At 47.6% G+C, this 55,222-nt stretch carries 63 protein-coding genes and 1 other annotated feature (1 of these 64 running past the window's edge); of the genes, 11 read left to right on the forward strand and 52 right to left on the reverse strand.

Annotation, left to right across the window (positions count from 1 at the left end; all coding sequences use genetic code 11):
• The 5 genes from LZ11_RS02980 to copZ all read right to left on the reverse strand — a co-directional run.
• Positions 1–569 carry the 5' portion of a Maf family protein gene (locus LZ11_RS02980; RefSeq protein WP_148866423.1) on the reverse strand. The gene continues 10 nt to the left of window position 1, outside the view, so the window shows 569 of its 579 coding nt (coding positions 1–569); the start codon lies at positions 567–569; its stop codon lies off the left edge, out of view.
• 12 nt (positions 570–581) lie between these two features.
• On the reverse strand, positions 582–830 hold the full coding sequence (locus tag LZ11_RS02985; RefSeq protein WP_148866424.1) for a DUF4321 domain-containing protein: 249 nt from the start codon (positions 828–830) through the stop codon (positions 582–584).
• The gene (locus LZ11_RS02990; protein WP_148866425.1) at positions 827–1,366 is read right to left on the reverse strand and encodes a Gx transporter family protein; all 540 of its coding nucleotides are present in this window, start codon (positions 1,364–1,366) and stop codon (positions 827–829) included. The genes LZ11_RS02985 and LZ11_RS02990 overlap by 4 nt, the downstream gene beginning before the upstream one ends.
• A 28-nt stretch (positions 1,367–1,394) precedes the next feature.
• Entirely contained in the window at positions 1,395–1,778 is a 384-nt protein-coding gene (locus LZ11_RS02995) for a NusG domain II-containing protein (protein WP_148866426.1), read from the reverse strand.
• Positions 1,779–1,942: 164 nt separating this feature from the next.
• Positions 1,943–2,182 (reverse strand): copper chaperone CopZ, encoded by a 240-nt coding sequence (gene copZ, locus LZ11_RS03000; RefSeq protein ID WP_148866427.1) that lies wholly within the window; start codon positions 2,180–2,182, stop codon positions 1,943–1,945.
• A gap of 195 nt (positions 2,183–2,377) precedes the next feature.
• On the opposite strand from copZ, the gene LZ11_RS03005 reads away from it, so the two are divergent.
• The 3 genes from LZ11_RS03005 to cysK (LZ11_RS03015) all read left to right on the forward strand — a co-directional run bounded on the left by LZ11_RS03005 (position 2,378) and on the right by cysK (LZ11_RS03015) (position 5,427).
• The gene (locus LZ11_RS03005) at positions 2,378–2,938 is read left to right on the forward strand and encodes a biotin transporter BioY (RefSeq protein WP_148866428.1); all 561 of its coding nucleotides are present in this window, start codon (positions 2,378–2,380) and stop codon (positions 2,936–2,938) included.
• 145 nt (positions 2,939–3,083) lie between these two features.
• A complete protein-coding gene (locus LZ11_RS12505; protein ID WP_222927167.1) occupies positions 3,084–4,481 on the forward strand; it encodes a HesA/MoeB/ThiF family protein in 1,398 nt (465 codons plus the stop codon).
• Positions 4,482–4,485: 4 nt separating this feature from the next.
• Positions 4,486–5,427 carry a cysteine synthase A gene (gene cysK, locus LZ11_RS03015; protein WP_148866429.1) on the forward strand — a complete coding sequence of 314 codons (942 nt, stop codon included), beginning with the start codon at positions 4,486–4,488 and terminating at the stop codon, positions 5,425–5,427.
• 43 nt (positions 5,428–5,470) lie between these two features.
• Here cysK (LZ11_RS03015) and LZ11_RS03020 read toward each other — a convergent pair whose 3' ends face one another.
• Positions 5,471–6,679, reverse strand: a complete 1,209-nt coding sequence (locus LZ11_RS03020) for an MFS transporter (RefSeq protein WP_148866430.1) — start codon at positions 6,677–6,679, stop codon at positions 5,471–5,473.
• Between the two features lie 451 nt (positions 6,680–7,130).
• Here LZ11_RS03020 and LZ11_RS03025 point away from each other — a divergent pair, with 451 nt between their 5' ends.
• The 3 genes from LZ11_RS03025 to LZ11_RS03035 are packed head-to-tail and all read left to right on the forward strand — an operon-like array spanning position 7,131 to position 8,183.
• Positions 7,131–7,307 carry a spore coat associated protein CotJA gene (locus LZ11_RS03025; RefSeq protein ID WP_148866431.1) on the forward strand — a complete coding sequence of 59 codons (177 nt, stop codon included), beginning with the start codon at positions 7,131–7,133 and terminating at the stop codon, positions 7,305–7,307.
• Positions 7,308–7,333: 26 nt separating this feature from the next.
• On the forward strand, positions 7,334–7,591 hold the full coding sequence (locus tag LZ11_RS03030; RefSeq protein WP_148866432.1) for a spore coat protein CotJB: 258 nt from the start codon (positions 7,334–7,336) through the stop codon (positions 7,589–7,591).
• Positions 7,592–7,607: 16 nt separating this feature from the next.
• Positions 7,608–8,183, forward strand: a complete 576-nt coding sequence (locus LZ11_RS03035; RefSeq protein WP_148866433.1) for a manganese catalase family protein — start codon at positions 7,608–7,610, stop codon at positions 8,181–8,183.
• Positions 8,184–8,240: 57 nt separating this feature from the next.
• On the opposite strand, the gene LZ11_RS03040 is transcribed toward LZ11_RS03035, so the two are convergent.
• From LZ11_RS03040 to LZ11_RS03050, 4 genes are all read right to left on the reverse strand, one after another.
• Positions 8,241–8,597, reverse strand: a complete 357-nt coding sequence (locus LZ11_RS03040) for a DUF2512 family protein (RefSeq protein ID WP_170240265.1) — start codon at positions 8,595–8,597, stop codon at positions 8,241–8,243.
• A gap of 181 nt (positions 8,598–8,778) precedes the next feature.
• Positions 8,779–8,916, reverse strand: a complete 138-nt coding sequence (locus tag LZ11_RS12320; RefSeq protein ID WP_170240266.1) for an LDCC motif putative metal-binding protein — start codon at positions 8,914–8,916, stop codon at positions 8,779–8,781.
• Positions 8,917–9,033: 117 nt separating this feature from the next.
• Positions 9,034–11,445: a heavy metal translocating P-type ATPase gene (locus LZ11_RS03045; protein ID WP_148866435.1), complete on the reverse strand. Its 2,412-nt coding sequence runs from the start codon at positions 11,443–11,445 to the stop codon at positions 9,034–9,036.
• Between the two features lie 130 nt (positions 11,446–11,575).
• The gene (locus LZ11_RS03050) at positions 11,576–13,471 is read right to left on the reverse strand and encodes a spermine/spermidine synthase domain-containing protein (RefSeq protein ID WP_170240267.1); all 1,896 of its coding nucleotides are present in this window, start codon (positions 13,469–13,471) and stop codon (positions 11,576–11,578) included.
• Between the two features lie 578 nt (positions 13,472–14,049).
• Here LZ11_RS03050 and LZ11_RS03055 point away from each other — a divergent pair.
• Together LZ11_RS03055 and LZ11_RS13215 are read left to right on the forward strand one after the other, a co-directional pair.
• Positions 14,050–14,226: a YHS domain-containing protein gene (locus LZ11_RS03055; RefSeq protein WP_148866437.1), complete on the forward strand. Its 177-nt coding sequence runs from the start codon at positions 14,050–14,052 to the stop codon at positions 14,224–14,226.
• A 268-nt stretch (positions 14,227–14,494) separates the two neighbouring features.
• Positions 14,495–14,842, forward strand: a complete 348-nt coding sequence (locus LZ11_RS13215; RefSeq protein ID WP_170240268.1) for a four-helix bundle copper-binding protein — start codon at positions 14,495–14,497, stop codon at positions 14,840–14,842.
• A 51-nt stretch (positions 14,843–14,893) separates the two neighbouring features.
• On the opposite strand, the gene LZ11_RS03065 is transcribed toward LZ11_RS13215, so the two are convergent.
• From LZ11_RS03065 to LZ11_RS03125, 13 genes are all read right to left on the reverse strand, one after another.
• A complete protein-coding gene (locus LZ11_RS03065; protein WP_222927169.1) occupies positions 14,894–15,151 on the reverse strand; it encodes an SHOCT domain-containing protein in 258 nt (85 codons plus the stop codon).
• Between the two features lie 270 nt (positions 15,152–15,421).
• Positions 15,422–15,691 (reverse strand): YHS domain-containing protein, encoded by a 270-nt coding sequence (locus LZ11_RS03070; RefSeq protein WP_246110685.1) that lies wholly within the window; start codon positions 15,689–15,691, stop codon positions 15,422–15,424.
• A 21-nt stretch (positions 15,692–15,712) separates the two neighbouring features.
• Positions 15,713–16,438 (reverse strand): prolipoprotein diacylglyceryl transferase, encoded by a 726-nt coding sequence (lgt, locus tag LZ11_RS03075; RefSeq protein WP_148866438.1) that lies wholly within the window; start codon positions 16,436–16,438, stop codon positions 15,713–15,715.
• 15 nt (positions 16,439–16,453) lie between these two features.
• On the reverse strand, positions 16,454–17,194 hold the full coding sequence (locus LZ11_RS03080; RefSeq protein ID WP_148866439.1) for a cytochrome c biogenesis CcdA family protein: 741 nt from the start codon (positions 17,192–17,194) through the stop codon (positions 16,454–16,456).
• A gap of 8 nt (positions 17,195–17,202) precedes the next feature.
• A complete protein-coding gene (locus LZ11_RS03085) occupies positions 17,203–17,727 on the reverse strand; it encodes a hypothetical protein (RefSeq protein WP_148866440.1) in 525 nt (174 codons plus the stop codon).
• Positions 17,728–17,733: 6 nt separating this feature from the next.
• Positions 17,734–17,973, reverse strand: a complete 240-nt coding sequence (locus LZ11_RS03090) for a DUF2933 domain-containing protein (RefSeq protein WP_148866441.1) — start codon at positions 17,971–17,973, stop codon at positions 17,734–17,736.
• A 111-nt stretch (positions 17,974–18,084) separates the two neighbouring features.
• Positions 18,085–19,233: a bifunctional cystathionine gamma-lyase/homocysteine desulfhydrase gene (locus LZ11_RS03095; protein WP_148866442.1), complete on the reverse strand. Its 1,149-nt coding sequence runs from the start codon at positions 19,231–19,233 to the stop codon at positions 18,085–18,087.
• A gap of 2 nt (positions 19,234–19,235) precedes the next feature.
• The gene (gene cysK, locus LZ11_RS03100) at positions 19,236–20,165 is read right to left on the reverse strand and encodes a cysteine synthase A (protein WP_148866443.1); all 930 of its coding nucleotides are present in this window, start codon (positions 20,163–20,165) and stop codon (positions 19,236–19,238) included.
• The gene (locus LZ11_RS03105) at positions 20,143–21,207 is read right to left on the reverse strand and encodes a uroporphyrinogen decarboxylase family protein (RefSeq protein ID WP_246110691.1); all 1,065 of its coding nucleotides are present in this window, start codon (positions 21,205–21,207) and stop codon (positions 20,143–20,145) included. Before LZ11_RS03105 ends, cysK (LZ11_RS03100) begins: the two co-directional genes overlap by 23 nt.
• Positions 21,207–23,027 (reverse strand): ASKHA domain-containing protein, encoded by a 1,821-nt coding sequence (locus LZ11_RS03110; protein WP_148866445.1) that lies wholly within the window; start codon positions 23,025–23,027, stop codon positions 21,207–21,209. Before LZ11_RS03110 ends, LZ11_RS03105 begins: the two co-directional genes overlap by 1 nt.
• A complete protein-coding gene (locus LZ11_RS03115; RefSeq protein WP_148866446.1) occupies positions 22,996–23,880 on the reverse strand; it encodes a uroporphyrinogen decarboxylase family protein in 885 nt (294 codons plus the stop codon). Before LZ11_RS03115 ends, LZ11_RS03110 begins: the two co-directional genes overlap by 32 nt.
• A complete protein-coding gene (locus LZ11_RS03120; protein ID WP_148866447.1) occupies positions 23,881–24,903 on the reverse strand; it encodes a methylcobamide:CoM methyltransferase MtbA in 1,023 nt (340 codons plus the stop codon).
• 11 nt (positions 24,904–24,914) lie between these two features.
• A complete protein-coding gene (locus tag LZ11_RS03125) occupies positions 24,915–25,577 on the reverse strand; it encodes a corrinoid protein (RefSeq protein WP_148866448.1) in 663 nt (220 codons plus the stop codon).
• 172 nt (positions 25,578–25,749) lie between these two features.
• Between LZ11_RS03125 and LZ11_RS03130 the strand changes: the two genes are divergently transcribed.
• Complete coding sequence (locus tag LZ11_RS03130) at positions 25,750–26,376, forward strand: class I SAM-dependent methyltransferase (protein WP_148866449.1); 627 nt, start codon at positions 25,750–25,752, stop codon at positions 26,374–26,376.
• 108 nt (positions 26,377–26,484) lie between these two features.
• On the opposite strand, the gene LZ11_RS03135 is transcribed toward LZ11_RS03130, so the two are convergent.
• The 28 genes from LZ11_RS03135 to LZ11_RS03270 all read right to left on the reverse strand — a co-directional run bounded on the left by LZ11_RS03135 (position 26,485) and on the right by LZ11_RS03270 (position 53,084).
• The gene (locus tag LZ11_RS03135; protein WP_148866450.1) at positions 26,485–27,522 is read right to left on the reverse strand and encodes an RnfABCDGE type electron transport complex subunit B; all 1,038 of its coding nucleotides are present in this window, start codon (positions 27,520–27,522) and stop codon (positions 26,485–26,487) included.
• A gap of 23 nt (positions 27,523–27,545) precedes the next feature.
• Positions 27,546–28,130, reverse strand: coding sequence for an electron transport complex subunit RsxA (gene rsxA, locus LZ11_RS03140; protein ID WP_148866451.1), 585 nt, complete (start codon positions 28,128–28,130; stop codon positions 27,546–27,548).
• Positions 28,131–28,145: 15 nt separating this feature from the next.
• On the reverse strand, positions 28,146–28,760 hold the full coding sequence (gene rsxE / locus LZ11_RS03145; protein ID WP_148866452.1) for an electron transport complex subunit RsxE: 615 nt from the start codon (positions 28,758–28,760) through the stop codon (positions 28,146–28,148).
• Entirely contained in the window at positions 28,760–29,302 is a 543-nt protein-coding gene (locus LZ11_RS03150) for an RnfABCDGE type electron transport complex subunit G (RefSeq protein WP_148866453.1), read from the reverse strand. Before LZ11_RS03150 ends, rsxE begins: the two co-directional genes overlap by 1 nt.
• Positions 29,299–30,222 carry an RnfABCDGE type electron transport complex subunit D gene (locus tag LZ11_RS03155; RefSeq protein ID WP_148866454.1) on the reverse strand — a complete coding sequence of 308 codons (924 nt, stop codon included), beginning with the start codon at positions 30,220–30,222 and terminating at the stop codon, positions 29,299–29,301. Before LZ11_RS03155 ends, LZ11_RS03150 begins: the two co-directional genes overlap by 4 nt.
• Before the next feature lie 89 nt (positions 30,223–30,311).
• A complete protein-coding gene (gene rsxC / locus LZ11_RS03160; RefSeq protein WP_148866455.1) occupies positions 30,312–31,628 on the reverse strand; it encodes an electron transport complex subunit RsxC in 1,317 nt (438 codons plus the stop codon).
• Positions 31,629–31,977: 349 nt separating this feature from the next.
• Positions 31,978–33,729 (reverse strand): NADH-dependent [FeFe] hydrogenase, group A6, encoded by a 1,752-nt coding sequence (locus LZ11_RS03165; protein ID WP_148866456.1) that lies wholly within the window; start codon positions 33,727–33,729, stop codon positions 31,978–31,980.
• Positions 33,730–33,751: 22 nt separating this feature from the next.
• Positions 33,752–35,545 carry an NADH-quinone oxidoreductase subunit NuoF gene (gene nuoF / locus LZ11_RS03170; protein WP_148866457.1) on the reverse strand — a complete coding sequence of 598 codons (1,794 nt, stop codon included), beginning with the start codon at positions 35,543–35,545 and terminating at the stop codon, positions 33,752–33,754.
• Positions 35,546–35,574: 29 nt separating this feature from the next.
• On the reverse strand, positions 35,575–35,940 hold the full coding sequence (locus LZ11_RS03175) for a (2Fe-2S) ferredoxin domain-containing protein (RefSeq protein ID WP_170240270.1): 366 nt from the start codon (positions 35,938–35,940) through the stop codon (positions 35,575–35,577).
• Between the two features lie 8 nt (positions 35,941–35,948).
• Complete coding sequence (locus LZ11_RS03180; RefSeq protein WP_148866458.1) at positions 35,949–36,500, reverse strand: ATP-binding protein; 552 nt, start codon at positions 36,498–36,500, stop codon at positions 35,949–35,951.
• Positions 36,501–36,505: 5 nt separating this feature from the next.
• Complete coding sequence (gene nuoE / locus LZ11_RS03185; RefSeq protein ID WP_148866459.1) at positions 36,506–36,994, reverse strand: NADH-quinone oxidoreductase subunit NuoE; 489 nt, start codon at positions 36,992–36,994, stop codon at positions 36,506–36,508.
• 69 nt (positions 36,995–37,063) lie between these two features.
• Positions 37,064–37,813 carry a PHP domain-containing protein gene (locus tag LZ11_RS03190; RefSeq protein ID WP_148866460.1) on the reverse strand — a complete coding sequence of 250 codons (750 nt, stop codon included), beginning with the start codon at positions 37,811–37,813 and terminating at the stop codon, positions 37,064–37,066.
• Positions 37,807–38,157 (reverse strand): AraC family transcriptional regulator, encoded by a 351-nt coding sequence (locus tag LZ11_RS03195; RefSeq protein WP_148866461.1) that lies wholly within the window; start codon positions 38,155–38,157, stop codon positions 37,807–37,809. The genes LZ11_RS03190 and LZ11_RS03195 overlap by 7 nt, the downstream gene beginning before the upstream one ends.
• Entirely contained in the window at positions 38,144–39,484 is a 1,341-nt protein-coding gene (locus LZ11_RS03200) for a [Fe-Fe] hydrogenase large subunit C-terminal domain-containing protein (protein ID WP_148866462.1), read from the reverse strand. The genes LZ11_RS03195 and LZ11_RS03200 overlap by 14 nt, the downstream gene beginning before the upstream one ends.
• 29 nt (positions 39,485–39,513) lie before the next feature.
• On the reverse strand, positions 39,514–40,326 hold the full coding sequence (locus LZ11_RS03205; protein WP_148866463.1) for an ATP-binding protein: 813 nt from the start codon (positions 40,324–40,326) through the stop codon (positions 39,514–39,516).
• The gene (locus LZ11_RS03210; protein WP_148866464.1) at positions 40,323–40,955 is read right to left on the reverse strand and encodes a redox-sensing transcriptional repressor Rex; all 633 of its coding nucleotides are present in this window, start codon (positions 40,953–40,955) and stop codon (positions 40,323–40,325) included. Before LZ11_RS03210 ends, LZ11_RS03205 begins: the two co-directional genes overlap by 4 nt.
• Before the next feature lie 101 nt (positions 40,956–41,056).
• Complete coding sequence (locus LZ11_RS03215; RefSeq protein ID WP_148866465.1) at positions 41,057–42,091, reverse strand: FAD:protein FMN transferase; 1,035 nt, start codon at positions 42,089–42,091, stop codon at positions 41,057–41,059.
• 116 nt (positions 42,092–42,207) lie between these two features.
• Positions 42,208–42,459: a DUF2508 family protein gene (locus tag LZ11_RS03220; RefSeq protein WP_148866466.1), complete on the reverse strand. Its 252-nt coding sequence runs from the start codon at positions 42,457–42,459 to the stop codon at positions 42,208–42,210.
• A gap of 51 nt (positions 42,460–42,510) precedes the next feature.
• Positions 42,511–43,815 (reverse strand): bifunctional folylpolyglutamate synthase/dihydrofolate synthase, encoded by a 1,305-nt coding sequence (locus LZ11_RS03225; RefSeq protein ID WP_148866467.1) that lies wholly within the window; start codon positions 43,813–43,815, stop codon positions 42,511–42,513.
• A gap of 35 nt (positions 43,816–43,850) precedes the next feature.
• A complete protein-coding gene (locus tag LZ11_RS03230; RefSeq protein ID WP_148866468.1) occupies positions 43,851–46,499 on the reverse strand; it encodes a valine--tRNA ligase in 2,649 nt (882 codons plus the stop codon).
• A gap of 52 nt (positions 46,500–46,551) precedes the next feature.
• Positions 46,552–46,769, reverse strand: a binding site (T-box leader).
• 71 nt (positions 46,770–46,840) lie between these two features.
• Complete coding sequence (locus LZ11_RS03235) at positions 46,841–47,269, reverse strand: HEPN domain-containing protein (RefSeq protein ID WP_148866469.1); 429 nt, start codon at positions 47,267–47,269, stop codon at positions 46,841–46,843.
• Complete coding sequence (locus LZ11_RS03240) at positions 47,241–47,594, reverse strand: nucleotidyltransferase domain-containing protein (RefSeq protein ID WP_148866470.1); 354 nt, start codon at positions 47,592–47,594, stop codon at positions 47,241–47,243. Before LZ11_RS03240 ends, LZ11_RS03235 begins: the two co-directional genes overlap by 29 nt.
• Before the next feature lie 688 nt (positions 47,595–48,282).
• Positions 48,283–48,777: a GNAT family N-acetyltransferase gene (locus LZ11_RS03245; RefSeq protein WP_148866471.1), complete on the reverse strand. Its 495-nt coding sequence runs from the start codon at positions 48,775–48,777 to the stop codon at positions 48,283–48,285.
• 31 nt (positions 48,778–48,808) lie between these two features.
• A complete protein-coding gene (locus LZ11_RS03250; protein ID WP_148866472.1) occupies positions 48,809–49,504 on the reverse strand; it encodes a hypothetical protein in 696 nt (231 codons plus the stop codon).
• A gap of 29 nt (positions 49,505–49,533) precedes the next feature.
• Positions 49,534–50,490, reverse strand: coding sequence for a CPBP family intramembrane glutamic endopeptidase (locus LZ11_RS03255; RefSeq protein WP_148866473.1), 957 nt, complete (start codon positions 50,488–50,490; stop codon positions 49,534–49,536).
• Between the two features lie 39 nt (positions 50,491–50,529).
• Positions 50,530–51,321, reverse strand: a complete 792-nt coding sequence (locus LZ11_RS03260; protein ID WP_148866474.1) for an ABC transporter permease — start codon at positions 51,319–51,321, stop codon at positions 50,530–50,532.
• Positions 51,305–52,105: an ABC transporter permease gene (locus LZ11_RS03265; protein ID WP_148866475.1), complete on the reverse strand. Its 801-nt coding sequence runs from the start codon at positions 52,103–52,105 to the stop codon at positions 51,305–51,307. Before LZ11_RS03265 ends, LZ11_RS03260 begins: the two co-directional genes overlap by 17 nt.
• Positions 52,086–53,084 (reverse strand): ABC transporter ATP-binding protein, encoded by a 999-nt coding sequence (locus LZ11_RS03270; RefSeq protein ID WP_148866476.1) that lies wholly within the window; start codon positions 53,082–53,084, stop codon positions 52,086–52,088. The genes LZ11_RS03265 and LZ11_RS03270 overlap by 20 nt, the downstream gene beginning before the upstream one ends.
• A gap of 426 nt (positions 53,085–53,510) precedes the next feature.
• Here LZ11_RS03270 and LZ11_RS12325 point away from each other — a divergent pair, with 426 nt between their 5' ends.
• The gene (locus LZ11_RS12325; RefSeq protein ID WP_170240269.1) at positions 53,511–53,651 is read left to right on the forward strand and encodes a hypothetical protein; all 141 of its coding nucleotides are present in this window, start codon (positions 53,511–53,513) and stop codon (positions 53,649–53,651) included.
• Positions 53,652–53,872: 221 nt separating this feature from the next.
• On the opposite strand, the gene LZ11_RS03280 is transcribed toward LZ11_RS12325, so the two are convergent.
• Entirely contained in the window at positions 53,873–54,820 is a 948-nt protein-coding gene (locus LZ11_RS03280; RefSeq protein WP_148866477.1) for a CPBP family intramembrane glutamic endopeptidase, read from the reverse strand.
• Positions 54,821–54,974: 154 nt separating this feature from the next.
• Here LZ11_RS03280 and LZ11_RS03285 point away from each other — a divergent pair.
• Positions 54,975–55,222 (forward strand): helix-turn-helix domain-containing protein (locus LZ11_RS03285; protein ID WP_148866478.1); only part of this gene is annotated, 248 nt, incomplete at its 3' end.

Consider the following 55,222-nt stretch of genomic DNA (forward strand, 5'->3'; position numbering starts at 1 on the left):
TCGACGCCGAAATGCGAAAGCATAAAACCTAGTTTGAACAGGGGTAACCCCACAATATTATAATAACATCCTTCTATTCTCTCTACAAGCAAAGCCCCTTTGCCCTGTATGCCGTAACCGCCGGCTTTATCCATGGGCTCTCCTGTTTTTAAATAGTTTTCAATTTCACGCGGAGAGAGCTTTTTAAACTTCACCCGGCTTTCCTCGTAATCCGAAATTTTTCGCCCCGAAGCAGTATCTATAACGGCAATACCGGTATAAACACTATGCCACCTGCCACTCAACCGGGTGAGCATCTCCCTCGCGTTGTTTTCGTCCTCCGGTTTTCCCAGTATAATGTCGTCCACCACGACTATGGTGTCGGCCCCTATAACAATGCCTTCGCCTGCGCGCAGAGCCACATCCGCCGCCTTCTGATCGGCAAGGCGGACAGCCGCAAGTTCCGGTGGGCCTGAAGGTAGGAAGGCCTCGTCGATGCCGCTGGGAATCACTTTAAAATCAAGCCCCAACTGCGCCAGGAGTTCCCGCCGCCTTGGTGAAGCCGAGGCCAGGATTAACTTTTGAGCCATCTTTATCCCCCATTACATCCTCTGGTATAAAAGGGCTCCGAGTAATACCCCAAGGGCTCCCGCCAGGTTAAGGTTCAAATAAAAGCCGAAGGAAAAGCCGGCTATACCCATGTCGAAACTGGACATATTCAAGCCCAGCTTCGGACCGTATGAAAGAAGGGGAACCACGTTTTTCAGGGCCTCGCCCACGGCGCTCCCCACAATCGCCCCGGCAAACAACAGTGTGATCAGCAGCGCCGTACTGCGGGTGCGCTTCTTCATGGCTTCATCTCCTTTTTCCCGGTAGTTTCCAGCCGGCTTAGGTTGACCGCCAGGTTATCCCTGGTAAAAACGGCCGCGAATCCGGTAAAAATACCGGTCAGCAGGCCGACCACCATAAGGAAAGGCAGGTAGGAATACAGCCCGAAAGTAGAGAGAACCAAACTCGCTACCGTCACCTGGGCGATGTTGTGAGTTACTCCTCCGATGATACTAATCCCAACGAGGCTGAAAATGTTTTTAAAATACCTGTAAGCCATCCCCATCATGAGGGTGCTGGAAACAGCTCCCGACAGGCTGTAAAGCAGGCTTGACATGGAGCCGCCCATCAGGGCGCCTATAAGGCACCGCAGGATGTTTACCTGCAGGCCTTCTTTCGTGCCGTAAAGGGCTATCGCCAGAAGAGATATGATGTTGGCAAGGCCCAGCTTGGCCCCGGGAACGGGAAAAGGCACAGGTATCAGGTTCTCCACCAGGTGAAGAGCTACGCCGCAGGCCACAAGCAGCGACATATATATCATTTTCCTGTTTCCAGCCATAGCACATCATCCTCAATAAAAGCCGTCCTCAGAAGCTCACCCCATCCAGTTCGCCCGACGACCTGTCGCTTTCTATCTTAACCACAACCCGGTTCGGAAGGCATACAAGCATCTGCCCGGGGCGGGACGCCCATCCCTGCCTTACGCAGTCCTTATCGGGACAGTCGGCGGAGACAACCCTGACCCTGTCCCTATCAATTTCTAAGATGAGTTCTCCCTGCACTCCCGGCACCTTCAGCTGAAGTTTCGGTCCATCGCTGCCTAGGGAGATCTTCTGATACTGCCTGCCGTCTACCTCTATCACAGCATAAGTCCTGCCGCCGCTGAACCCGTAAATCTGAAAACCGGTAAAAATCGCGACGGCAAACAGCAGTATTGATGCAATTAAAATTTTGTCCCCTCTTTTTAGCATAAAAATCGCCTTCCCCTAACATTATTTAGTGTACCATTTTATTTGGGTCAAGACAAGTGGAAAATCCCTCTACCCAGAAGACAAAAAAAAGATTTTATGGGGCCTCTTTCAGACCGAGGCCGGCATAAAATCTTTTAAGCATGGATTGAAAAAATATTTTTTACCTACCTCTGCACCTCGTAACCGGCATCTTCAATAGCTCCGGTGATCTGTTCAAGCGACACTTTAGAGGGGTCGAAGGACACATCCACCTTGCCTTCCTCAACCCTTACATCCACCTTCTCAATGCCCGGCAGGGCCTTTACAGCGGATTCTACCGAGTACTTGCAGTGCGAACACGACATGCCCGATACCTTTAGTGTAATATCCGATCTCCCCGGCCCGCGATTGCAGCAGCGAGGCATCTTCATCCCTCCGAATAAATATAGTTTTCATAAACTGAACTTCTTTTTTATTCTACCTTATTCTATCTTATTTTATAAAGCCAGTCAAGAAAAACGCGCGGGCTTTGTTAACTTCTATCATTTTATGGTTGACATTTCGCCCTGGTTGCCTTAAAATAGCACTTAACAATATTCAACTGTGAAAGGAGTCAGTTTATGAAGAAAAACCTCGCCGTCAGAGAAATGGCTTTCACAGCGCTATTTGCTTCGATAACAGCTCTTTTCAGCTACATAAGGATTCCTCTACCCTTTAGCCCCGTACCCATCACTTTGCAGACCCTTGCAGTCATGCTGGCGGGAAGTGTATTAACACCCAGGGCCGCATTTTCGAGCATGGCGGTGTTTCTCTTTATGGGAGCCATAGGATTACCCGTATTCGGCGGCGGTACCAGCGGCCCGGGAGTGCTATTCGGACCCACGGGAGGCTATCTCATGAGCTGGCCCGTAGCTGCTTATGTAATAGCTTTGATCCTAAAAAAAGTGAATCCCAATCTAACCACACTTATACTGGTCAATATCCTGGGTGGTGTAGTCATTGTATATGCTATAGGCGTTTCCTATCTGGCATATGTAACCAATATGACCTTAACCACCGCGATAACTGCCGGAGCGCTACCGTTCATACCGGGTGACCTTCTGAAAGCAATCGTCTCCTCGCTGCTGGCACTGTCGCTTAGAAAGGCCCTTCAGTGGAAAATATCCTATCCTGGCGCATAAAATCCAGTACAGCCCCTTTAAACGTAGAACCCTGTAAGGGGTTTTATTTTTTAAATTGACACAGTCGGTTTCGAGGTGTAAAATAATTAAAGTAGTAAAATCTTATCTGTATACAAGGGATTAAAACCTAGAGGAGGGGATTCCGTTGATCCTGCCCAAAGAACAGGTATACAGGTATCTCAGGCATATAATAATGCCCGAAATCAGCGGACCCGGCCAGAAAAAACTCATCGAATCCACAGGTCTTGTGGTTTCCTCGTCTCTGGAAAACGCTTCACCCCTGCTTTACTACCTCACGGCTTCGGGAATAGGGCGTATTTACGTTACTGCGGAAAAATTTAATCAAGGATTTTTGAGTTTAAAGGAGAACCTTGAGGATTTAAACCCGGACATAAAAATAGAGTTTTTAAATGATACAACCGCCTTACCAACCGGAGAAAAAATCGACTTCGCAGTTTTTATCAACAATTTTAAAGCCGTTAAACACTTAAAAGAAATTCCTGCGATTTTGGCGGCGACGCGGCCCTGGAAGGGGTATATAAGGACGGTAAAAAGGGCGGGCCTCCTTGACGACCCATTACCCGGAACGATGGAGGGCGAGTCAGAGCGCGGTTCGGCGGGAGTCGTCTTTTCCCGCTGCTTCGCCGGAACAATTTGCGCCATCGAAGCTGTAAAGCTGTGCCTGAATATAGGCCGTCTGCTCGAAGCTCCCCTTTACTTTGACCTTTACAGTATGGAGTTTAAAACCGGCGAATTTATAAACGAGTTCGCGAAAGATGATACCCGGGAAGATCCAGCGGAAAGAGAAAGGCTCTCACGCTCCAAAGTACTTATAGTCGGCACCGGAGGTCTCGGGTCTCCGGCGGCATTGGCTCTTACCCTGGCTGGGGTGGGAACCATAGGGCTCGTAGACAGCGACGCCGTGGAAATAAGCAATTTAAACAGGCAGATTCTTCATTCCACTTCCCGGGTCGGCATGCTCAAAGTTGAATCAGCAGAAGCATTTTTGAAAAAAATAAACCCTGAAGTGAACGTCGTAAAATACCCCACCCGATTCGACAGGGAAAACGCTCTGGAAATAATCAGAGACTACGACGTGATTATAGACGGCGTAGACAACCTTCCTACCCGCTATCTTTTAAACGACGCATGCGTCCTGGCCGGAAAACCGCTGGCCGAAGCCGGTGTGCTCCGGTTCGAAGGCCTGGGCATGACCGTCGTCCCCGGCGAAGGTCCCTGTTACCGCTGTGTTTTCCCCAAAATGCCCCCGCCAGGCAGCATCCCCTCCTGCTCCGAAACGGGCGTTCTCGGCCCAGTCCCCGGAGTTATGGGGTCCATAGAGGCGGCCGAAGCGGCCAAAATTCTGACCGGACACGGTAAACTTTTGAGCGGAAGACTTTTAATCTTTGATTCAATGGAACTGGATTTCAAGCTGCCCGACTTAAAAAGGGATCCGGGCTGTCCCGTGTGCGGCCGGAATCCATCAATAAGAGACCTCAGCGGTGAATACGAATTTATCTGCGAAAAAACCGAAAAGGATTGATGTTATGGAAAACAAAATCCCTCGTATAAAAGATTCCATTCTCGATCTGGTAGGTATGACCCCAATGGTCCAGCTGTCCAGGCTGTCACCCGAAGGCGGCGCCGTCATTGCGGCAAAGCTCGAGTTTTTTAATCCCGGAGGCAGCGTAAAGGACCGCATCGCCTACAACATGATCCTGGACGCCGAAAAGAAAGGGATCCTGAAGCCGGGTTCCACTATAGTGGAACCCACCAGCGGAAACACCGGCATAGGCCTTGCCATAGTATGTGCCGTAAAAGGGTACCGGCTGATACTGGTCATGCCGGCTTCAATGAGCGTGGAGCGGCGGAAACTTTTAAAAGCTTACGGAGCCGAATTCGTGCTGACTCCGCCGGAATTGGGCATGAGGGGTGCCGTTGAAAAAGCTCTCGAGCTCGTGAAGGAAAATGAGGACTACTTCATGCCCCAGCAGTTTGAAAATCCGGCCAATCCGGAAATTCACGAAAAAACCACGGCTGTTGAAATACTGGAGCAGACCGGAGGCAAACTCGACGCCTTTGTGGCCGGGGTCGGCACCGGCGGAACGATAACCGGAGTCGCCAGGGTATTGAAGAAGGAAATGCCTCACGTCAAAATAGTGGCCGTGGAGCCGGCAGCGTCCCCCGTGCTGTCCGGCGGTAAGCCGGGTCTTCATAAAATCCAGGGTATCGGTGCCGGCTTTATACCAAGAGTGCTGGACCTCAATTTGATAGATGAAATAATAACAGTAAGCAACGACGACGCTTATTCTACAGCACGAGAACTTTCCACAAAAGAGGGAATCCTCGCCGGGATATCTTCCGGAGCCGCGGTTTTCGCCGCCCGGAAGGTGGCAAGAACCTTAAAACCCGGCAACCTGGTGGTAACGGTGCTCCCGGATACGGGAGAGCGTTACTTGAGTGTGGAGGGATTGTTCCCTTCAGAATGAAAATTGTTCAGCAAAAAAAGAGGGTTTATCCCTCTTTTTTTTTTTAATTTTTTTGCTCCGAAAGTATTTGCCCGGGCACCAGGAGGAACACGGAAATAATAAGAGCGATCAGGCTCAGCGAGCCCGCTGCCAGCACCACCGTTAAAATGCCGTATCTTTCGGAAAACGCGTAAACGGGAGGGCCTACCGCCACTCCAAAAAACCTGAGGCTGCCGTAAAGGCATGTAATTATACCCCTTCGCTTAACACTGCACGAACCCGTTACCAGTGCATTTACGGGAGTCATTATAAGGCCGACGCCGGCCCCCAGAATTAAGACCGACAGAAAAAGCGGCCAGAACTCCTTGACCAGCGCAAACATGACGTGCCCGGATACTATCAATATAAGCCCCACCAGTATAAATGTCTTTAAACCTTTGTTTTTCCGCTTTTCAAGCAGTATACCCAGCGCAAAGGAAAGCGAAGCCATTACGAGCACCGGACCCGAAATTATCAGACCTTTTTTAAAACCTACCGCGTCAAAATTCGTTTCGAGTATATCCGAGTAAAGTGAAAGAATCCCAAAAAGCGAGAATAAAGCCGCCATCCCGGCAAAAAAACTGGTCAGCAGCCCGGCAGCTTTTTTCTCAAAGATGGCCTTCAGCGAATTTGTGTAGTTTTCGAGGGATTGCTTTTTGAATTCAGTTTTTTCCTTAACAAAAATATAAAGGATAATACCGGCCGGTATGGCCAGGATACCGTAGGCAAAAAAGGGAAAGTACCAGATAATCAGTGCAAGGCTGGCCCCGAGTATGGGACTTACCACCTTGCCCAGCCCGTTGGACGCTTCCAGCAGGCCGAGAGCCTTGCTCCGCTCTTCAGAACTGAAGGTATCACCGACTATGGCCATGGCCAACTGGTAGGTACCCCCGGCACCCACTCCCTGAATTATCCTGCCTGTCAGGATTCCCCAATAAGGATCTTTCAGAAAAACCGAACTCAGCCCTGCCACTATCCCGCCGACACCGTATATTATCAGCGCAGGAGCCATCACTTTTTTACGGCCTATCTGGTCGGAAAGGACCCCCGCAAAGGGAATCACAAGGCCTGCAGGTATAGAAAAGGCCGTTATGAAAAGGCCCACCTGAAACTGGTTTATACCTACGGCTTTTTTTATCGCCGGTAACACCGGAATTAACATAGAATTACCCAGAACCATTATAAACGGAACGAGACATAAGAGGACAAGCTGTATACCGGTACTTTTTTTCACTTCCCCTCACACCCTTTCAAAATAAACGCCCCTTTATTATCAAAATTAATCCGGGGCTGTCAGTATTATTCTCTCCGGTAAATTTTCCGTGAAAACCTTCCTGAATAATAGTATTGATAAAAAGTGAGACTGTTATTATTATTTGTGGTAACCCGTTTAATATTGCCTACATATACTGGTATTGAGAATAACGATAAGGAGGGATTTGAATGAGCGATATAAGCGGAGGCGGCTTCTTCGGCGATAAATTCCGCGACCGTCGGGCTTTTATCGTATTTCTGATATTAATACTCCTGCTGCTGAGCGACTGGTGTTAAAATAAGGTATTAAAGCCGTGCTTTTCGCACGGCTTTTTAATATTTTAATATGGAACTGAAAAAACCCGGTTTTCATAGTATATTACAGAGATATCTTAACGAATTGATAAATTCTCCCTGGGGGGTAGTAATAAATGACCAGATCCGAAAGTATGTCAAAAGGCCACGATGGCATGAGGCTTGCCGAGGCTTATATCCCCATGCAGACGTTCGGTGAAACTTTCGACCCGAGAACAGCACTTATGTACGGAACCATATTCCCCGAATTATACAGGCCGTATCGTCCTAAACACGGAAAACCTCATAAGTAAGAATATCTCGGTGGGGTGATTTACGAATGCATGATTACGCATCGATGGTTGAAATGTTAAGAGAGATCCAGGCGTTGGAGTTTGCAGTTTATGACCTGGCCCTTTTCCTGGACACCCATCCCTGCGATAAGAGGGCCCTGGAAGACCACACCAAGCTGGTCCACAGGTTAAACCAGTTGAGAAAGGTCTTTGAGGATAGATACGGGCCGCTTCGCCTCGACTCCCAATCCCCTTATCCCTACCGCTACATCAACGACCCGTGGCCCTGGGAAATCCACTATTAAGCGGGAGGTGGCAAAAGTGTGGTTCTATGAGAAAAAACTTCAGTACCCTGCTAATGTAAGGGGCTGCGATTTGGGCATGGCAAAATACCTTTTTGCACAGTACGGCGGCCCGGACAGCGAACTTTCCGCTGCGGTGAGATATCTCACCCAGCGCTATACGATGCCGATACCTCAGGCCAAAGCACTCCTGACCGACATCGGAACCGAGGAAATGGCTCACTGGGAAATTATCGGTACGCTTATATATAAACTGACCGACGGCGCCACACCCGAGCAGATGAGGCAAGCCGGACTGGGGGATCATTTCGCACAACACGATAACGCTCTCTACCCCCACGACGCCGCCGGAGTACCCTGGACCGCAGCATACATCCAGGCTACCGGCGATCCAATAACCGACCTCCACGAAAATATGGCAGCCGAACAGAAAGCCCGTACCACATACGAACATCTTATTTCCCTCACCGATGACGACGGAGTAATAGCAACACTCTCCTTTCTGAGAGAACGGGAGGTAGTCCACTTCCAGAGGTTCGGCGAGGCATTGATGCTGGTCAGGGAACACTATCAGCATAAACACATTTTTTACTAGCAGTCACTTGTACATGAAATGACCTCTTTTACCAGAAAGAGGTCATTTTTTTAATGCCTATCTCGTTATCAGTTTTGAATTCAGGAGATAGTTGTGAAACAGGAATTCTCCCACCAGTATGGTGAAACCGTAAATCAGGAGAGTCATGGGGGTTGTGGCAAATTCCGGCACCAGCTGGTCCACGACCAGCGCCGTCAGTACCCCCAAAAGGCCGTCCCCCACCGAAGCTACCGTGTTACCGTATCTCGGCAACACAAAAAGGTCCCCCAAGACCAGGTTGATCACCGTAGTTGCAATTCCCAGGGCAATAATGTAAGTAAAGGGGTTCCTCCCTATGATCCCGAAGGCCGCCCATGCAAGCACCAGATTCATGGCCAGCTTGAAAAGTAACGCAAAAACGAATTTATTGTTCATATTCATACCTCCCGTTCCTATTTTATCCAGTCGGGATTCCGGATATACAGACCATTGATCTCTTCAATAGGATGGGTTGAATAGTGACAGGCACACGAAAAAGAGCCTCTTTTTTTGATTGGAGAGGCTCTTTTACACGCCGAAAAAAAACTTTTATAACTTACAGCTTCGATACAATATATCATTTTTTATTCTTAATACTCACCGGACGTTTTTCTTGATCGCGATGCAGCTCACAGCAATCCATCTTTTTACCCCTGAATGTTTTTTCATTGGCTTTGGCTAAATTCTCCAGAAACCTGCTGAGCCATCCAGCCATTATAACACCCCCTCACATTAAGGTATACCGATCCGGTCAGGAAAACGCACCGGACTCAAAATCCCGATAGAACTCACAACCCCGTATCGACTTAAAATGTCCTCAGTTTGTAGAATTTCAGGGTTTAAATTTCCTCAGCCTCAGGGCGTTGGTTACCACTGAAACCGAGCTGAAGGCCATGGCGGCTCCTGCTATGGCGGGGCTTAGATACCCGAGAGCGGCAAACGGGATACCGAGGGTATTATATACAAACGCCCAGAAGAGGTTTTGTTTTATGTTTCCCATGGTGGCTCGGCTGAGTTTTATGGCAGTTACTATACCCTTTAGATCTCCGCTCATGAGCGTTATATCCGCCGCCTCGATAGCCACATCGGTGCCGGTGCCGATGGCTATTCCGACGTCGGCTGCCGCCAGTGCAGGCGCGTCGTTGATGCCGTCTCCAACCATGGCGGTGATTTTACCCTGCTTCTTCAGCTTTTCAACCTCTTCAGCTTTATGCTCGGGAAGCACCTCGGCCAGGACATTTTCTATTCCCACCTGCCGGGCTATGGCCCCGGCGGTGCGCTCGTTGTCGCCGGTTATCATCCAGACTTCGATACCCATTTTCTTCAGCTCGTCGATAACTTCTCCTGAGTTTTCCTTGACGGTATCGGCCACCGCCACAATACCTTCAAGAACTCCATCCATAGCCATAATCATCGCAGTCTTACCTTCATTTTCAAGCTTCGTCAGCAGGTCCTCTACACTTTCCATAGGAATATTTTTGTCTTTTATGAGCCTTCGGTTGCCCAGGTAAACTTCCCTGCCTCTGATTTTTGCATATATGCCGTGGCCGGGTATGGCCTGGAAACTTTCGGGATCGGGAAGTTCAAGCCCTTTTTCTCTGGCTTTATTAACGATGGCCTCACCCAGAGGATGCTCGGAATTTTTTTCCGCTACAGCCGCAAAATTGAGGATTTCCTCTTCCCCTAAATTCCCAGTCGAAATAATATCGGTGACTTCCGGATTTCCTTTTGTTATGGTTCCCGTCTTGTCGAGCACGATCGCCCTGATCCTATGGGCCCTCTCGAGGTGTTCTCCGCCCTTGATAAGCACCCCGTACTCGGCGCCCTTGCCCGTCCCCACCATTACCGAGGTGGGCGTGGCCAGACCCAGAGCACACGGACACGCTATCACCAGCACCGCTACCGCGTTTATGAGTCCTGCCGTAAAGTTGTCAAACACAAAATACCAGACCGCAAAAGTTACGAGAGCGATGGCGATGACCACAGGAACGAAGACACCCGATATCTGGTCAGCCAGCTTTTGAATCGGCGCCTTCGACCCCTGGGCTTCCTCCACCAGTTTCACGATCTGGGCAAGTACGGTATCCTTGCCGACTTTTGTAGCTTTAAACTTGAAGGTACCCGTCTTGTTGATGGTAGCACCTATTACTTCGTCCCCCACTCTTTTTTCTACAGGGATGCTTTCACCGGTGAGCATGGATTCATCCACAGAAGAATAACCTTCAATGATAACACCGTCCACCGGTATCTTCTCACCGGGCCTAACCACCACGATGTCCCCTACTTCCACCTGTTCCACGGGTATCTCCATTTCTTTGCCGCTTCTTATCACCCGGGCGGTCTTGGCCTGCAGGCCCAGTAATTTTCTTATAGCTTCCGACGTCCTGCCTTTGGCTACGGCCTCCAGGTACTTGCCCAGGGTAATGAGAGTGATGATAACCGCGGATGCTTCAAAGTAAAGGTAGTCGTGAATCATTTCCATGGGAATGGTAAACACATTATATAAACTGTAAAAATACGCGGCAGTGGTACCCATGGCTATCAGCACATCCATGTTGGCGGAGCCGTTCTTCAAAGTATGATAAGCTCCACGGTAATACCTGTAACCTATTATAAACTGCACGGGGGTGGCAAGACCTACTTGAAACCACGGATTGTCAAGGATACCTCCATGCCAGCCCATGACCCTGAAAATCATCGTCAGGATCAGGGGTGTCGTGAGGATGGCCGAAATTACCACCAGCCTGCCTAAAGACCGAATCTCCCTCTCTCTTTCCTGTTTTTCCCTGTCCACATCCATTTCGGTCTTTTCGTAAGCGTCGTAGCCCATGTCCCGGATAACTTTAATGAGGTTTTTTACATCGGTCAAACTGCTTAAATACTCGACCGTGGCAGTCTCCGCGGCGAAATTCACCGATGCTTTCAAAACTCCCGGAGCCCGGGATAGGGCCTTTTCAATGCGGGCGGCGCAAGAGGCGCAGGTCATATTCTTCAGCCCCAGCTCCACCTTGTCCGGTAAGATGTCATAGCCGAGATCCCTTATTTTCTGCACAAAATCCGCCACGGAAACCTCTTTGGGATCATAGGTGATGCTGGCCTTTTCAGCCGCAAAGTTTATATTTACTTCCTGCACACCAGGCATCCTTGAAAGTACTTTTTCAATTCGGGCGGCGCAGGAAGCACAGGTCATCCCTTTTATAGTTAGCGCTATATTTTGCGCTGCTTTCCCAATAGCTTCCGGCATATTTTATTCCCTCCAAACTGCCTTTAATAATATACCCCATGGGGGTATCCTGATTCCATTATATTCTTCAGTGAATAAAATGTCAACATTTATTTATAGTATCTGCTGATTAAAGAAAGTAATGCTCCCGTCACATCCATATATCCCGGATGAAGAAAGTTAATAGAAAATAAGCAGTAGCGCTTAATAACAGAGAATAAGTAAAACCGAAAAGCCCCGCAATTCCAATAGCTAAGGTAGAACCCAACAATGAAGCAACGCCGTTTATCCCCCACATCAACGGTATTAATGAAGGTTTCCCCAACTGATGGACCCTTTCTATTCCCGCCGGGAAGAAACTGCCCATAGCAGAACCGATGGGGATCAAGATTAAAGCCATAATTGCTAGCTTAAAATAGAAGGATTCTCCTAGAAAATTTGGAAACACCGCTCGGTACAGGATCACCATCATGACTATTCCGAAGGCCAAAGCAACGGGCAAATCCTTTTTCAAGCCTTTAAACCTTTTGCCCGCTAAACTCCCCAAGCTACATGCTACTACCAGGATGCTAACCGTTGCCAGAAACGACGTAGAGGGATGGCCTAATAAAAGGATATTTTTTTGCACCAGGGATATTTCCAGAGCCATGAAACCGATACCTATCAAGAAAAAATAATTGGTAAGGCTTCTCTCTTGCCTGTCCATATTTTTGTAATGAGGCGCGAAATATACTAATAAAACGTAAATAACCAAAAACAGCACTGCCCTAACGGAATTCGGAAGACCGTAAGAGAAGTGGTAAAAAAACGGTCTATCGTCGGTGGTCGGCCTGGTATCAACACTGCTGAATTTTACAATATCACCGATTCCCGTAAATTCTGCCAAAGGAAACTTGTCCCCCTCATAACTCCATGGAATAAATACAGGCTCAAGGGAGTATTTCAATGCCGTTTTCAGGTACTGTGCGCCTTGTTCCGGAGTAAAGGGTTTTTTTCGGATTACAATTGAAGGGTAATGAAAGTGCTTACCGTCATTATCGTGATCCTCAAATCGCTTGGACACTATGCCGATGTGGCGGATCGCGTCCCGGTATGGGATACCAAGGCTCTCGAAAACCGCCAGTGCAGTTGTAACGATTCGCGTCATATCCCTCTCGTCGTGAGCCGCAAAAACCAGCTGCCCGTCCTCCGTCAGGTGCTCAAAGTACTTCAAAATAGCTTCTTTGGTATAAATATAGTTTTCCGTAAGGGCAAGGCCGCCTGATCCGGCGGCTTCTGTCATCACCAGTGACATGAAAATAGTATCGTATTTTTCCTTCGCTTGCTCGACAAAGTTTCTCCCATCCCCGACGAACGTCTTAACCTGGGGAAGATTATAAATATCGCCTGTGAAAGGAGCAAATTTTTTAGCCGCCTGAATACTGCTTTTATTGATCTCTACGGCTGTTATGTCCTCACTGCCGGCCAAGAGGGCGAGGAGGATATCCTTGCCGCCACCGGGGCCTATGACCAAAGTTTTGGGCTGTTTTTGCAGCGTAAAGGGCAGGAAGCCGGGGGTACTTTTGAGCCAAGACATTGAATCCGGGTTCCCGTCAAATCTGTACATTTCTGAAGCGGCACCCCCGTCCATAAAAATAATTTTGCTTTCGGCATCCCCCGTGTCGACGACATCGGTTCTCGAAAAGGAATCCCACTTGGTATACTCTATTGTGGTTTTTTCGTCTTTTTCTATACCGTAAAGCTTCAGCTTCCTTATTGCTAAAAGTTCGCCGAAATGCCGCTCGAAGTCAGTCAGATTTAATGTCGATACAGAAACAGTCGCTGCGACCAGTAATGCCGATAAAAGGAATACTTTTAGATTTTTATATGTATAGGAGAACAGCATCTGGATAATAAAAAGAGCCATACATAAGAATAATAAGGATATTATCATGCCGTAATTATCGAGAATTAAAAAAGTCAGCAATCCAAAGGCAATCGCACCTATTAAATCGGTAAAATAAAGCGTGCGTGCGTAATGCGACATGCGAACATAAATAGTAGCCATCATGGCTCCTCCGACGGCAAAAGGGATAATACTTAAAAACATATATAACATGGGAAAGAAGTTAAATAAGTTGATGTAAAGGGGCAGTATGATCGCCCCATAGGCTAGTAATAAAAGCCATTGGAGCCGTATCAGAGAAATGGAGTTTAACTTATCTTGATTATCGACCAGCCTGCGCTGAATCCATAGAGCACCCAGCCCTAGACCGAGGACAGCCGTTGAAATTATGATAAACGCAAAATGATACCAAACAAGATACGAAAAAATCCGCGTAAAAAGAAATTCCAGGGAAAATAAAAAGCCAGAAAGCATAAAAGTCGCCAAGAAAAGTGGTAAATGCGTTTCCATCGCCGACCCCCCACATAAAATTTCATGAAAAGGAACTGCACTCATACCCCTTATGGGTATATATTTTATAAAATTATACTATCCTTTGTCAATCAAAACGCCAGAGCCTCAGAACTTTTGATTTCGGGGATCTTTTTAACAGGATATTGACACATAAAGACAAAAATGATAAAGTAATAAAAGACGTTATACCCCATAGGGGTATATTTACTCGTGAAGGAGGTGAAAATATGGCTATCGATCCGGTATGCGGTATGAAGGTAAATGAAAATGACGCTTTTGCCACATCTACTTACAATGGCCAAACCTACTATTTCTGTTCCAAACACTGTCAAATAGCTTTTGATAAAAATCCTGAAAAATATCTAAAAAACAAAGAAGATAAAGGTCATCATCACTGTTGTTAGTTTTAATGAAAATTGATGTCAATAGGCGGAATGCTAAATATACACAAACGACCGGCTGTGTTATGAGCGAAATTTTATGGCGAATAGTTTGCCATTGATAAACTTTATTCCTGATAAAATAAGCACCGATTCTAAGGTGCTTATTTTTTAACCCCAAAAATGCAATGTTAAACGTAGCGTACACATTACACTTAAAACAAAGTAGTACAATTCTAACACGTTTACAAATAATACCTAAGGATGTAAAAAATATACGGAGGTGTTCGATGTGCCTACTATCGATTCTACAGTCGAGAAATACCAAAGATGTATCGAACTTTGCAATAGCTACATGAAAGCATGCGAGGAATGTGTGAACTCCTGCCTGAAAGAACCCGATGTAGCCGCTAGAATAAAATGTGTCCAAATGCTTCGCGATTGTGCCGACATCTGTTCTTTAGCTTCCCAGTTCATGGCAAGGAATAGTGCTTTCGCAAAACAAATCTGCTCTCTATGTGCAGACATCTGCGAAGCCTGCGCCAGAGAGTGCGAAATGTTTAAAGACGCGCACTGTCAGCAGTGTGCTGATATCTGCCGCCGATGTGCTCAGGAATGCAGATATATGGCGAATATGTGATAACAAAGAGGCGCCCCGACAAGGGCGTCTCTTTAATCGTTCTCCATAAAATCAGGTCCTGTTCAGATCTTCCTTTATCTTTTCAAATTCCTCTTTTGTTATTTCTCCCGCGGCATAGCGCTTTTTGAGGATGTCCAGCGGCGTTTCGGTGAAATTTCGCCTTTCCGATGACCCATTGATGGGAATTAACTTTATCAATCTGAATATAAAATATATCACTGCCGCACAGAACAATACCCACAAAAACATCCCCAGATACATTATCATACTTCCATCGTAACCCCAGCCGGGGTAAAACCAGTGCATCATTTATACTACCTCGCTTCCGTTCGGGATGGAGCAAAAAGTTTTAAGATATAAATGAAGTACGTTTTGACTCAGGATTATTATTCCCTAATATACATGATAAATATGTTGTGGAGTTATTTAAGCCAATCCCAGGGATTTACGTGTTTTCCCTCTTTATCACGCCAAAATCCAGGTGTGAGCCCGAACTTAATCCCTCTTAAGCGCATAATCTCCTCCTGCTTTCTTATCAGACATTAAGAAAACGGAGGCTCACCAGCCTCTATATTTTTTCTACCCTCTGAAAGAATTGGCGCATTCCTCGCTGCAAAAATAATAAGTTTTTCCGTTTATCTGCCTGGTGATGGCGTTCTTTTTCGATACTCTCATGCCGCAAACAGGGTCTACGGCATATTCGCCATTACCATCTGTTCTATAATGGTCATGACCACCGGCATAATGACCTCCGTGCCCGCCATGGCCTCCGCAGCACCCGCCCCTTCTCATCATCAAAAAAAGCAAACCCGCCCCGATCAACAGCAATATAATATCCGAAAAATCCACATTAATCTCTCCTTTCACTTTTCACGATGCATTTTTCGTCAACTCCCTGGCACTCATAAAACGGCTAACCAAAGAGCCGCCCAATATAAGCATCAAACTAACCCATTGGGCGATGGACAAGGGAGCAATCATTATGCTCTCCCTGAAAAATTCTATAAAGAACCGGTAAACGGAATACATCAGCACGAAATTCAAAAACAGTTCCCCATCGTATCGAATCGTTTTCCGGCGCATCCAGAGAATATAAAAGATAATTAAGGCGGATAATGCGGAATAAAACTGTACCGGATGCCTGGGTATCCCGTCCACCGTCACAGCCCATGGTACTTTTGCAGCCCTTCCATAGATATCGCATCCTATACGTCCTATGGAATATCCGAGAGCCAGGCCAGGAGAAACCACGTCCGACAGCTTAAAAAAGGACACCTTTTTGTACCGGGCGTATATTATCCCAGCCAGCAACCCACCGAGTACTGCTCCGTGAAAAGAAAGCCCCCCTTCGGATATATGCCATATCATGCTCGGATTTTTTATATAATAAGGTAAATTCAGCAGCACGAAAAGGAGCCTGGCGCCCACAAATCCTGCAATGACTATTACCTGGACAAAGGTTATTATTTCGTCTTCTTTTATTCCCTTTCTACGGGCCTCTCTCATAGCTATATATAACCCCGCCAGAAGGCCCAGAGCTGTAAAAAATCCCAATTTATAGATGTTAAAGGGACCTATCCTGAAAAGTACTCCCATTTATCTCCTCTCTTTTCACATGCCGATGGGCAATTTGTACGGTAAAATCTCGTACAAAATCCTCGTTATCTTTGTAAAGTTACCGGTAAATATAGCGATTCCCAAAACTACCATTGTAATCCCCAGTATTATCTGCGGAGTTCTGGTCCTCATAAAAGCCTTCAATTTATCAAAGTACTTTTCAAAAGCCAGAGCCAGGACAAGATATGGTATTGCAAGTCCTATGGAAAAGATAAACATCAGCATCATTCCCTGGCCGGCGGCGGTCATAGTTCCCGCCAGCATCAGAAACGAATAAAGAGTTGGCCCTATACAGTGGGAACAGGCTACGGCAAAAAATATTCCTACCAGGAATGCCCGCAAATAGCCCAGGGGTGGTAGTTTCAGGTTTAAGAGTTTGGGGTTAATATAAAAGGACGGCATATTCGTCGAGCCGAGCATTTTAAGACCCACTAAAACTATAAACGCTCCGCCCAAAATATTTAAGGCTCTTATATTTTCCTTTATCAAACTCCCGATTTTGCCCGATGCTCCACCGGCGAGGGTGAATACAAGCGTAAAGGCGGCTACAAAAAAGAGGGTGTTTGTTAATATTTTTTTCCTCATATGCCTAGGTTGAACCGATTTTAGTTCTTCTACGCTCATCCCGGTAATAATAGAAAAATACACGGTCACCATGGGAATAAGGCACGGGGAAAAGAAGGATAAAAGTCCTCCCAGAAAGGACAGGCCGTATAAAGCAATCAGCGAACTCATGTGGTACTCTACCTTCCCCAGTCTATTTTATCCCACCGGTACTTCCTGTCTGGGACTGCAGCAATACCCCTGAGGTTCAACTCAATATAATCGGTATTTTTGTCAAAGATGCCGTTGTTTTTAACCCTTAAAATTCCGCTCCGGTGATGTCCGTCGTCTTGGATAGGCTCCCATATAAATCCATCTTCTACGGTTGTCTTGCCGTTAGTCAGGACTGCCAGCTTTTCAATTTCGTAAGAAGTCAGATCTACGGTGTGAGTATTTAAAGCGACGTAAAATAGAAGATCCTTCTCATCGGGTTTCAGTATGTTCAGGAAAGCCACATCGACGGTCACGGCGCCTCCTTCGGTGCGCCGGGTTATGGTAAAGAGCTGACTCTCGGATATACCCTCCAACGGATTTTCTTCGGGTTTAGATTCGGTTAATTCTTCGGGCGAGGGTTTTGATTCGGTTAATCCATTTTTAATATAAAAAAAAGCTAATGCCGCAAGAATCACAGCTAAGACCACTAGCCAGGTGCCGTATTTACGCATCTTCCTTCAGCCCCCCACTTTATCCCTGTTTGATTTTCCGCCCTCGTGACACGAACGGTTATGCCCGCCGAGGATGCCCATCATCATGAGTACGTGCATCAGCGGACACAGCAATATAAGTGCATAACTGAAAATATTTCCGGATGCGCCGAACTTCCTTGCTAGAAGTGCAATCGCCACAAGCATAAAAACGCAGCATAACGACATCAATAAAGTGTGAACCAGACCTCGGCTATTTTTGCTCACATAATCACCTACTCATTATATACCCCAACGGGGTAAGGGTTATTTTCTGTTTTTATTTTAATCTATACAAATTATAAAGTCAATCGCTTTCATTGGATTTTCATAAATTCCTCACAAATTGGCGGACTGTTGTATTGCACCTAGAATATCTTCCTTTAAGTCCTCTACATTCTCTATACCCACGGAAAGCCGCACCAGGCTGTTTTTTATACCCCGTTTTACGCGCTCCTCCTCGGGTATGGAAGCATGGGTCATGAGGGAAGGTATACTAATAAGGCTCTCGACAGCTCCCAGACTTTCTGCCAGGGTTATAAGCTTCAATTTGCGCACCATCCGTTCGGCCAGTTTTCCCGACTCCATCTCGAAAGAAATCATGCCGCCGAACCCACCGGCCTGATTTTTGTGAATTTCATGGCCCGGATGCTCGCGAAGGCCCGGGTAATAAACTTTTTTCACTTGCGGTAGGGTACCAAGCCAGCGGGCTAGTTCGTTTGCATTATGTTCGTGGCGCTCCATCCGGATTCCCAATGTCTTTATACCCCTCATCAACAGCCACGAATCGAAGGGTCCCAAAATGCCGCCGGTGGAATTCTGGATGAAGTGAAGCTTTTCAGCCAGAATACGGTCTTTCACCGCTACGAGGCCTGCCACTACGTCGCTGTGCCCGCCAAAATATTTTGTGGCGCTGTGGACCACGATATCGGCCCCTAGCGCCAGCGGCTTCTGCCAGTAGGGGGTCATGAAGGTATTGTCAACGATCAGTAGAAGCTCTCGGGATCTGCATAAGCGGGCCACCGCTTTTATGTCGGTTATCCTGAGCAGGGGATTTGTTGGCGTTTCCACAAATACAGCCCGGGTATTCTTTTTGATAGCTTTTTCTATATTTGATACATCCGAGGTATCCACGTAGGAAACCTCAAGGCCCGATCTGGAAAAGACTTTGCTCAACACCCGGTAGGTCCCTCCGTAGACGTCCTCCGAGACCACCAGGTGATCTCCTGCGGAAAAAAGCGAGAGTACCGCCGAAATGGCGGCCATTCCTGAAGAAAAGGCAAATCCCCTTACACCTTCCTCCAGGCTCGCTATTATGTTTTCCAGAGCCTCTCGGGTCGGATTTCCGGTGCGGGAATACTCGTACCCCATGTGTACCCCCGGACCTTCCTGCCTGTAAGTTGAGGTCTGATAAATCGGATAGCTCACAGCCCCGGTCCTTTCATCCATTTCGAAACCCGTATGAAGAACTTTTGTATCGGGCTTCACGGTTAAATTCCCCCCTCGTAAATTTTCTTGCTCAGGTACCTCTCGCTGCCATCGGGAAAGATCGTAACGATATTAGCTGGACCTTTTATTTTTTTCGCGATCTGATATGCCGCAAAAAAGGCTGCCCCCGAGGAACTGCCCACCAGCACTCCCTCCCTCCGGGCAAGTTCCCTCACCATTTCAAAAGCATCTTCGTCCATTACGGTGACCACTTCATCTATTAAGCTCACATCCAGCGTTTTCGGTATAAATTCAACACCGATTCCCTCGGTCTTATGCGGTCCTTTCGGACCTCCGCCGAGGATCGAACCCTCGGGCTCTACAGCTACGGCTTTTACCGCCGGGTTTTTCTCTTTGAGATATCGTGCTACACCAGAAAAGGTGCCGCCGCTCCCTACCCCGGCCACGAAATAGTCTATCTCCCCTCCCAGTTGCTCGTAAATTTCCGGACCCGTTGTTTTGAAGTGAGCCATGGGGTTTGCCAGGTTTTCGAATTGGTTTGGTATAAAGGCCCCGTCTATTTGCCGACCCAGTTCCATGGCTTTCTCAATGGCGCCTTCCATGCCCGCCTCAGTAGGTGTGTGAACAATTTCCGCCCCCAGGGCTTTCATAAGCTCCTGCTTTTCCACGGAGAATTTTTTCGGCACCACTAATATAACCCTGTAGCCCCTTCCTAGTGCGGCCATTGCAAGACCAATACCGGTGTTACCTGCCGTAGGTTCTATTATTGTGCCCCCGGGTTTTAAAATCCCCGCCTTTTCAGCTTCATCCAGCATGAAAATGCCTATCCGGTCCTTCACACTTCCCCCCGGGTTAAAATACTCCAGCTTGGCGTATATGTTAACCCCTTCCGGCATGGGAAAGCGGGTTATTTTCAAGATCGGAGTATTGCCTATAAGCTGTTTTATATCATCGACTACCGGTCCTGCCATTTTCCTTGCCTCCCCTATTATCCAATTTTTCGAAGGCGCCGTGCCCAACGGCCAGGAAGGTCATTATATTTTCGAGAGGTGTATCCGGCGATATCTCGCAGCCGGGCATCAACAAGAACTTGCGGTTTACAACTTTATCCAGACACTCCAGAGCCTTCCTTTCGACTTCCTCCCTGCTCCCGTATTCCATTACCTCCGATGGGTCCACATTGCCGGCAAGGCAAATCTTCTCGCCTAAAATTTCTCCTGCTTTTTCTAAATCCACCTTGTGGTCGACCGACACTATATCCGGGTCGATTTCCCTGATAAAGTCAAGGCGATCAATGGTATCCCCGCAGATATGGAGTAAAACGGGAATTCCAAGCTCCTTGATCTCCGTCACGGCCTTTTTTAGGTATGGGTAAGCGTATTTTTCGAAATGTTTCCGGGAAATAAGGTCACCGGAAGCCGTAGGATCGGAAATATAGATCATTTCCACGCCGTTTTTTATAAAGGGAAGCCCGTACTCCAGGAATATTTCCATAGAGATTTCAAGAAGCTCGAATACAAATCTTTCGTCCCTATACAAAAGCCTCATGAAATTTTCAGGCCCCACCATCTGGGCAGCCTGGGTAAAAGGAGCCCTTATATTTACAGCCACCATTGTCTTATCCTTTAAGGCCCGGGTTAACTCTGCCGACGCCTGCCAGAGTTTTTTCACCCTCATATCACCGGTTATTTTCTTAAGGTCTAGATTTTTAAGTTCTTCCCTACTTCTAACGAGAGGCATTTCAGCAAATGGAGGTCCCTTTTCGGGAAATTTATACATTGCCCCCAGTACCATCAAAGGTACACTGGTAAGGCCTGCCAGAAAGAAAAATATATCCGAATCGATTTTTTGCACTTCTTCAGCGATAACGGACAGCAGCCCTTCAGGGTCTTCCAGAAACTTTTCTATGGTATATCCTCTCCGGTTTAAAGCCCAGAACTCGGTGGCGAAAACGGAACAAGCCCGAACCGGTTCACCTTTCAAAATCTTTAAAACCCGCTGTTTTCCTTCCATCACCTATCTCCTTCCGGAAATTTCAAACTTTCCGCAAACAAGCGGTCAAAACCTTCCATTGTAGAAAGCTCCAGGTACCTCACCATTCCCGCTATATTCTCGGCTTCTTTTCTCTTCGCTCCGGAAAGCAGGCACATCGTAGCTCCGGCTATAGAGGTATTTCCCGCGAATGTGAGGCGTTCTGTCCATTCCCCGGCTATCATACCTATCCTCGAAAGGCTTTCAGGGCGCAAGTGTGCTCCGAAAGCCCCTGCCACGTAGACCCGGCGTACATCTTTTGGAGAAATTCCTTTTTCCCTGAGCAAAGCCCTGATACCGGCCCAGATGGCCCCTTTAGCCAGCTGCACCTGGCGGATATCTCGGGATGTTATAAAAACATCGTCCTCCTGTTCCCCGCCGTAGGCTATGACAAAAGCGGTTGATCTTTCTTTTTCAACCAGGCGGGCCGCCAGGTTCGGGCTGGCGATTTGCCGCGCTTTATCGGGGAATACCATTCTGCCGCTGGGCTCTACAAAACCTATCTTCAAAAGCTCCGCCACCAGGTCCACTATGCCGCTGCCGCATACTCCCTTGGGCTTGTCATCGCCTATCGTCCTGATAAATACATCTTCGCTTATTCTGACCTCTTCGACGGCACCATCGGCTGCTCTCATACCGCAGCTGATGTTGACACCCTCCAGGGCCGGTCCTGCAGCGCATGAGCATGCAACCATTTCCCGACCGTCAAAAAAGACTATCTCCCCGTTGGTACCTATGTCTATGAACAGCGCGGTATCATCTTTCTTGTAAAACCCGGTGGCAAGAATCCCGGCAACTATATCCCCGCCCACATACCCGGAAATTGCGGGCAGGCAGTAAACCCTACCGAAGGGAGAGATAGAGATTCCCAACTCTTGCGCTTTTATGTCGATACCTCTTTTGAGCACCGGGTTATACGGGGCGGAACCTATGGATTCGGGATTTATGCCAAGAAACAGGTGGGTCATAGTGGTGTTTGCGGCAACCGTCATTTCGTAGATATCTTTTTTGTCGATACCCGCCTTCTTAACGGCTTTTTCGAGAAGGCCGTTTATAGAATCCACTATGGATTTTTGAAGTTCTAAGAGAAACTGCCCCCCCTTTTTCGCATGGGAAATGCGGGACAGTACATCCTGACCGAATTCTTTCTGTGGGTTTAAGGCGGAAACCACCGCCTCTTCCCTTCCGGTTACCATATTTACTAAAGACAGCACCACTGTCGTTGTACCTATATCGAGGGCGGCTCCGTAAAATTTGCCGGTTGTATCGCCACTTTCAATGCCAATAATCTTATCATTTTTGATTACCGCCGTTCCCTCTCCGGGCAGACCCCGGGATATGGACCGGAGTATCTCCAGCCTGCACTCCGGGTCTGGAGGACAGCCAACCGCCATGGTCAGCCGCTCTTCCAAAGACAGGGCATCCTTCGAATCCCTTACGAAAAACCGCCGCTTTTTTAACGGCGGATCCATGGTAAAGCTGCCCATGATACCCCGTTCCAACACTCTAGCTTCCTCATTTTTGAATACCACTTCTATTTCCATATCGGTGGCCACCGTATAAAGACAGGCCAGGCGAACGCCTTCCTTTAATTCTCTTTCCGGGATTAGCTTTATCTCTTCCTCTTTTGGGGGCTGGACCTCAGATGTTATTTTTACCCTGCATTTGCCGCAGGCGCCGCAGCCTCCGCAGGGAAAATCCATTTTTATTCCGGCTCTTCGCAACACTTCCATCAGATTTTCTCCGGTTTTAGCCTTTATTATCCTGCCGTCAGGCCATAAAGTTATCGTGACTTCTGACATTTTCTCCCTCCCAAAACTGGTGAAAATACCGGTACAGGGCAACCAAATTTTCAAAGGAATCCGGGGTAACGCCGCCGTCGCTGGAGAATATATAACCGCTTTCTGCAAAAAGTTCCATGACACTCCTTAGGTTTGCCAACACGGATTTTGCGTTATTGGCTTTAAAATGGAGATTAAAATTGCCCATAAAGGCTGCTCTGCCGTGGATAATCTCTTTTATCTCCTTCAGAGCTTCAAAGTCCAAACCGTCAAATCCGTGAAGGACGTCTACTTCCAGGTCCAGCAAATCCGGCAGAATGGGTTTTATTAATCCGTCCGAGTGAAAAAAAACCGGTTTCCCCAGCTTTTTTATAATATTTACAAGCACTTTAAGTTCGGGAAATATAAATTCCCTTAAAGCTTGAGGCGAAAATAAAGGCCCGTTTTTTCCTGCCAAGTCATCTAGAATAAATATACCGTCTACCTCAAATTCCGCCAGCCGCTCTAAAAGGGATTCGCGCCTTTTTCTTATCTCTTTAAGGAACCGGCGGTACTTTTCCGGCTCCTTTTTAATCATCCGGGCGGCCACTTCAAGGGTGAGTTCTGCGACGCTCTGCCAGAATACTCCCGGTATACCTGCTATTACGAAATAATCCGATCCTTGAAAATACCTCAGTTCATCAAAACCGGAAGATAGTCCCTCATTTCCCGAAAAATCGGGATTTAGATGCACCACCACCAGGTCGGCCCCGAGGAGCCGGAGAAGTCTCATTTTGTCTTCCTGTGATAAGCCTGAGAGCGTCATCTCACCGCAGGGGGGTCTGTCCAGAATTCTTCCTTCAAGCGCGGCCGTTACCCTGTCCTTTCTTTTCAATCAATCCCTCTCTCCCTTCGCCGCTCGAACCATGGCCCGTATGTTTTTGAGAGGTGTCCTCGGGCTTATGCCGCAAGCAGGGGCTAGTATCCCGGCACCCTGTTTAATGGAGGTCGCCGCAGCTATCGCCACCTTTTCCGGAGTCCCCTTTTCAAGCAGGAAGGTGCTCACGTTGCCCATAATGACCTTTTCGGGAAGGCTTTCCTTCACCTTTCGAAGGCCGGTAAGAGCATCGATGCTGATAACGGGCGATTTCAATTTACCGAGTTCACCCAGCACCGATCCCAGCCTGCCGCAGATGTGCACCATGGCATATCCTGAAGAAGCCTCCACCGCATCTGTTATTTTGTTGATATACGGTACGGCCACTTTCGAAAAAGCCCAGGGCCCCAGGATCTCACCGGTACCGCTAGGATCGGCTATGTTGATTATATCCGCTCCTGCTTTCAGCATGGCCCTGGCGAAAAATATCAGGTTGTCGGTGACAAAATCGAGAAACCTCAAAGCAATGTCAGGCTTTCTCCTTAGGGCTCTGTAAAAATCCATAGGCTCGATAAGGGAAGTGGCAAGGCTTATGGGGCCGGTGATATTCCCAATAACCGGGGTCTCGGGGCATTTTTCTTTCAATATCCTTATTGCCTCCAGAACGATCGAAACCCGGTAGTGGTCTTCGGTGATTGATGGGAGATTTTCCCACTCTTTAACTCTTTTCAGCGGGTATTCCACCACTCGTGGTTCGGTAGACTCGGTGCCTATAAAGACTCCGGCGCCAAGGGCCTCGGCCTCTACTGTCATACAAAAAGGCACGCCCACATTTTCAATTCCCCCCAGGTGCTTCACGCCCAGAGAAAGCATGGCCATATCTTTCGGGTCGAGATGGGCCCTTGGCCAAGTGCGCCCTGTGGCCGTCATTACCTCCCGAACCGCCATATTCATCATACCCCCGGGGCATATCACAGGCACCCGGTCTACCGGTTTGCCTTCCAGCACGTTTATAAGCCTCGTCTTTTCGCTGTTAGTCATCGTTCTCCCCCTTATAACGACTTGGCCTGCATTATACCCAGCAGCTTTTTTGCCACTCTTACTGCACCGGTGGCATTTTCGCCGTATCCGTCGGCCCCGATTGAACGTGCAAAACTCGAGGAAATGGGCCCGCCGCCCACCAGAACCTTTACTCTTTCCCTTATGTTTTCTTTTTCCAACAAGTCGATAACTTTTTTCATCTCATCCATAGTACTCGTCATGAGGGTAGAAAGGCACAGCAGGTCGGCGCCAACTTCCCTAACCTTATCTACAAAAGCCTTCGCCGGCACATCCCTGCCCAGATCGTACACACGAAATCCCGACGCCTGGAGCATCACTTTCACCAGGTTTTTCCCTATATCATGGGTATCTCCTTCTACAACACCGATCACGACAGACCCAAGGTATAGATTTTCCTCTTTTTTAATGTGCGGAGTTACCACATTGAGCCCCGCGTACATGGCGTCGGAACACAGCAGGAGTTCGGGCACGAAATACTGGTTTTCCTCGAAAAGCTTCCCGGCTTGGTTCATACCAACTATTAGACCTTCGTTGATTATTGTCATCGGATCTATACCGGCGTCCAGCGCTTCTTTTGAATATTTGGCTGCGCCTTCTTCATCCATGTTCAAAACGCTGTCGGCAACGGCTTTTAATAATTTTCCGGTTTCCAAGAAAAAACCCCTCCCCTAATTCCTAGTATTTCGATATGATTTATAGGATTTTGTAATATAATATCTAAACGCATACTTGTTGTCAAGAGGTTTTTGAACCAAATAAAAAGATAGTTTAGTTTTATAATCAATCGTGAATATTAATAATAGAAACTAAAAGGGAGTTTTTCTAATGAACAGGTCGCTGACGGAATCGATAAAGTACAGATTTGAAAGGGTCGCACCCTTTTATGATCTAGTAGCGGAAGGCCTTTTCGGGAATACGTTAAGGAAGTGGAGGAAAAAGCTCTGGGGTCGAACCTCGGGCAAAATTTTAGAAGTGGGCGTTGGAACCGGCAATAATATGGAATTTTATCCCCCTGGAGCTGACATTACAGCAATAGATTTCAGCACTGTTATGCTCAAAAGGGCAAAGAAGCGAGCTGAAAAACTCGGAATAGCCGTAAAGATAATGGAAATGGATGTCCAGAAGCTACAGTTTGAAGATGATACCTTCGATACAGTGGTATCTACTTTCGTCTTCTGCACTGTTCCGGAGCCCATCCAGGGCCTTAAAGAACTGCGGAGGGTTACAAAACCCGACGGCACAATTCTTTTTCTCGAACACGTAAGGAGCGAAAGACCTCTCGCCGGTCTTCTTATGGATTTTTTAAATCCCTTGCCTAGGTTTTTAATCGGCGATAATATAAATAGAAAAACAGAAGAAAATATATTGAGGTCAGGAATGAAAATAGAATACTCGGAAAACCTAGCCAGTGACATTTTTAAAATGATCATAGCATCTCCGAACAAAGAATAAGGTTATTCCGGAAGAAGCGAAAACAAAGGATCACGAAAACAAAAACCCGGGCGGCAAGGATCAGCCGTAAAGCAAAAGCGGGAGGTTTATCCTCCCGCTTTTTAAAAACTATTTTACCGCAGCACATGCGTCACAGATACTGGTTTTTATGTTGCCTTCACCCCGGACCATCGTTATTGCACCCTTAGGGCACTTTTCCGCGCAGATGCTGCAGCCTATGCAGAGCTCCGCATTGACCGCGTGCTTTTTCTTGACCTCGCCCGATATGGCGTTCACCGGGCAGTTTTTGGCGCAGATGGTGCAACCGATGCAGTTGTCATTGATGACGGCCTTCTTCCTCTCGGCGAAGGCCGAGGTAATCGCTTTGGTCGGGCACTTTTCAACGCACTTCATACAGTTGCGGCACTTCTCGTAATCTATAATTGCCACGTTGTTCAGCACATGGACCGCGTCAAAGGGGCAGGCCTTTTCGCACTGCTTGCAGGCTATGCAGCCTACCTTACACACCTCTTTGGTGTCCTTACCCTTCAAAGTGGCTCTGCAGCGCACGTGCACTTCGTTTTTCGCCGAAGTGAGCGCTATCACCTGCTTCGGGCATTCCTTCGCGCAAAGCCCGCAGCCGGTGCATTTTTCTTCATCGATAACAGGCAGGCCGTTCTCACTCATGGTAATGGCACCTACAGGGCACACCTTTGCGCAGTCGCCGAATCCGATACATCCGAAGGGACACCCCTTCGGTCCACCGTTCACCATGGACGCGGCTCTGCAGGATTTTACGCCGTGATAATCCGACTTTAACCTAGCTTCCTTGACGCCACCCTGACAGAGCACGCGGGCAACCTTTCGGTCTTTTGTCTCTCCTGAGGCGGAAACCCCCATAATCTCTGCTATCTTTTGAGCGACGGCAGGTCCACCTACGAGACAGGCGGTAACCGGTGCATTGCCTTCCACTACCGCCGCCGCCAGGCCAGAACAGCCGGGATAACCGCAGGCACCGCAGTTGGCTCCCGGCAGCACCTCGTTTATGGCATCAACCCTGGGATCCGTTTCCACGGCAAATTTCTTTGAAGCATAAGCAAGCCCCGCACCTAGGAGAAGGCTTAAACCTCCCATACTCAACACCGAAACCAGTATTACGTTAGCCATAATTTCACCTCCTCACGCATTAACTACATCGGAATTAATCCGGAAAATCCGAGAAACGCCATGGATAGAAGTCCGGCTGTAATCAGTACTATGGCGGCTCCCTGCAAAGCTTCGGGGACATCGCCGAACTCCATTTCTTCCCTGATACCCGCCATCAAGGCCATGGCTAGCGTAAAGCCGATACCGGCCCCGAGACCAAAAGCAACGCTCTGTATAAAATTGTAACGCTTTATAGCGATCAACAGCGCAAGACCTAGCACCGCGCAGTTGGTGGTGATAAGTGGCAGGTAAATGCCCAGAGCCTTGTATAGAGCGGGGCTCGTCTTCAGTATGACCATTTCCACCAGCTGTACCAGGGCGGCTATTACCAGAATGAAGGATACGATCTGTAAAAACCTGGATAATCCGAAGGGTTCCAAAATATAAAACTGTATGAAATAGGTTGCCACCGAGGTCATCGTTAGTACGAAGGTAGTAGCAACACCCATGCTTATTGCTGTTTCCAGCTTCCTGGAAACGCCCAGAAACGGGCACTCTCCCAGGAATCTCGATAGCACAAAATTGTTAACGAGTACAGACCCGGCAATTATAAAAAGCAGTTCCTTCACCCGACTCACCCCCTATCAATGGCATTGGGTATTCTTGACGCTTTTTCGCGTAATTACATTCATGATTCCGAGCAAAATGCCCATTGTTAAGAAAGCGCCCGGTGGTAGTAGCATAATAACCCAGCGAGTTGCATTTTCGCCCAGCACATGATAGCCGAAAACGGTGCCGGACCCCATAAGTTCCCTTACGGCCCCTATCAGGGTAATTGCCCAGGTAAAACCGATACCCATACCCAAGGCGTCGGCTATGGCCCTGATTGGTGTCACCTTTGACGCAAAAGCCTCAGCCCTCGCCATTATTATACAGTTCACTACGATCAGCGGTATGAAAAGGCCCAGGATCCTGTACATCGCCGGAAAATAGCCTGCCATAAAAAGATCCACTACGGTTACGAAAGTGGCTATCACGATTATATAACATGGTATCCTGACCTTGGCCGGGATAAAATTCCTGAGCAACGAAATCAGAAGGCTTGAAAATACCAGAACAAAGGTCGCCGCAAGCCCCATGGCTATGCCGTTCATTGCGGCGGTGGTTACCGCCAGCGTGGGGCACATACCTATTATCATCCTGAATGTGGGGTTTTCGTTCCATAGTCCGTTTAGAAAGTCTTTAACCAGCTGGTACATCAATAGTCACCTCCGACCGGGTATATTTTAGTGACCTTATCCAGAGCGATTTTTATTCCGTTGGCCACTCCCGCCGGGGATATGGTTGCACCGGTAATTACCTTAACGTCCTCTTTGGGTACAAACGGATCAGTAACGGACTTCCCTTTGAACTGGTCTGTAAACGCTGGCTCCTGTATCTTGGCGCCTAGACCTGGGGTTTCAGCCATTGAAAGGATTTGCAAGCCGGTTAGTTTACCCTCTTTGGGGTCGTATCCCACCATCATCTCGATGGGACCACCGAATCCCTGCCCGGTAGCTTTAAAAGCAATACCCTTCTTATTGCCCTGATCGTCAAGGCCGATGTAAAAGGTCATACCCTCTTTTTCCACCTGTTCGTACCTGGTTGTACCGGGAAGCACGTTTTTTATGGAAGCTTCCAGGTCTTTCTGGGCCTGTTCCTGAATTTTGGGAATGGCTATCTCGTAAGAAAATGCCAGCACTACCCCGGACAATACTGAAAATATGAGCAGTACCACTATCATCCTAGCGTACTGGTTCATCTGGTCCTCACCTCCCCGTAAATCCTGGGAACCGTAAGCCTGTTTATTATAGGAGTAAAGGCATTCATCAGCAGAATTGAGAACGATACACCCTCGGGATATCCTCCGTAAAACCGTATGAGTACCACAAAAATGCCTGCACCGATGCCGAATATTATCCTCCCGAGCCTTGTCACGGGAGTTGTCACCATATCGGTAGCCATAAAGAAGGCTCCCAGTATCAACCCTCCGGCCAGGAGGTGGAATATCGGGTCCCTGCCGAGGACCAGGGATAAAACTGCGACGGTGCCAAGATAGCTTGCGGGAATTCTCCAGTCCACATACCCTCGATATATCAGGTAAAGGCCGCCCAGCAGAATCATCAGGGCGGAGGTCTCGCCTAAGCTGCCTCCTACATTGCCCATAAAAAGCCTAGTATAATCGGTTGATACCCCCTGCATCTTCATCAGAGCCAGAGGGGTTGCGCTCGTGGTGCCGTCCACCGGATTGATCCAGGTGGTCATCTCCACGGGGAAGGTCACCATGAGGAATACGCGCCCGATAAGAGCCGGGTTGAAGGGGTTTGCGCCCAGCCCGCCGTAAATCATCTTGCCGAGGGCTATAGATACGACGGAGCCGACTACGGCCATCCAGAGCGGTAGGCCGGGCGGAAGATTCAAAGCGAGCAGGATACCCGTTACGACGGCGCTACCGTCCCATACGGTGATTGGTTTGCCCCGCAGTTTCTGGAAAATAGCTTCGGTCAGTACCGCAGCCAGTGTGGCGGTTACCACGAGAAGCAGGGCTTGAAGCCCGAAAAAGTAAACTCCCGCTATCGTGGGCAGGAGCAGAGCTCCGGCCACGTTAAACATTATCCTCTGCACGCTTTCCCCCGAGTGGATGTGCGGAGAAGACGTGGTTAAAAATCTATATTCTCCCATTAGAAAGACCTCCTGAATCCAGCTTATTTTATATGCGCATTCCAAGTGCGATGCCGTCATTAAGTCTTTGCATTACACTATATTCCCTCTTACTTCTTTTTAGAAACTATTATACGGTTTTTGGCAAGCCTTATAAGCTGGGTAAGCGGAATATTCGCCGGGCAAACATAAGCACAGCAGCCGCATTCGATGCAGTCCAGCGCGTGATACCGTTCGGCTTCGGCCCACATGCCTCTTTCCGCAAACTTGCCCAGGTAAGTGGGCATAAGGTGAATGGGACACGCGTCCACGCACCTGGCGCATTTTATGCATGGCATCGGTTCGAAAGCCTTTACCTCCGATTTCTGCAGCACCAGTACCCCAGAAGTACCCTTCATTACCGGTGCTTGCAGCTGCGACTGCGAAGCGCCCATCATAGGCCCGCCCATGATTACCTTGCCCGGTTCGCCGTCAAATCCGCCGCACTGTTCGATAAGTTCTCCTACGGGAGTACCGATCCTTACCAGCAGGTTCTTGGGTTCCTTAACGCCGGAACCGGTGACCGTGGTTATCCTCTCTATAAGGGGCATACCGGTTTTCAACACGTTTGCGATTGCAGCGCAGGTACCGGCATTATCCACGATCACGTGCACATCCATGGGAAGCCCTCCGGACGGCACCTCTCTTCCGGTTATGGCGTATATAAGCTGTTTTTCCCCACCCTGGGGGTACTTAGTAGCCAGGGGAACCACTTCTATCCCCTTAAAGCCCTTTACCGCGTCGTTCATAGCTCTAATGGCATCGGGTTTGTTGTCCTCTATGCCTATATAGGCCTTTTTTACTCCGGTGGCCTTCATTATCGCCCTGAGGCCCAGAACCACATCGTCGGGCCTTTCCACCATGAGGCGATGGTCGGCGGTAAGGTAGGGTTCGCATTCAGCCCCGTTGACTATAATGGTATCAATGGTCTTGCCGGCCGGCGGCGAAAGTTTCACTTGGGTCGGAAATCCGGCGCCGCCCATTCCGACAATCCCCGCTTCCCTTATGAGGCTTTTTATCTCATCGGGCGTCATCTCGTCCAGGGATTTCGGGGGCTGCACACCTTCGTATACCTCATCCCTGCCGTCGGATTCTATGACAACAGACATGACCGGCGTTCCGGAGGAGTGGGGTCTCGGTTCGACCGCAACAACCTTCCCGGAGACGCTGGCGTGGATGGGGGCCGACACAAAGGCCTTTGCCTCGCCTATCTTCTGGCCGACCTTAACATGGTCCCCGACTTTTACTATGGGTTCACAGGGTCCTCCCACGTGCTGGCTCATCGGGATAACGGCCAGTCGCGGCAGTTCTGCCCTTTCAACCGGCTTTTGGCTGGTTAATTCTTTATTATACGGAGGATGAATGCCTCCTCTAAAAGTTTTTAGCATGCTTCACCTCTCCCTCCGGTATAAAAAACCTAATAATTATTCGACATTTTTCTAAAAAAACCTCTCAACCCGAACAAAAAATTTTTTTCACAAAGTATAAAGTATACATTAGCTCGGATATCTGCTCATCACTAATGATTATACAATAAAAGTACGCTTTTTTCTATAATAATAATATAATTATTACCTGTTAAGTTAATACTGATATACCTTAATTTTCATAAAAATACCGAGTTAATTCAGGTTAAAACCTCGGTTGGTAAAAAGTAAAGCTCCAGGAGGGTCTTCCTTGCATTCATCAAAATGTGAAAGGACCGCGTGAAAATTCACGCGGTCCCCTATCGTGCTTTTATTCGGCTTCGGGGTATCTGGACCTCCTGGTATAGTGCGTATGCAGTAGTTTATGAGATTTCTCGCTCAGCGGTTTGCCCAGAAATTCCTTGTAGAGCTGCTGTACAGCCGGGTTCTCGTGGGATTTCCTCAGTGGCATATTGCGGTCTACCTCATAAATGGCGCTGCCGCGCACTTCTCGGTAGTCCAGCTCCCAGCGCTCATCGGCGTTCAGAATGGGCTGGCCACCGCCGCCCACGCAGCCGCCCGGGCAGCACATGATTTCGATGAAGTGATATGAGGCTTCCCCGTTCTTTACCCTGTCCAAGAGCTTCCTCGCATTGCCCAGACCGTGAGCGACCGCCACGTTGACCTTCATGCCATCGATGTCGATGGTGGCCTCTTTTATGCCCTCCACACCGCGAACCCCGGTGAACTCTACATTTTTAAGCTCCCTGCCGGTAATAACCTCGTATACGGTCCTGAGAGCAGCCTCCATTACGCCACCCGTCGCACCGAATATGGCGCCGGCACCGGTGGATATTCCGAGCGGATCATCGAATTCCTCGTCGGGCAGTGTGGCCAGGTTAATCCCCGCTTCCTTCAGCATTCTGGACAGTTCTCTGGTGGTCAATACCACATCCACATCCTGGTAACCGCTGGATCTCATTTCAGGCCGCTGGCACTCGTACTTCTTGGCGGTACAGGGCATGATGGACACCACGAAGATCCTGGACGGGTCGATGCCGATTTTTTGAGCATAGTAGGTTTTGGCCACGGCACCGAACATCTGCTGTGGCGATTTACACGTGGAGAGATTCTCCAGGAATTCCGGATAATAGTGTTCGCAGAACTTTATCCATCCTGGGCTGCAGGAGGTAATCAGCGGCAGTTTCCCGCCGTGCTGCAACCTCTCCAGGAATTCATGGCCTTCTTCCATTATGGTAAGGTCCGCTGTAAAATCGGTATCGAAAACCCTGTCAAACCCCATTCTCCTCAGAGCTGCAGGAATTTTCTTGGTAACTATAGCACCTCTGCCCAGCCCGAATTCTTCACCGAGAGAAACCCTCACAGCCGGAGCAATCTGCACGATGACGTGTTTTCCCGGGTCCGCCAGAGCCTGCCATACCCTGTCGGTATCGTCCTTCTCCTTCAGGGCGCCGACCGGGCAGGCCAGTATGCACTGGCCGCAGTTGACGCACGCCACCTGGGCCAGGCTCATGTCGTAAACCGGCGCGACCATTGTCTCGAATCCCCTGTTATTGGGCGAGATAACACCTACACCCTGCACCTTGTGGCAGGTACTCACACAGCGGCGGCATAGTACGCATTTTGAAGTGTCCCTGACTATCGAGGGTGAAAAATCGTCGTACCTGGACCGGTGTTTTTCGCCTTCAAAGCGGATCGACTTTATACCCAGTTCCTCGGCCAGCTTCTGAAGCTCGCAGTTCAGGTTCCTGATACAGGTGGGGCATTCAAGGTTATGATCGGACAGTAAAAGTTCCAGCGTAATTTTTCTGGACTCCCTCACGGCCGGGGTATTGGTGAATACCTCCATACCTTCAGATACGGGATACACGCAGGAAGCCTGGAGGGCTCTGGCACCCTTGACTTCTACCACACACATCCGGCACGCCCCGATCTCGTTTATCCCCTTCAGAAAACACAGGGTGGGAATTTTCTTGCCGATCTTACGGGCAGCCTCAAGTATGGTGGTGCCTTTTGGAACCTGAACTTTTTCGCCGTCTATCGTCAAAGTTACCATTTCCATGTTTATCCTCCCCTTTTACCGCTTATTTCTTCGCTATAGCACCAAACGGGCACCTTTCAAAACAGCTGTTGCACTTAAGGCATTTCTCCCTGTCGATTGCATGCGGCTGTCTTCGTTCACCGGTGATCGCTGCAGACGGGCACACCTTCACGCATAGCCCGCAGCCCTTGCACTTATCTGCAATGATTTCGTAGGTTATCAGAGCCTTGCACGCTCCTGCGGGGCATTTCTTTTCCCTGATATGAGCTTCGTACTCATCCCTGAAATAGCGGAGCGTGGAAAGCACCGGGTTCGGCGCCGTCTGCCCCAGACCGCACAGGGCCGAAGCTTTAATATTTTTCGCCAGGCTTTCCAGCAGCTCGATATCCCCCTCCCGGCCCTCGCCGTTCGTTACTCTCTCGAGGATTTCCAGCATCCTCTTTGTACCTATACGGCAGGGCGGGCACTTACCGCAGGATTCATCCTGGGTAAATGTGAGGAAGAATTTAGCTATATCGACCATGCAGGTATCTTCGTCCATGACGATCATACCGCCGGAGCCCATCATTGAACCGGCCTGGGTCAGAGTATCGTATTCTATGGGCATATCCAGCAGCGATGCCGGTATGCACCCGCCCGAAGGACCGCCGGTCTGGACCGCTTTAAACTGCTTGCCGTTTGGTATTCCGCCGCCGATCTCGTATATTACCTCTCTGAGCGTGGTTCCCATCGGGATTTCTACAAGACCGGTGTTGTTTATTTTACCGCCGATGGCGAACACTTTTGTCCCCTTGCTCCTCTCGGTTCCTATGCTGGCAAACCAGTCGGCTCCGTTGAGAATAATCGGCGGGATGTTTGCATAGGTCTCAACGTTGTTGATCAGGGTCGGTTTGCCCCACAGGCCCTCAATAGCCGGGAACGGCGGTCTGGGCCTCGGTTCGCCTCTGCGGCCTTCTATCGACGCCAGTAATGCCGTCTCCTCGCCGCATACGAAAGCTCCCGATCCCAGGCGCAGGAAAATGTCGAACTCGAAGCCGGTACCCAGGATATTCTTGCCCAGAAGGCCCCTTTCCCTGGCCTGCTCTATTGCTATCTCGAGCCTTTTCACTGCCAGCGGGTATTCGGCCCTAACGTATATATAGCCCTCCTTTGCGCCTATAGCATAACCGGCAATGGCCATCGCCTCGAGCACCGTATGAGGATCTCCTTCGAGGATGCTCCTGTCCATGAAGGCGCCGGGGTCCCCTTCGTCGCCGTTGCAGACGACATACTTGATGTCACCGGGCGCATCCTTGGCAAACTGCCATTTTCTGCCTGTAGGGAAGCCTCCTCCTCCACGTCCCCTCAGCCCCGACCTGGTCACCTCGTCGATCACCTGCTGGGGGGTCATTTCCGTCAGAACCTTTGCCAGTGCCCTGTAACCGTCGTTGGCGATGTATTCCTCGATTATTTCAGGATTGATGAGACCGCAGTTTCTAAGAGCAACTCTTTTCTGCCTCTTGTAGAAATTGATGTCGGTAAGGGCCCTCATCCTTTCTTCAACAGCGCGTTCTTTATAAAGCAGCCTCTCTACGATGCGGCCCTTGACCAGGTGTTCTTCCACGATTTCCGGGACATCCTCGGGTTTAACCCGGCAGTAATAGGTTCCCTCGGGGTATATGATTATGTTGGGCCCCAGTTCGCACAGTCCGAGGCAGCCTGTCAGCAGAACCTTTACCTCTTTGGAAAGGCCGTGTTTTTCTATTTCCTTTTCAAAAGCTTCCATTACGGGTTCGCTGCCGGAAGCCGTACAGCCCGTTCCCCTGCACACGAGTATATGAGCCCTGTAGATTTCCATGTCTATCCCTCCAACTGCTAAAAGTTAAATTATATATTCGGTATTACCCATTCGTCGACAACCTGGTTGTTTACGATATGCCTTGCCACAATCTGCCTGGCCTTGTCGGCATCCACGTTAACGTAAGTGACCTTAGGCTGGTTCGGCTTTATGACATCCACCATCGGCTCGAACCTGCACATGCCTATACAGCCAGTCTCCGTAACTATTACGTCAGAAATATTGCGCTTCTTCAATTCATCCAGAATCGCCAGCAACACCTGGCGGGCTCCCGCCGATATACCGCAGGTGCCCATACCCACCACGATTCGCGTCTTGTTTTCGTTGTCTTTCCTTAAATTTATCAATTCGCGGGCCTGTTCGCGGATTTTTTCAAGTTCTTCTATAGACTTAATTACCCCCATCATTCGGCACCTCCATTAATTTCCTTTAAACTGTCGCTTATAAATTTCTTTATCCAGTTAACTACCAGCGGGTTATTGACCGGCACATCCTGAAGTTTTCGCCTGATTTGCCTTAAATCGAACCGGTACACCCCGCCGTCTATCACATGCCTGTATATAAAATCCACATCCGGATGAACTGCCACCAGTGACGCCACAGTGTCCGCCATATTTCCGAGGGGCTGCAGATCGATATGGCTTTTTTTGAACCACGCCTTTACCACAGTCCCCTGTCCGGGGAGTGAATGTACGGTCACGTCACCTCCGGCGGTTTTCGCAGCTTGAGCCAGCAACGGAAGGCCGAGGCCAACTTTTCTGGTAGTCCTGCTGGTGAAAAACGGGTCCAGCGCTTTTTTTACGGTTTGTTCATCCATTCCCATGCCGTTATCGCGTATCTCGATCGCCAAGAGATCCTTTTTCGAGTCTTCCACTATTTCTATCTCGACCACCGTGGCACCGGCGTTCAGGGAATTTTCTACTATGTCCAGCACATGCAGGGATATTTCCTTCATGGCCGTTATTCGTAATTTTTTAGTATCTCCGGTACCCTGTCCGGCGTCAACCTGCCGTAGACGTCATCATTGATTATAACCACCGGGGCAAGACCGCATGCGCCGACGCACCGGCACGCGTCCAGGGAAAATTTCAGATCTTCGGTCGTATCTCCCACTTTTATCTTCAGCTCCTGCTCAATACGGCCGAGGACCTTATCGGCACCCTTTACGTAGCACGCGGTGCCCAAGCAAACCCTTATCTGGTATTTGCCCCTGGGTTTCAGGTTGAAGAACGAGTAAAAGGTAACAGTGCTGTAAACTTCGCTCAGCGTGACGTCCAGAGCCTCCGCCACCTTTTTCTGCACTTCGATGGGGAGATACCCTACAATCCTCTGGGCTTCCTGCAGGACCTGCAGCAGCACCCCCTTCTGCCCCTCGTATTTTTTCAGCATTTCATCGACTTTCTTGAGTTTTTCTTCAAATTCCGCGTCTCTTTTGATTGCGGGCTGCATTATCACCAACTCCTCCTGTGATATAATGTTGATTGTTAATACTTTCACAAGATCTTATAAATAAAATATCTATTCCTTTAGAATAACCCTCCTTCCATCAATACCCTTGAATGCTCTTTTTATTTCTTCAAAAGTTGGCTCCTCTAAAAGTAAATAAGTCTTTTGAAAAACCATGTCCTCTAAACGATGGGCATCGGAAGAAAACACCACTGGATATTTGCCTATAATATCGGGGAACTTCACCCTCGCTTCCTCAAGGGTAATGTTCCTTGAAAATTCCACAGCATCGGGCTCAAGATAGTCCGGTATAAACCCCAGCTGACCCAATATGCTGAAAGTTCTTCTATCCACATGGGCGGGTATGAAAATTCCTCCAAGCTCTATAACCTTTTTTGAAATTTCATCCACCGATAGGGCGGCTGACGCTATAAGCAGCTTTTCTTCTTCACCGGTTACATTTCCCCGAAAATCGACCACATGCTGGTGTCCGAAATATTCCGGGCGGTTTTTCTTATCTGGAAGATGGCGATATAGGAATTCCTGAAACTCAAAAGTCTTTTTAAGATTTTCAAAGAAACAAAGAATGTGGATTTCCTCAGTACTCTGAACTTCAATCCCCGGCAGTATCAAAATATCATAAGTCCGGGAGGCGATCATAATCGCTTCAAGATTTCCGGCCGAATTGTGGTCGCATACGCCTACGATCTTAATACCCATAAGGTTGGCCATGTTAAGGATGTTGGGAGGAACCATCTCCGGATCGGCGCACGGCGAAAGGCATGTATGCACGTGAAGGTCTGCGGGAAATTCCCTCAGCATTTTCCCCGGCTCCTGGATAGGGCATTATACAGTATACCGCATATTTCATATACCGGCTTATCCGAGGAGAATATGGGTATATTTTCCTCCTCCGCCTTTTTTATGGTATTTTCTTCTATATCAACGCCTTCGGCTACGATAATACCGGAAAGGCCCAAGAGTGCAGCCACCGCAACTATATTAGGATGACTCTGAATGGTGATCCAGACCTGGTTTTCCGAGGCATGGCCCATGACCCAGCTCAATAGGTCCGAGGCGTAACCGCCTTCGACGGGTCTCTCTAGATTTGTTCCTCTGGTCACCAGTTTCAAGGACAATTCCTTCTGCAGATCATTCAGGGTCACTCTTCCTCACCCCCTCCTGTCCTTCCATTGTGGGAGGTAATTTCTGGGACAGATCCAGAACTTCAGCTACCAGCTGCCTAACCTTTTCTCTGAGCTTGAATACGCAGTCGGTTTCATTGGCCCGTCCCTGCACTATATCTTCCGCCAGTGATCTGCAGTTTGGGCACCCGCAGCTGCCGCAATCGAGGCCCGGCAACTCCTTTAGGGTTTTCTCGAGAATCTCCATCTTCCGGATGGCTTTGGCTATGTCTTCGTCGAGTTTCAGAGACGGTGTTGGGTTTATCTCTTTCTCAAAATTGTAATACCCTTCTTCAAAATCTCTTACAATAGAGTTTTCATCAATTCTGGTTTCAGTACCGAGTTTTTCCGCGAGTTTTATCAATTTAACCTTTGCTACGAAGCGGTTTTCGACGGTTAGCGCTCCACCTATACAGCCACCGCTGCATGCCTGCAGTTCTAAATAGTCTATATTGGAAAGTTTGTTCAATTCTATTTCTTCCAGGACGTCGATGCAGTTGTGTATTCCGTCGACGGCCAGATGGCTTCCGATTCCAATAGCTATATTCTCTCCGCCCGACCTGCCCCAGCCTATACCTATGCCGCTAGATTTTTCAAATATCGATTCAAATCCGGATCTCCCCAGGTTTCTCATCAGTTCCCCATATATGCCGCTTATGGAAAGCACTCCGTCCACATGGGATCTAGGGGTACCTATGGGCTGTTTTACCGAAGTGACTTTGGCGGGGCAGGGGCTTATGAAAAACGCGCCGGTTTCTTCGGGCTTAATACCGTATACACTGCTTATCTCTTCTTTTGCTCTTTTGCCGGCTATCTCGACCGGGGCCTTTACCGGCACGATGTTCTTAATAAGCCCCGGAAACCTTACTCTTATAAGGCGCAGCACCGCGGGACACGACGAGGAAATCAAGGGTCTTACATCGTGATTCCTCTTTAAATATTCCCTTATGGCGACGGTAACTTCTTCCGCCGCCAGGGGAACTTCGTAAACCTCATCAAAACCTATGGCATGTAAAGCGGCGTTGACGGCTTCCCTCGACGTCCCCTCCTTGAACTGGGCGTACAGGCTGGGCGCCGGCAGCGCCACGGTAAACTTATACGATTTCAGTTTTTCAAGCCCGTCGGTTACGGCGTATTTAGCATGGTTGGGGCATATTCTTATACATTCGCCGCAATCTATGCACTTATCCTGCATGATGTGAGCCTTCCCACCTCGCACCCTTATGGCTTCGGTGGGACAGCCTTTTATACAGTTGGTACACCCCTTACATTTTACGAGGTCCAGCGTAACCGAATGATAGAAATTCAAAGAGCTCACCAGCTTTCCGTATAAGGCGACTACAAATTAACCAACATTTTCACTCTTGTCCCTTTTCCAACAACCGAAGTAATTTCAAACACATCTGAAAATTTCTTCATATTTGGGAGCCCCATACCGGCTCCAAAGCCCAACTCCCTAACGCGCTCGGGAGCGGTGGAAAAACCCTCCTGCATGGCCAGTTCTATATCCTCAATTCCTGGGCCTTCGTCTTCTGCGATGACCTCTATATATGAAGGGGTTATGTTGAAAAACATTTTTCCCCTGTAGGCGTGAATCACTATATTCATTTCGGCTTCATAAGCCGCAATAGATACCTTCCTCATAGCCGAAGGGTTTATCCCCAGCTGTTTCAGGATCTTCTTGGCCTGCTCGGTGGCCTTTCCGGCGTTGTTGAAGTCGCCGCCGGATACCTTGTAAACCAGGCGCATGACTCCGGAAAGCTGTTTTTCTTCGATTTGTTCCCCCATCTCGCCCTTCTTCCTGTAATAGTCCCCCCTTAATCCGGCCTCATACAAGAGACCGCAGCTTTCGTAAAGGGGGTATTCGGTGCGTAGGAGCGGAAGGTGATTTTCCCTCGCCAGCTCGATTACGTCCCGGGCCGGGTACTTGCCCCTTACAAAAATTATAGCGGCAAATTCGGACATACTAGCTGTTTGTATTATCTGCTTATGAGTGAGACCGGTGAGAAGAACCGCGTTCTTCTTCATATCCGCCAGGATATCGCTTATTAGGTCTGCGCCGCAGGCGTTGGTCACATCTACCTCAAGGTCCCGGTCATCTCCCATTAGCACTTCAGCCCGGAGAATTTCCTTTATCTTTCTCAATTTCATCTGGTCTCCCCCAGATGATACGTCAGATACTCAAGCTGGGACGCCAGGTCAACACGCCTGATCACCACATCCTCGGGGACCGATACGTTGACCGGAGCGAAATTTATAATGCCTTTTATACCGGCCCCGACCATAATATCCACCACTTCCTGGGCTGCCGCAGCCGGCACCGCCACTATCCCGAGCTCGACGTTGTATTCCTTTACCTTTTGACTCAGTTCCTCCAGTGACCGCACTTCCAGCCCGGCAATTTTTTTGCCGATTTTTTCCGGGTCCGCATCGAAAATACAGGTTATATCAAAACCTCTCTCTGCAAACCCCTTATACAGCGAAAGAGCGGTCCCAAGATGCCCGGCACCTACTATTGCAACGGACCAGCGTCTGTCGAGGCCCAGTATCTTCATTATATAGTTATATAATTCTCTGGGGTTGTACCCTACCCCTCTGGTGCCGAATTCTCCGAAATAGGCCAGATCCTTTCTGACCTGAGCGGGAGTAACACCTGTAGCCCTCGCTATCTGCTGGGAAGAAACCGTCGTGACTCCTTTTTCGTCGGCTTCTTTCAGAAATCTCGAATAAGATGTAAGCCTTCCGATGGTGGCCTCAGGTATTTTAAACCTCTTGAACAAACTTAACCACTCCCTACATCGATTCTAGCATAATGCATAGGTTTTTACAATACAAATAGCGAAAAAAATCACATGTTTGTTAATCTTTTAACAATATTTTTCTACTGTTGTTTTAATACAAAGGCCTTGTTGGTTATCTGGAAATTGAAGTTATCCACCCCGGAGGTCAGATATACTTCCCTGCCGGACGTTACAAAAATCGCCTCGATGCCCGGAAGGCTTTCAACCAGCCTCATTCCTTCCTTCAAACCCAGTGAAAACACTGCGGTGGAAAGGGCATCGGCGTCTATCGAGCTATCGCCTATTATTGTCACGCTCACCAGGCCGTTTTCAACGGGATAACCCGTAGAGGTATCGAGTAAGTGATGGTACCTCTTCCCTCCTTTCTCAAAAAACCTTTCGTACACGCCGGAGGTAACCAGGGTCTTGTCCCACACTTCCACAGTCGCAAATATTTCTCCCCTGATTTCGAAGGGGTCCTGTATACCAATCTTCCACGGCTCACCGTTCGGTTTTTTGCCGAGGACGTATATGTTGCCCCCCAGGTCGGCAACTGCGCTCTTTATCCCTTTTTCCTTCAATATCCGAATAATTTCGTCGGCCGCGTATCCTTTGGCTATGGCTCCCAGGTCCATTCCCATCCCGGGCCTTTTCAACATCACGCCATGATTTTCCTCATCCAGTAAAACGTCTCTGTAGTTTATAAGCGAAAGAGCCCTTTTAATCTCATGCTCTTCGGGTACCCGGGCCTTTTCCGTACCTATGCCCCAGATTTTTACAAGAGGCCCGACGGTTATATCGAACCTCCCTCCGGAAAGTTCGGAAAAGTAAAGTCCTCTTTTTATAACGTAGAAGGTGTCTGGACTAACTTCGCAAAATTCTCTGCCAGCCGCCGTATTTATAGCGGTTACCTCACTGTCTTGTGCGTTGGCATTCATTTTCTTCTCGATATCGCTTATCCTGTCGAAAGCCGCGTCGATGGCGTCTGATGCGCCATTGCCATAAGCCGATATCTTTATCAGCGTATCCAGCAGAAAATTTGTTTTCACTACCGGCGTCTCCTGGCTCCTGCCGCAGGCCGAAAGGAGGATTAAAACGGCAAAAAGAAAAATTGTTATTTTCAGCTTGTATTTCATTTTAACGGCGACAAGACTGTCGCATCCACCTCCCCTTCCGAGTTCTTACATAATTATATCAATAAATCGACGCCCTTTAAATATTTTTGTATCAATATAATTACTACCAAGGCTTGTTATTGAAGCAGCTGACTGTACATTGTTATTTTGTCTATAGTTATCCCCATATCCTTGGCCTGCTTTATGAGTGAATTGTAACGGGCAAGGGCGGCTTCCATCCTCGAAAGCGCGGCATCCACCTCCGCAGGGTCGTTTTGCACCCACTGAAAAGCCTTTTCGGCCAGCTGCATTTCCTGCCTGGCCTTTTCGATTTCCTCGATGAGATGCCGTTCCAATTCGGAGGAACCGCCGTTAAATTCTTTTTTCATAAAAAGCCCCCCTACATTATGTATATTCAGTAGAGGGGGCAAAACTTTAATCTATTTTCTCAAAAGACTCCTTACCTTCCCGATCATGTACAGGGAACCCGCAAAAACTATCACGTCATCGCCCCCGGATATGTTAAAGGCCGTATCGATGGCTTCCTCCACGTCTTCTCTGCTGTAAATTTCGGGCATTTTTTCGAATTGTAGGCTTCTTATCGATCCTTCCAATTCACACGCCCCCAGTGCTCTGGGGCTGTCAGGCCGGGTGGCGACGACAGCGTCCGCTACCGGGATGATCTCCTCCAGCATCTTCAAGTAATCCTTGTCTTTTAAAATACCTAATACAAGGATCACTCTTTTGCCCGGGAAATATTTTAAAAGCGCGCTTTTGAGCACCCTCACGCCCGAAGGATTGTGGGCGCCATCGATAAGCACATCGGGGTTCCGGCCTATGATTTCCAGCCTGCCCGGCCACCGGGCTTCTAAAAGGCCTTTTTCCACGGCTTCCTTAGTTATATTTATGCCGTAATGGCCTAGGGCTTCTACGGAAGCCACCGCCGTTGCAGCATTATCGAGCTGGTGATCCCCCAGCAGTTTTATCTTTAAGCTGTCGTAGACGTTCCTTGCCGTCTCCAGGCTAAAAACCTGGCCTTCAAGCCCCCAGTCCAAAAGACGGTATCTTGTCTCCTCCCCTACTTTTACCAGCGGGCAGTTTCGTTCCCGGCAGGCACCCTCTATAACCCGCATCGCTTCCTGATCCTGGGGGGCGGTGACCACCGGAACTCCTTGCTTGATTATCCCGCATTTTTCTCGAGCTATCTCCGGCAGGGTATTCCCCAGGTACTGCTGGTGGTCGTAGCTTATAGGAGTAATTACGCTGACCAGAGGGGTTACCACGTTGGTGGCGTCGTACCTGCCGCCCATGCCCACTTCCAGTACCAGAAAGTCCAGGTTCTGCTCTTTAAAGTACATAAAGCCGAGAGCCGTTACCACTTCAAATTCGGTGGGTGCACCCCATCCCCTGGCCTCCATTTCCCGCAGGACTTTTCGGATCTTTTCGGTGAGCCGGGCGATATCTTCATCGGGTATATTCCGGCCGTTCACCCTTATCCTCTCGTTGAACACCTCCAGGTACGGCGAAGTATACAGCCCCACCCTGTAGCCGGCGGCCCTCAATATGGAATCTATCATGGCGCAGGTGGACCCCTTGCCGTTGGTCCCCGCCACATGAATTATTTTGATACCCTCATAGGGATTGCCCAGGAGCTGCAGGAGCCTCGTAATGTTCTGAAGCCCCAGCTTTATGCCGAATCTGTTCATACCGTGGATGAACTCCAGAGCTTCACGGTAACTCAGCATCGAGCTTTCTCCTTCCCGTAACGTTTAGGCTATGATTATCCCAATTCGGTCAGTGCTTTCAGCCGTTCCTCCACCCGCTTGAGCATCTCGATGTAATCCCTTTCCTTCTGTCTTTCCTTTTCTACAACTTCCCGTGGAGCTTTCGACAGGAAACCGTGGTTTGTTAACTTTTTCCTGACGGTGCTTATCTCCTTTTCCAGAGACGCCTTTTCTTTCTGAAGCCTGGCGATTTCCGCATCCAGGTCCACGAGACCTTCCATGGGGATGAAGATTTCCGCTCCCCTTATAACGCAGCTCATGGCTTTTCCTGGCGCGGGGTCTTCCTCAGAAATGAAATCCGTTTCCGAAACCCTGGCAAGGGTGTGGATAATATCAATGTTTTGTCTCAAAAGCTTCAGCGTCCCGGAATCGCCTGCTCTCACCACGGCCCTGGCTTTCTTAGCCGGCGGGACGTTCATCTCGGCCCTGATGTTCCTGATGCCCCTTACAGCATCCATGAGGATCTCCATGTCGCCTGCATCTTCAAACTTCCATTCAGGCCTGAATTCCGGCCAGGCCGACACCATTATGCTCCTGCCTTCGTGGGGCAGGTGCTGCCAGATCTCTTCGGTGACAAACGGCATAAGGGGGTGCAGCAGCCTCAAAACCCTCTCCAGAACGGTATAAAGGACGCGTTGGGTCTTCTTTTTTGCGTTTTTGTCGTCCCCGTAAAGGTCTATCTTTGCCATTTCGATGTACCAGTCGCAGAATTCGCTCCAGAAAAAGTCGTAGACCTTCTGGGCAGCTATGCCGACTTCGAATTTGTCCAGGAACTCCGTAACTTCTGAAGTCACATCGTTCAGCCTGGACAGGATCCAGCGGTCTTTAAGCGACAGCTTTTCCAATTCCGGTTCTCCGGGCTCGAAGCCCTCCAGGTTCATCATTACGAACCGGGAGGCGTTCCATATCTTGTTCGCAAAGTTGCGGCTGTGCTCCGCCTTTTCCCAGGAAAACCTTATGTCGTTGCCCGGGGTGTTGCCGGTGCACAGAGCAAACCTGAGGGTGTCGGCGCCGTACTTTTCTATGACTTCCAGGGGATCTATGCCGTTGCCCAGGGATTTGCTCATCTTGCGGCCCAGGGCGTCCCTGACGAGGCCAGTTATAGCCACGTACCTGAAGGGTTCCTCCTTCATAAACTCCATGGCCATGAATATCATGCGGGCCACCCAGAAGAATATTATGTCGTAGCCGGTAACCAGCACCGAAGTCGGGTAAAAATACCTGAGGTCTTGGGTATCGTCAGGCCAGCCCAGCGTCGAGAAGGGCCAGAGGGCCGAACTGAACCAGGTGTCCAGCACGTCGGGGTCCTGTTCTAGGGAGCTTCCGCCGCATTTTGAGCATTTTACGGGCGTTTCCCTGGAGACGATGGTTTCTCCGCAATCCTGGCAGTACCACGCGGGAATCCGGTGGCCCCACCAGAGCTGCCTTGATATGCACCAGTCGTGGATGTTTTCCAGCCAGTTTATATATATTTTGGTGAACCTCTCGGGGACGAACTTCACCCTGCCCTGCTTTACCACATCGATGGCCGGCTCCGCCAGAGGCTTCATCCTGACGAACCACTGCTTGGAGACCATGGGTTCCACCACGGTGTCGCAGCGGTAGCACTGACCTACGCTGTGGGTAAGGTCCTCGATCTTTTCCATGTAACCCTTTTCTCCCAGTTCCCTAATCAAGGCTTTCCGGCACTCGTACCTGTCGAGGCCCTTAAACTTCCCGGCGTTTTCGTTCATGCGCCCTTCTTCGTCCATGACCTTGATTACCGGCAGCCCGTGGCGCAGCCCCATCTCGAAATCGTTGGGATCATGGGCGGGAGTTACCTTCACCGCACCCGTGCCGAATTCCATATCCACGTAATCGTCGGCGATAATCGGAATTTCCCTACCCACCAGCGGCAGAACAACGGTCTTGCCTATATGTGCCCTGTACCTTTCATCCTCCGGGTTTACAGCTACGGCCGTATCGCCCAGTATGGTCTCGGGGCGGGTGGTCGCCACGGTTATGTGGCCCGAGCCGTCGCTGAAGGGATACCTCACGTGGTAGATCTTATCATTTCTCTCCTCGTGCTCCACCTCTATGTCCGAAAGGGTCGTCTTACACGTCGGACACCAGTTCACGATGTAGTCGCCGCGGTATATGAGGCCCTTTTCGTATAGCCTTACGAACACTTCTCGAACGGCGCGGCTGAGTCCCTCGTCCAGGGTGAACCTGAACCTGGACCAGTCACAGGAAGCGCCTAGTTTTTTCAGCTGGTTCACTATGGTGTCGCCGTACTTTTCCTTCCACGCCCACACCCTTTCCAGGAACTTTTCCCTGCCGAGGTCGTACTTGGACAGCCCTTCTTCTGCCAGCTGCTCTTTCACCTTGGCTTCGGTGGCGATTCCCGCATGATCGGTGCCGGGCAGCCACAGCGTCGGGTAGCCCTGCATCCTCTTATACCTTATCAGGATGTCCTGGATGGTGTTGTTGAGGGCATGCCCGATGTGAAGGTGGCCGGTTACATTGGGCGGCGGAATAACTATGGTGAAGGGTTCCTTCTCCGGATCAATTTCCGCGCGGAAGAAATTCTGTTCTTCCCAGAATCTGTACCATTTATCCTCCACGTTTTTTGGGTCGTAAACGGAAGGGATATTGGTGAAATCCATTCTTCCTCCTCCTTTTAAAAAATGTAAAAATTTAAAAGGCCCTTCGCTCTGATTTAAGGACGAAAGGCCTTTTTCGCGGTACCACCTTAGTTCCCGGACTTTCAAAAATCCGGGCTCTTGATAATCTAACGGTAAAACCGGCCCCGGCTACTTTTTCACCGGGACGGCTCAGGGGCGACCTTCGAAAGCTCCCTTAAGAAGGCTTTCACCCGGCGGCCTTCCTCTCTTTATAAGGGCGGGCTTTCTACTCCTCCCCGTCAACGCCTTTGCAATCTTAATATTTTTAATGTATATTTTAACTTCAGACCATTGCTTTGTCAAGACTACGGCTAACCCATCATCTATTGCAGCTTTTCATTTTCTAAATCATTCATTATTCTTCCGACAGTATTAACCGCATCCTCGGCCAAATCCACAGCTTCAGTTGCTATTTCCCTATTGTACACCTTGGCAGGAATGCTGTCCGGCAGGCCGTTAGGATACCTTGTGGGAATGTAATAGCCGTCTAGTACAGACCATTTTTCACACTTTTCTCCTACCTTTTCATTATATTGGGCGGCCTTCCGGGCTAATACGTTCACCGAATGGCTCAGGACTATAGTTTCCCCCATAGCATACAAAAGAGCTTTAATGGCTTTTTCGGCCACCTGCTGGGCTAAAAAGCAAGCGATATGGTAGCCGCCTTGTTCGGCCAACACCCTGGCCCACTTTAAGTCTTCTTTTGCCTGTTCCAGCCATCTCTTACCCTCTTCCATTCCCGACCTTCTCATACAGCACCCTCCCCTCGGCAGCAGCCCTTTTGAAAAAAGGCTTTTCTTTAACAGTTTGCCATTCCTCAGGAGTGTAAACCAGTATATCTGCAGCTACTTTTGGAACTATTTTCCTATAAATAAAACCTACCCGCTCGATAAAGGGTAAATCGCTCTTTAAAACAGCTATAATATCAAGATCCGTAAAAAGGTCCTCACGTCCAGCGGCATAAGACCCGAAGAGCAATATTTTTTCCGCTCCGAGTTTCTTTAGCTCTGCTGTGATCCTTTCCAGTTCCTTCTCCAGCAAGGTTTTATATTCTTTTTCCTCTACTCTTATGTCCATAACCCTCCCCCCAAATTACGGAAACAGTTGGGGTGTTGTTTATATATTAGCATATTAGCAATTTCATGTAAATAAAAGCCTTTCTTACAGCAATTTTGACATATTAGTATTCATCAATGTAGGAGCCATCGATAATAATCGAATGTCGCCTTACCCCTTCGATTTCAAACCCTATTTCATGTAAAGGGATATTGTCCGCCCGTTGTGTTTCCCGCAAAGCCGTTTCAGGTTTTTGAAAATCAGGTGTGCTTTTAGTTACTTTTTACGCCGTCGATATCTTTTGAATGAACTATGTTATCGATAAAATGAAATGTAATAACCCCGGTAATGAAGTTAAGAAAGAAATGAGAACCCTTAACTGTATTGAATAAAAGTCTGATGCGTTCAGAGAGAATATAAAGGCCATTATATAGATCAATAATACCATGGAGATCTTAAATGCTTTTTAAATAAAGTCAAAAGGATAAAGGCAGGGAAGGAGAAAAACACAATAAAAAATGAGGGAAGAAAAAGCAGGATGGTAGTAACGTCCGTAAAAAGAGAAAACATATTATTTTCATATTTTGGCCAAAAATTGTAGACTAACAAGAAGGAAATCAAAACCGGAAATGGTGTAAAAAACTTTCAAGGATTTCCCACCAAACTTTTCTATATCTTAAAAGCTATACATATTTCGCTAAAGGGTGGATCAATTCCCTCTCTCAAATATACGGCTAAAAAATCCCAACAGTTCGTCCCCGGAAATTTCGTATCTATATCTTTCGTTTTCATCCGAAATAACCCCAAACCCCAGTCTGCGGTGAAGCAAAACCGACGACTTGTTGTTTTTATGGGCGGAACTGAAAACTTTTTTCGGACGATTCGATAATATTTCTCTATATGCCTGCCGGAATATATCGCGCAAAATTGAGCTTCTTTTGTAAGCGGGATGTATCTGTATCGACATCACATTCCAGCAGTCATCGGAAACGGGCATATACTCCAGGTATGCCGCGAGGATATCGCCCCTCCAGACCAGGACAAATCTAGCTCCTTTTTCAATCTCTCTTTCCAGGTCTTTCTTTCGCCTTTCGGGGTCAAACTCTATGCCCAATTCCTTCAAAATCGGGCTCATGTTTATTCTATCCAGCTCCACAATCTTTTCCAGATTCATGAGGTAAAATCCCCCACTTTCACAGTCCACATAATAAACCTGCGCATTAATTTTATATATTTTACTTGAATAATTTTTCGTTATTAAAGCCTTTTAATTCTTCTATATAATTTTGGTCTATTTCTATGTCGGCCTTTTCTATTAAATTATTTTGGAAATCTTTTACGTATTTTTGTTTAATATGATAATCTGATATTTGGGGTATTTCTCCCTTTTGTATTCCTTGTTCTATTATGCTGTCCTCTAGCTTTTTCAATGTCAATAAAAGCTTAACTTTCTCATACTCATACTCATTCCAGTACTCTTCTAGAGTCATTCCAGCATTTTCACAGAATATCTTCACATATTTAACTAGGTCTTCATTTGCTTTTTCTTTTTTTATATAATCAAAGATTTCCTCGTCATTTACATGTATGTTATTTTTCTCGGCAAAATCCGATAGTATTTTTACCCGAACAATTGCAGCAAAGGAATTTATAAATTCATCGTCTCTTTTTCCATAGGCTATTTCTACTAAACCTTTTCTATATTCTACTTCATTTTTATAAATTGGAATTCCGTTGACTAATGCTATTATCTCTTCCCCTTTTTGCATTCTCAACTCTTTATTTTCTTTCTCATAGTTCCCAACTCTTTTAAGTAATTCTGCTAATTCATCTTCATTTTCTTTATTAAAATTGGTGGTTCTATAAGTAATACTCCACATTAATACCGTCAGCAATAATGCAACCGATAAAATTAACAATTTCTTTTTCATAAACATCACCTATACCGGCTGACTTAAAATCACAAAAATATCCGGCCAAATGTCAAAGCCCAAGCATGCCACATGATACAGGGAATAACACTTCTTGTTCGCAGATATAAATACCCCCATATCAGACCCGTAGGCGTAGGCTGTCTACCAAAGCTAAAAACACTCAATAAAGCGCGCAAAAGACCGTAACTTTGCTGTATTTGCCAAAAAGGAATATAGCCTACACTAAAGATTATTGAAGAAATAACTAGAGCATTTAATGGGTTCTTTACTAAAACTTCTAATCGCGGAAGCAAAAAACCTCTAAAAAACAATTCTATAGGAAGACTTATAAATAATCCAATAATAAATGAAATAAACGGAACTACAAACCCCTCATACTCAAAAAATCCTATAGCATGATGAATACGATATGCTAAATCATTTAATAAGAAACTCACTCCTAAGAGAACAAAGGTGAGCTTCCAGTATCTGTCCCTAAAACCCATTTTTATATATTTATAACCCATGAATTTATATATCAATAAAAGCGGCACTGTCATAACGATTGTATTTATGCCAGCATTCATTATAGAATTGGTTATATAACCTGAATCGCCTGGAAAAATATTTTGTAAAAAACTTTCGATAAAAACAGCTACTCTATTATCATAAAAAATATATTTACGGTAAAAATCAAGCAATGTGCGTATTATATAAAAATATATAAGAAATACAACCCCGACACACAACTCCAATTTAGGATTATTTATCTTAACAGTCTCAGAAGAATCTGCTGTCATAATTCTGATTATTAAGGCCCAGATTAATAGTAAAAATAAATTTATCAAGCCTATACTTAATCTCCAAAAACCATCTAAACCAAATGTTACTGCCAACTCTACTATTATATAACCCAAAAGCAATGGAGTTTCTCTCAATCTCTTATAAAAGTGAAGCAAAGTATTTAATACTCTTCCATCCAATAAAGAATTAACATTACTCACCTACTTCGACCCCACTTTGCTTTTTTATATTACGCTGTATCAATCCGCCCTAAGAACGAAAGTATTGCCGGTTTCGAAGTACTTAAGTCCCCGCGAAAAGACGACGCAACCGACAACGTTCAGGAGTACAGCGAATCCCAGGCTCCCGAGTATCCACCAGTAAACCCGGTTATAAATCACCTGGACGGGAACGTAAGAGATGAAACCCGCCGGGATTACGGTGAAGATTATCCACTTGGTCGCTCCGCCGAATATCCAGTTGGGGTACGTGCTGAAGGTGATCAGGGCGTTGTATAATTCCGTGCCGATACCGTCGGCGGACTTGAGGAAAAAGCCGAGAGAACCCAGGATGAGGAGAAAACCGTGGATGATTGCCGACGAGATCACCGACATTACTAAGAATAGAATGACCGCCGGCAGTTCCGGTTTCAGTATGATAAAGCTGATAAACCATATGAAGGCTTCCACCAGATCCACCAGCCGCATCCTGGCGATTAAAAGGTGGAAGAGCGCATTTTTGGGCCTTACGAGGTAGTACTCCAGCTTGCCCTCGTTGATAATCGCCGGGATCTTGTAAACGTTGTAAAAGACGCTTACAAACGCTAATGCCACGTTCAGCACAGCCCAAATGGTGAATAAATGGACGAACTGCCATTCGGAAATATTTGGAAACCTCCGGAAAAACACCCACCAGAAGACCAGCCAGATGGCGCTGTTTAAAAGGGAACCGAACAGAGCTATAAGGCTGCTGACCCTGTATTCCAGGAGCCCTTTGGCGTTAATGTGCAAGTAACCCAAAAAAAGGCTAAAGTATTTACCCGCCGTTGACATCCAGGCGTTTCACCCCCATCCGGTATACCGACATCCCGATTAAAAAAAGTAAAAGGCACACCAGAATCTGTCCCACCGCAACGCCCCAAGCCCGATTCAAGTCAAAATCCACAAACAGCCGTGCGGGGGCATACACCATGAACCTGAAGGGAAGCCACTCCGACAACCTGCGGAGAAAAGACGGGAATAAGGTGATGGGTATTATCATTCCCCCCAGCAGCATCTGCAGCCTGGAATACACCAGGAAAAAGGGCGATACGTCCTCCACCCAGAAGGCGAGCAACCCGACGGCGATCATGCCGATCAGGTCGGCCAGCATCGCGAGGGCCACTGTAACTGCAAGAAAAGGCAGCGCAGATAAACCGGGAATGTAAGGTCCTATCATAATAGTCATGACAGCATAACCCACCAGAAGGGTGCACATAAACCGCACCATCCGCTCTCCGAAGCTTACGCTCAACTGAAATAAAAGATAGTTATAAGGCCGGGCGAGGGTGTAGCTTACAGCCCCGGTTCTGATGTCTTCTTCAACTTTCTGATGCACCCTGGGGCGCGAAATAACTATGGATTCGGTGAATACCAGGTACCGGAGCATCTGTCTAAGGTCAAACCCTGCGATAACCCCGGCGCCGGAGCGGCTGTAAGTGACCGTCCATAAATTGACGAATACGAACAGGATAACCACCAGGAACCCCGACCGGAAGATCACCTCGGAAGTATACGCCAGGTAATTCTTCGCACTCAAAGCGGCGGCAGCCATGTATTTATCCATCGATTTGAGCATTCTGTCCCGCCTCCCGCTCCGCCGAATAACCTGAAAGATAGATGTGCTGGATTATCGATTCCAGAGGAGGGTCCTGAATGGTTATGTCCCGGACTGCATTGCAAGCAACTATCCGGCTCACCACCTCGTTTACATCACACGTTTTTAAATCTACTTCCAGTTTTACCACAGGCCCGTTTTGATCGAATACCCTGACCCCCGGCAGAAGGTTCAAATCGTTGGGCTGTTCCGCAAATTCAATTTCGATAATCTTGGAATGGAAAAAGTTCTTCCTCATTTCCCTGATTTTCGACTCCAGCACGATTTTACCCTCGTTGAGAACGATGACGTCCTCGCAGATTCGCTCGATGTCGCCGGTGTCATGGGATGTAAGAATTATGGTCACGTTCCTATGCCTGTTTAAGTCTCTCAAAATATCTATTACCGTTGACCTGGCCACCACGTCCAGGCCTATAGTGGGTTCGTCCAGAAACAATATTTTCGGTTTATGGATGAGGGCTGCGGCGATTTCACAGCGCATGCGTTGTCCCAGAGAAAGCTTGCGCACCGGTTGGTAGAGGAAGGAGCTGAGATCGAATAACTCGATTAACTCCTTCATTCGCTTTTTAAGCTCTACCCGGTCTATGTCGTATATCCTGCCCAACAGTTGAAAGGTATCGATGGGAGGCAGGTGGTACCACAATTGGGACCTCTGCCCGAATACGGAGGAAATACGGTACGCCAATCTGCTCCGGTCTTTAAAAGGGTCCATTTCCAGAACCCTTATGCTGCCCTGCGTCGGGCTGAGAATTCCGCACAGCAGCTTTATCATTGTGGATTTGCCCGCCCCGTTGGGCCCGATCAGCGCCAGAGCCCGGCCGGGCTCCACTCGGAATGAGACGTCTTTTACCGCCTCTATCACCTGCCGCTCTCTGCGCGTCCACCCCTTGATCTTCCATAGGGTATACTGTTTTGAAACCCGGTTGACCTCGATACACAAATGACCTCACCTTTCCTTATGGGAAAACCCTTCTGGAATGTGAAAATTAGCCAAGATGGAATAGGATTTTACATTATTCTATCTCAATTTATGGTTCTGTCAATATTATCGGAATCAAACTATTATTTTTATATTATTAAATTTTTCCTGTGACTCCAAGAACATTATTTGGGTAACGTTCAAACCGTGTGCGAACAAATAAAGTGTAATAATAGCATCCATGAATAACGCCTTCGTAAAAACACTGTACAGGGTGAATTTCATTATGTTTCTTTCAATCCCCATTTAATACCCCCTTATGTTAAAGATTGGTTTTTTAATTTCGGCACAAATCTGTAAATTCCTTTTTTAGGTAAGGGAAATTTTATCACAGATTGTTTTTTTCACGTAAATACGTGATATACTGAAATCGAGGAGGTGGGCTTCTTGGAAAGAAAAAAAGAAGATCCTTACGCCGAAGCAAAGTTAATGCACACCGCGCTGCTCGAAAAAGGTTTTGATATGGGTAGCCGTGGCCAGATCAAATGGCAGAGGGATGAGCTGCATGAAAGACTCATCCGCTTATGACTTTATAATGCAAATTGTTGTAAGCTCCTCTTTTGGCTAAAAGCTCTTCATGAATCCCAACTTCAACAATTTCTCTTTTATGTAAGACCATCACTTTGTCACAATTTTCAAGGTCAAGAGTCTGTATGAGCAATTATCAAAACGGTTTTGTCAGCCGGCAGGTTATAATCGTATTTTTTCCTATTTTTTAATATATACCAATTCCCAATGATTCTCTAAAATCATAAAAATATCTTACCCAATATTCCAACGGAAGCATGCCACAGTATACCGGGAATAACACTCCTTGTTCTTAAATATAAGTATCCCAATATAAGACTGTGAGACTGGTAACCGAAGCTAAATATATCCAAAAAAGCATGCCAAAGACTATGATTGTATTTTATTACCCAAGAAGGAACATGAACTGCACTAAAAATTATCGAAGAAATAACTAAAGCATTGAGTGAATTCTTTAATATAACTTCCAATCGCGGAAGTAAAAAACCTCTATAAAACAATTCTTCAGGTAGACCGTTTATGAATATTCGAATAATATATGAAAATACAAGTAGTTTGTAATCAATTTCTTTGTATAATCCTTCATAAATTCCTAATAACAAACTCAATCCTAAAAGGACAATAGTGAGCTCCCAGTATCCACCCCTAAAACCTATTTCTTTATATTTATAACCCATGAGTTTAAATACCAATAGGAATGGAAGCGTAATAATTATTGTATTTAGGCCAGCATTTATTATAGATACGCATAATTTTATTAGTTCCATATATCCTAAGTCGTTGAACAGAAAACTATTTTGTAAAAATCTATAGATAGAAATATGCAATTTATTATTAAAAATATATTCTCCGTTTAAATGAACAAAAATAGCCATTATAATGTTGTAAATAACAAGTATAACCCCGATAGACAATTCTAATTTTGGATTTTTTAGCTTAACTTGCTCAGGAGAATCTTCAGTCATAATCCTTATTATTAAGGCCCAGATTAATAGCAAAAACAAATTTATCAAGCCTATAAACAATCCCTGAAAACCTTGCAAACCAAATGTTACTGCTAATCCTACAATTATGCAACCCAGAAGTAATGGTGTTTCCTTTAATCTCCTATAAAAATGAAGCATAATATTTAATACTTTTCCATCCAATAAAGAAGAAATATTATTCACTAACCTTCCTCCTAAAACAGTTTCTTAATTTTAAATTACCATCACCAAAGTGTCACCGCCGGTGTATAATTGACCCAGGAGCAACGAAAAGGAATTGACCCACCCCCTGGCGAAATATCCCTCTGATACCAGCCAAAAGATCGGAGGGAAATAAGTGCTGGGGAGTGGATCTATTATCATGTTACACGAATTAAGAGCAATGGGCAAGAGCATCCGTGCAATTGCACGAGAAACAGGCCGTTCAAGGAATACGGTAAGAAAATACTTAAGGGCAGAGGGCATTCCCGAAAGGAAGCCGCATCCCAAAAGAGGATCAAAGCTCGATCCATACAAAGACACCATTCAAGAGCTCATAAATCTTGGTATATTCAATTGCGAAGTCATCTACGAAAGAATCAAAGA

The organism is Thermosediminibacter litoriperuensis (assembly GCF_008124715.1).
Classification (GTDB): domain Bacteria; phylum Bacillota; class Thermosediminibacteria; order Thermosediminibacterales; family Thermosediminibacteraceae; genus Thermosediminibacter; species Thermosediminibacter litoriperuensis.

Excerpts from the sequence above, each read along its gene's own strand:
- LZ11_RS02985 (WP_148866424.1), bottom strand. The coding sequence starts at position 830 with ATGAAGAAGCGCACCCGCAGTACGGCGCTGCTGATCACACTGTTGTTT.
- LZ11_RS02990 (WP_148866425.1), bottom strand. The coding sequence starts at position 1,366 with ATGGCTGGAAACAGGAAAATGATATATATGTCGCTGCTTGTGGCCTGC.
- LZ11_RS02995 (WP_148866426.1), bottom strand. The coding sequence starts at position 1,778 with ATGCTAAAAAGAGGGGACAAAATTTTAATTGCATCAATACTGCTGTTT.
- copZ (WP_148866427.1), bottom strand. The coding sequence starts at position 2,182 with ATGCCTCGCTGCTGCAATCGCGGGCCGGGGAGATCGGATATTACACTA.
- LZ11_RS03005 (WP_148866428.1), top strand. The coding sequence starts at position 2,378 with ATGAAGAAAAACCTCGCCGTCAGAGAAATGGCTTTCACAGCGCTATTT.
- cysK (WP_148866429.1), top strand. The coding sequence starts at position 4,486 with ATGGAAAACAAAATCCCTCGTATAAAAGATTCCATTCTCGATCTGGTA.
- LZ11_RS03025 (WP_148866431.1), top strand. The coding sequence starts at position 7,131 with ATGACCAGATCCGAAAGTATGTCAAAAGGCCACGATGGCATGAGGCTT.
- LZ11_RS03030 (WP_148866432.1), top strand. The coding sequence starts at position 7,334 with ATGCATGATTACGCATCGATGGTTGAAATGTTAAGAGAGATCCAGGCG.
- LZ11_RS03040 (WP_170240265.1), bottom strand. The coding sequence starts at position 8,597 with ATGAACAATAAATTCGTTTTTGCGTTACTTTTCAAGCTGGCCATGAAT.
- LZ11_RS12320 (WP_170240266.1), bottom strand. The coding sequence starts at position 8,916 with ATGGCTGGATGGCTCAGCAGGTTTCTGGAGAATTTAGCCAAAGCCAAT.
- LZ11_RS03045 (WP_148866435.1), bottom strand. The coding sequence starts at position 11,445 with ATGCCGGAAGCTATTGGGAAAGCAGCGCAAAATATAGCGCTAACTATA.
- LZ11_RS03050 (WP_170240267.1), bottom strand. The coding sequence starts at position 13,471 with ATGGCTACTATTTATGTTCGCATGTCGCATTACGCACGCACGCTTTAT.
- LZ11_RS03055 (WP_148866437.1), top strand. The coding sequence starts at position 14,050 with ATGGCTATCGATCCGGTATGCGGTATGAAGGTAAATGAAAATGACGCT.
- LZ11_RS03065 (WP_222927169.1), bottom strand. The coding sequence starts at position 15,151 with ATGATGCACTGGTTTTACCCCGGCTGGGGTTACGATGGAAGTATGATA.
- lgt (WP_148866438.1), bottom strand. The coding sequence starts at position 16,438 with ATGGGAGTACTTTTCAGGATAGGTCCCTTTAACATCTATAAATTGGGA.
- LZ11_RS03080 (WP_148866439.1), bottom strand. The coding sequence starts at position 17,194 with ATGAGTTCGCTGATTGCTTTATACGGCCTGTCCTTTCTGGGAGGACTT.
- LZ11_RS03085 (WP_148866440.1), bottom strand. The coding sequence starts at position 17,727 with ATGCGTAAATACGGCACCTGGCTAGTGGTCTTAGCTGTGATTCTTGCG.
- cysK (WP_148866443.1), bottom strand. The coding sequence starts at position 20,165 with ATGGCAGGACCGGTAGTCGATGATATAAAACAGCTTATAGGCAATACT.
- LZ11_RS03105 (WP_246110691.1), bottom strand. The coding sequence starts at position 21,207 with ATGGAAGGAAAACAGCGGGTTTTAAAGATTTTGAAAGGTGAACCGGTT.
- LZ11_RS03110 (WP_148866445.1), bottom strand. The coding sequence starts at position 23,027 with ATGTCAGAAGTCACGATAACTTTATGGCCTGACGGCAGGATAATAAAG.
- LZ11_RS03120 (WP_148866447.1), bottom strand. The coding sequence starts at position 24,903 with ATGACTAACAGCGAAAAGACGAGGCTTATAAACGTGCTGGAAGGCAAA.
- LZ11_RS03130 (WP_148866449.1), top strand. The coding sequence starts at position 25,750 with ATGAACAGGTCGCTGACGGAATCGATAAAGTACAGATTTGAAAGGGTC.
- LZ11_RS03135 (WP_148866450.1), bottom strand. The coding sequence starts at position 27,522 with ATGGCTAACGTAATACTGGTTTCGGTGTTGAGTATGGGAGGTTTAAGC.
- rsxE (WP_148866452.1), bottom strand. The coding sequence starts at position 28,760 with ATGTACCAGCTGGTTAAAGACTTTCTAAACGGACTATGGAACGAAAAC.
- LZ11_RS03150 (WP_148866453.1), bottom strand. The coding sequence starts at position 29,302 with ATGAACCAGTACGCTAGGATGATAGTGGTACTGCTCATATTTTCAGTA.
- LZ11_RS03155 (WP_148866454.1), bottom strand. The coding sequence starts at position 30,222 with ATGGGAGAATATAGATTTTTAACCACGTCTTCTCCGCACATCCACTCG.
- rsxC (WP_148866455.1), bottom strand. The coding sequence starts at position 31,628 with ATGCTAAAAACTTTTAGAGGAGGCATTCATCCTCCGTATAATAAAGAA.
- LZ11_RS03165 (WP_148866456.1), bottom strand. The coding sequence starts at position 33,729 with ATGGAAATGGTAACTTTGACGATAGACGGCGAAAAAGTTCAGGTTCCA.
- nuoF (WP_148866457.1), bottom strand. The coding sequence starts at position 35,545 with ATGGAAATCTACAGGGCTCATATACTCGTGTGCAGGGGAACGGGCTGT.
- LZ11_RS03180 (WP_148866458.1), bottom strand. The coding sequence starts at position 36,500 with ATGAAGGAAATATCCCTGCATGTGCTGGACATAGTAGAAAATTCCCTG.
- nuoE (WP_148866459.1), bottom strand. The coding sequence starts at position 36,994 with ATGCAGCCCGCAATCAAAAGAGACGCGGAATTTGAAGAAAAACTCAAG.
- LZ11_RS03190 (WP_148866460.1), bottom strand. The coding sequence starts at position 37,813 with ATGCTGAGGGAATTTCCCGCAGACCTTCACGTGCATACATGCCTTTCG.
- LZ11_RS03205 (WP_148866463.1), bottom strand. The coding sequence starts at position 40,326 with ATGAAATTGAGAAAGATAAAGGAAATTCTCCGGGCTGAAGTGCTAATG.
- LZ11_RS03215 (WP_148866465.1), bottom strand. The coding sequence starts at position 42,091 with ATGAAATACAAGCTGAAAATAACAATTTTTCTTTTTGCCGTTTTAATC.
- LZ11_RS03220 (WP_148866466.1), bottom strand. The coding sequence starts at position 42,459 with ATGAAAAAAGAATTTAACGGCGGTTCCTCCGAATTGGAACGGCATCTC.
- LZ11_RS03225 (WP_148866467.1), bottom strand. The coding sequence starts at position 43,815 with ATGCTGAGTTACCGTGAAGCTCTGGAGTTCATCCACGGTATGAACAGA.
- LZ11_RS03230 (WP_148866468.1), bottom strand. The coding sequence starts at position 46,499 with ATGGATTTCACCAATATCCCTTCCGTTTACGACCCAAAAAACGTGGAG.
- LZ11_RS03235 (WP_148866469.1), bottom strand. The coding sequence starts at position 47,269 with ATGAGAAGGTCGGGAATGGAAGAGGGTAAGAGATGGCTGGAACAGGCA.
- LZ11_RS03240 (WP_148866470.1), bottom strand. The coding sequence starts at position 47,594 with ATGGACATAAGAGTAGAGGAAAAAGAATATAAAACCTTGCTGGAGAAG.
- LZ11_RS03250 (WP_148866472.1), bottom strand. The coding sequence starts at position 49,504 with ATGAAAAAGAAATTGTTAATTTTATCGGTTGCATTATTGCTGACGGTA.
- LZ11_RS03260 (WP_148866474.1), bottom strand. The coding sequence starts at position 51,321 with ATGTCAACGGCGGGTAAATACTTTAGCCTTTTTTTGGGTTACTTGCAC.
- LZ11_RS03265 (WP_148866475.1), bottom strand. The coding sequence starts at position 52,105 with ATGCTCAAATCGATGGATAAATACATGGCTGCCGCCGCTTTGAGTGCG.